Genomic DNA, 57671 nt, shown 5'->3' with positions numbered 1-57671 from the left:
TGATAAAGACCAAATGAGGGAGCTTATTAGAAACGAGAGGCGCTTAGAGTTATGTTTCGAAAACCATCGTTTTTGGGATTTAAGAAGATGGAAGGTCTCTGATTTAAATGAAACTGCACTCGGAATGCAAATAGGAGATGTTGATGGAACCAAGGTTTATACTCCTGTTGAGGTAGAAATAAGAAACTATAAACCACACATGTATTATGGACCTATTCCATACAGAGAATTACAAAAATGGAGTGCATTAGTTCAAAATGCGGGTTGGTAATTTAATTGAAAAAGTGAAAGCTATGATTAAGATGAAACAATATAAAGGAATTTGGGGACTGAGTATTTTATTATTTGGCTTCTTGATTACATCTTGTGAGAATAAAGAAGCCATTTTTCCTGACTTTGAGTATACGACGGTGTATTTTGCTAATCAATATCCTATTAGGACTATTGTTTTGGGTGATGACATCTTTGATAATACATTGGATAATGAGCATAAATGCAAGATTTATGCAACCATGGGAGGTGTTTATAAAAATGATAAAAACATAGAAATTGATGTAAAAGTAAGCAATGAACTATGTGATAATTTATACTATTCCAATGGTGATGAAGTGTTACCAATGCCATCAGAATATTATTCATTGGCTTCTGATAAGATTTTATTAAAGAAGCAAATGCAAGGTGGTGTAGAGGTGCAATTGACGGATGCTTTCTTCGCAGATGAAAATGCCCTCAAAAACACTTATGTAATACCTTTGGTAATGACGAATGTAGTAAATGCTGATTCAATTCTTTCAGGTGTCGCTTTGGGTGACTCACCCATTAGGTCTAATGGAGCGGATTGGGATATTGTGCCAAAAGATTATGTAATGTATTGTGTCAAGTATATTAATGAGTGGGATGCAATTTACTTAAGAAGAGGAACAGACGAAATAGAAACTGGTAATGAGGTTGAGACAGTAATTCGTAGAGAAGAGATTGTTGAAAATGATGAGTTAGCTACTTGCTCTACTGTTTCTTTAAATTCTATTGAAATGCCAATCACTATTCAGAATGCGAATAGTGAAAATGTTACTTGTACTCTACTATTAACTTTTAATCAGGATGATAATTGCACAATTTCATCAGCTGGTAGTGATTTTTCTGTTGCCGGTTCAGGTAAATTTGTGATTAATGGAGAGAAGAATAGTTGGGGTGACAAAGATCGTAATGCTTTGTATCTTGATTATACAATCGACATGGAAGGTAAAAAATATTCAACCAAAGATACGCTTGTTGTTAGAGACAGGGGTGTTAAACCTGAATATTTTACTCCCGAATATATAGTATTGTAGTATTTAAATCCATAAAATAATGAAGTATTTAAATAAAATAGGATTAGGAGTCATTGCCATTTTGGCAATGAATTCCTGTGCCGATGATAGTTTACTTGACTTTGATGTCAAGAAACCTGAGAGTATTCAAATGTATGAATACCTGAAAGACTATGATGTATTAAAGACATATGTAGATCGCACTGAAAACCCTGATTTCATATTGGGAGCAGGAGTCTCACTTAACGATTACATTCAAAAAGATTATAGAAATAGTTTTATTTCTTCCAATTTTGATGAAATGACTGCTGGTTATGCAATGAAACATGGCGCCATCGTAAAAGATAATGGTAGCATGTCTTTCGTCGGAGTCCAAAACTTTGTTGAAACTGCAAAGGAAGACGGAATCACTATTTATGGGCATACATTATGTTGGCATGCTAACCAAAATGCGACTTATCTGAATAGCATAATTGCTGATCGTGAAATTGAAGCTGATCCTGAGGATGCCAACAATGCATTAAAAATTACAACTCCAGAGGCAAACGCCAATATCTGGGATTGGCAGTTAGAATACACAATGCCTACTCCATTAACTGAGGGAGAGGAATATACATTAACAATGCGTGCAAAAGCTTCAAGTGCATATACAGTAGGGTTTTGGCGAACAGATGGAGCAACAACCGATTATGGGCCGGATATTGCTTTGGGTGAAACTTGGGGAGATGTTACCGTAACATTTACACCAAGTATGAATGCTACCAGATTACAATTTTGTTTCGGAACATTTGGAGGTGATTTATTTTTTGATGATATGGTTCTTACCGCAAGTGGTTCTGAAGATAATTTAATTGAAAATGGAAACTTCGATGCAGATGATCTTAGTCAGTGGGGAAAACCGAGTTGGCATGCTTACACATATTTGATTGAAGCTATTGCAGCAGGACCTGGTACCTATTGGACAAACTTGGTAAACAATAGTGATGTCGAAAATGATGATGTTTCCAGTTTCTTTGCCACAGAAGCAAATGATGGTCCAAATCCCGCTACAATTGGTGAGGCAGGAACAGGAGCAGATGGTGTGGGGAGAGCAATTGTTGTTAAATCGGGAGATGCGCCTAGCAATCCATGGGATACTCAGTTCTTTGTCAAAGGACCCCAGCAATTGGAAGAAGGTCAAGCCTATCGGTTTAGCATGAAGGTTAAAGCGGATAAAGCTGCAAGCACCGAATCTCAAGCGCATAATGAACCGGGAGGCTATTTACATTGGTCAATGGTTGGTAGTCCAAACGTTACAACCGAATGGCAGGAATATTCTAATTCTGGTGTAATTTCAGCAGCTCAGGCAGGTATGAACACCATTGCTTTTAATCTTTCAGTTTTTGCGGAAGCCAATACGTATTATTTCGATGATATTGTATGGGAAATTGAGGAATCGGGAAATTCAATACCTCTGACACCTGAAGAAAAAAGAGATACTATTTCATATGCTTTAGAAGCATGGATGTCTGGTATGTTAGAAGTATCAAAAGACTATGTAAAAGCATGGGATGTGGTAAACGAGCCAATGGATGATGGCAATCCTTATGAACTAAAATCAGGCGTAAATAAAGCTCCTGAAGATTTTGCAAGTGATGAATTTTACTGGCAGGATTATTTAGGTAAAGATTATGCTGTGATGGCCTTTAATATGGCTCGTCAATACGGTAATGAAAATGATATTCATTTTATTAATGATTATAATTTAGAGTATAATTTAGATAAATGTAAAGGTTTAATTGCATATGTTGAGTACATTGAGGCTCAAGGTGCCAGAGTTGATGGAATCGGAACGCAAATGCATATTAATGTTGATTCTGATAAAGATAAGATTGCTCAAATGTTTGAACTTTTAGCGGCAACTGGTAAGCTAATAAAAGTGTCGGAGTTGGATATTGGCCTTGGCAACCGGAAAAAAACATCAGAAGCAACAGAAGAAGATTATCAAGCACAGGCTGAAATGTATGCATATGTAGTGAATAAGTACAAGGAATTGATTCCTGTAACGCAACAGTATGGAATAACAGTTTGGAGTCCTACTGATAGTCCCTCAGAATCTTCTTGGAGAGGTGGAGAACCTATTGGATTATGGACTTTAGATTATTCACGCAAACACTCATATGCAGGCTTTGCAGATGCATTGTCAGGTGAATAAATAGGTGCTAAATTATAAAATAAAAGGAGGTTTTTGTCGAATGAAGCCTCCTTTTTTGTCTTATTAAAGTGTATTCTATTAGGCACATACGATTCCTTTGAAGTACGCATATATCTTATATTTGAAACAATATACTCAAAATTAAAAGGCCTTTTATTTAAGTCAATTTATATTTGATTGGAAATGAAAAAATAAAACTGATTTGTCTTGTAAAGACAATCACATTCAAATTTTATTGTCAATGCATCAACATCTAACACATTTTTGTCTTGATTCTGAATTGGAATTCTAAAATAAGTAAAAAGAGATCTATTATACCATACACTTAATTAACATTAATAGAATACTAAAGTATATGAATTTGGAAAAAATATTTTTTAAGTTGGTTTTTACCATTATGTTGTTAAGCTTATCATGGGAATGCAATTTAAGTTTTGCGCAAAATATTAACACTGACGTCTCATTTAAACAGGTTGATGAAAGTTTTGCTTTGGTTTCGGATGCTAATAAGGTGACGCCTATTGTCATAGATAATTCTGACTATCAGGGCGTTTTAGTTGTTGGTGGTTGGTTTGTCAATGATCTGAAAATGGTTTCAGGCCAGGTGGCAAAAATTTATCAATCGGAATTACCTCAGGCTAAGCAAGTGGTTTTAGTCGGAACCATCGGTAAAAACAAGTGGATTGATCAGTTAATAAAAGACGGTAAAATTGATGTTTCGGATTTTAAAGGTCAGTGGGAAAGAAGTCTTACTCAGGTTGTTGAAAATCCTTTTCCTGGCATAGAACAAGCATTGGTGTTGGCCGGTAGTGATAAAAGAGGTACAATTTATGCTATGCTTAACTTATCCCGAGCTATTGGCGTTTCACCATGGTATTGGTGGGCCGATGTGCCGGTTGATAAACACGAAGCGGTTTATGTGAAAGCCGGCCGTTATGTAACGGAAAGTCCGAAAGTAAAATATAGAGGAATCTTTCTGAATGATGAAGAACCAGCCTTAGGTGGTTGGGTTCGTGCAACCTTTGGTGGATTTAATTCAAAGTTTTACAGTCATGTTTTTGAGTTAACATTGCGTTTACGAGGAAACTTCTTGTGGCCGGCCATGTGGGGGAAAGCATTTTTCGATGACGATCCTGAAAATGGTGCTCTGGCCGATAAGCTTGGAATTGTTATGAGCACCTCACATCACGAGCCAATGGGTCGTGCACAAGAGGAATGGCATCGTTATGGTTCCGGTCTCTGGAATTACAACAAAAACAAAGAAGTTCTTTCTGATTTCTGGAAAGAAGGAATGGAACGTAATAAAGACTGGGAAACTATTGTAACAGTTGGTATGCGTGGCGATGGTGATGAGGCCATGGAGGAGGGCACTAACATTTCGTTGTTAGAAAAAATTGTGAAAGATCAGCGCAAAACCATAAGCAAAGTAACCGGTAAAAAAGCGGAAGAAACGCCTCAGGTGTGGGCCTTATATAAAGAAGTGCAGGATTATTATGATAAAGGAATGCGCGTGCCTGATGATGTAACCTTGTTGTTTTGTGATGATAACTGGGGTAATGTTCGAAAATTACCAGATGTAAATGCTCCGGTTCATGAAGGGGGCTATGGTATGTATTATCATGTCGATTATGTCGGAGGTCCGAGAAGTTACAGATGGATTAATGTGAGCCAGATTCAACGGATTTGGGAGCAAATGAACCTGACCTATAGTCATGGTGTTGATCGCATTTGGGTGTTAAATGTGGGCGACTTAAAACCAATGGAGTTTCCGATTACCTTTTTTCTGGATATGGCTTGGGATCCGACAGCTTTTAATTCACAAAATTTATATGAGTATACTGTTGACTGGTGTGCCGAACAGTTTGGTGAAAAATATGCCAAAGATGCAGCCCGTATTCTAAATTTGTATACTAAATACAACCACCGGGTTACACCTGAGTTACTCGATCATAGAACATTCAGTCTCGAAAACTATAATGAGTTCGAACGAGTACGTAATGATTATCGCGATTTAACACTGGATGCATTACGAATTTATAACTTCATTCCAAACGAATATAAAGATGCTTTCGACCAGTTGATACTTTTCCCCACAAATGCCAGTTGCAACCTTTACGAAATGTATTATGCTGTGGCGAAAAACCGTCAGCTGGCGGCTGAAAACGATCCGGAAGCAAATTACTGGGCTGATGTTGTGAAAGAATGCTTTGATCGAGATTCGCTGTTGACCGTTCATTATAATGAGCAAATCGCTGACGGCAAATGGATTCACCAAATGGATCAGATACGGATTGGCTATAAAACATGGGCCGAACCACGCAGAAATACAATGCCTGATGTGATAAGGGTTGAAGAGCCGGTAATTCCAAATTCTGAACTTGCCTTTTGTGAATCTGATGGTTATGTCTCTATCGAAGCTGTTAATTATCAAATAGCTAAAGGAACTGGTGAAATCAATTGGCAGGTAATACCCGATTTGGGTAAAACCGAATCAGGCGTTACTACCTTCCCTCAAAATATATATCCTGCCGCAACCGATTCGGTTTATCTGGAATATAGCGTTGATTTTAAATCGACCGGTAAATTCAATATACATGTATTGATGTCTCCAACTTTGAACTTTAACTCCAATAAGGGTTTACGTTATGCTGTTTCTTTTGACGGAGGCGAAGAACAGGTTGTTAATTTCAATGGTCATTATAAAGGTGAGCTAGGGAAATGGCAAGCTGAAAGGATTATTAAAACAACAATACAACATCGAATTGACCAGATTGGCATGCACCGAATTCGAGTTCGTGTACTCGAACCGGGAATTGTTTTTCAGAAAATACTCATTGATACAGGCGGATTAAAACCTAGCTATTTGGGTGCCCCTCAGAGCAAACTATCAAAAATATAAGAAATGAATCGATACAAAATTACATCTCGATTACTTATTATTTTCGTTCTTGGAATATTATCTTTCAGTTCACAGGCTGAGGTTAAACTTCCTCGTCTTGTGAGTAATGGCATGATTCTTCAGCGTGACGAATCTTTAAAGATATGGGGATGGGCCGATCCCTCTGAAAAAGTGAAAATAGAGTTTTTAGATAAAACCTATAAAACCAAAGCTGATAAAGCCGGAAATTGGACACTGGAGCTTGCCCCAACGGAGGCTGGCGGTCCTTATACTATGAAAATTAACGATATCGAATTGATCGATATTCTAGTTGGTGATGTATGGTTATCATCCGGGCAATCGAATATGGAATTACCTGTTCGTAGGGTAATGGATTTGTATGCCGATGAAATCAAGCAAGTAAATAATACCAATATCCGATTGTTTCGTTCTTCAACTAGGAAAGATGAAAAAAAGGCACAATCTGATTATCCCGATGGAGAATGGCTGTCTGCAACACCAAAAAATATTGGTGAGTTTTCGGCTGTTTCATGGTTCTATGCCAACAATCTGCATGAAAAATATCAGGTACCAATAGGTATTATCAGTACCGCCATTGGAGGTTCACCTGCTGAATCGTGGTTAAGTAAAGCTAAGGTTGAGAAATACCTTGATGACTGGACTGCAAAGAAGGCACATAGTGATTTTATTCGGGCAAAGATAAAAGAAGAAGAGCCTGAAAAACTAGCATACAATTGGGGTTATGAGGTGAATGAAAATGACCCTGGTGCCGGTAAATGGTCAAAAGATGATGTTGATATTTCGGATTGGAAGCAAATATCATTACCAGGATATTGGTCAGACAAAGGTGTTCAGTTGAGGAATGGATCGATTTGGTTTTGCAAGGAATTTGAGGTGGCCGATTCGTTGGCTGCAAAAGAAGCTATTCTGCGTCTAGGGTGCATTATTGACAGTGACTCATCTTTCATAAACGGTGTTTTTGTTGGAAACATAACTTACCGATATCCTCCACGTATTTACTCAGTGCCCAAAGGAGTACTTAAAACTGGGAAGAACAAGTTGATGGTGCGGGTATTTAGTCATGGAGGTCGTGGTGGTTTCGTCGAAGAAAAACCCTACGAGTTGAGAGTAGATGCACAAGTAATCGATTTAACAGGTGAATGGAAATATCATATAGGGGCTGCTCTTAATCCGCCCCAATTACCTGGTGGTCCCGGTTTTATGCCCGGAGGCTTGTATAACAGTTTGATTAATCCGGCTCTAAATTACAAGTTAAAAGGGGTAATTTGGTTTCAAGGTGAATCAAACACTGGTCGCGGAAAGGAATACGAGCAACTGTTTAAAAATATGATTCAGGATTGGCGGACAAATTTTTCTCAGCCCGAATTACCATTCTTGTATGCTCAGTTGGCTAATTTGGGTGTTCCCCAAAAGGAAACAGTAAATAGTGGCTGGGCTGAAGTTCGTGATGCACAGCGTCGCACATTAGAACTGTTAAATACAGGTATGGCGGTTACCTTCGATATTGGAGAGTGGAACGACATTCACCCTTTAAATAAAAAGGAAGTAGCACGACGTTTGTTTCTCGAGGCTCAGCGTATTGCTTATAACGACAGTTCGATTGTTAGTTCCGGGCCTTTGTACGAGTCGATGAAAACCGAAGATGGTAGTATCATCCTCACATTTAAATCAGTCGGGCAGGGCCTATATGCCAACAGCCTCTTAGAAGGATTTCAGATTGCTGGAGAGGATGGTCGCTTCGTATGGGCTAATGCAGTGGTAATGAGCTATAATACTGTAAAGGTGTGGAGTTCAGGAATTACCGTTCCTAAAATAGTACGATACGCCTGGGAGGATAATCCGGCAAATGCAAATCTGAAAAATAAAGAGGGGCTTCCAGCTTCCCCTTTTACAACCGAAAACATAAATTAATAAACTAAATAATGAAAACAATTTCTCATAAGCTCTCTGTTGTCGAAAAAATCGGGTATAGTCTTGGTGATCTGGCAGCCAATCTGGTTTTTCAAACCTTGATTACCTATTTAGCTTATTTCTATACCGATATTTATGGACTTGAAAACAACGATGCCTCTGTAATTATGCTCGTTGTAGGTCTCGTTGCAGCCTTTTTGTTTAACCCGATCATCGGTGCATTAGCTGACCGAACAAATTCTAGATGGGGAAAGTTTCGACCATGGATTTTATATACATCGGTTCCGATGGGAGTAGTGGCATTATTAGCCTTTACAACACCCGACTTCTCATACCAGGGTAAACTGTTTTATGCTGCAGCAACCTATACTTTATTATTGTTGTTGTATGCGGGGAGCAATTTACCCTATTCAGCTTTGAGTGGTGTAATTACAGGTGATATGGGTGAGCGTAACAGTATCTCTTCTTATCGTTTTGTGGCGGTGATGTTTGCTCAGTTTTTCGTGCAGGTTTTTATGTTGCCAATTATCGAATATGCAGGTGGTGGCGATAAAGCAGCAGGAATGGAGGTAGTAATGACCTGGTTGGCTATTACTGGAACTATTATGTTGATTATTACCTTTTTTACAACCAAAGAACGAATTGTTCCCAAACCCGAACAAAATTCAACTCTAAAAGAAGATATCTCGGATCTTGTAAAAAATAGACCTTGGATCATTATGCTCACGGTGACCATTCTTATTTTTATCACCCTGGCAATGAAGGGAGGAGCGTATGTTTATTATTTTAACAACTACGTTGATGCAATTGCGTTAGAAAAATTCATTCAACCCATTCTGAAGGTTTTATCTGCTATCGGACTCAACTTCTTTGGCTCTGATCCAACTTCTGCAGGTTTCGGACTATTTAATGCTGGTGGTATCATCTTTATGATTGTGGGTATTTCTTTTTCTAAAAAACTGGCCGACAAATATGGTAAACGGGATGTGTATATAAGTGGATTGTTTGTTTCAACCTTGTTCATTCTTGCTTTTTATGTTTTTCCCGCACAAAGTGTGGTACTAATGTTTACATCTCAGATTTTTCACGGTTTCTTTTACGGTATTACCATTCCAATTCTTTGGGCAATGATTGCCGATGTTGCAGATTATTCCGAATGGAGAAATAACCGCCGAGCTACAGCTATTATATTTTCTGCCATGATGGTTGGTTTAAAAGCCGGATTGGCAATTGGTGGAGCATTGGTTGCCTGGATTCTTGGTTTGTATGGATATGTGCATAAAGAATTGTTGGATGCTGGTAGGGAAATTATTCAGCCCGAATCGGTTAGTGTTGGAGCAAAGATGCTGGTTAGTGTTTTTCCATCAATTCCTTTCTTAGTGGCTACCGGATTGCTTTTCTTTTATGTAATTAATAAAAAAATGGAAGTGCAGCTCGAAAAAGATTTGATGGCAAGGCGAAATGAAGAATAAAAACAATAAAATAACAGTAATTCAATAAAATACAGACAAAATGAAAAAAGTGAAATATAAACCCTTATTACTTGTTCTTGCAGCGTTGCAATTGATTGCATGTAACGGACCACAGCAAGCAAATAAGGAAACGCTGAAAGATGCTTTTGCTGGTAAATTCTATATTGGTACAGCTCTTAATGAATGGCAAATTACGGGTCGTGATACCGCTTCCTTAAATGTGGCAAAAGAACATTTTAATGCCATCGTTGCCGAGAATTGTATGAAAAGTGGAGAAATACAGCCGGAAGAAGGGGTTTTTGATTTTTCACTGGCCGATAAATTTGTTGATTTTGGTGAGCAACACAACATGTTCATCACCGGTCATTGCTTGATATGGCATTCGCAGGCTCCTAGATGGTTTTTTACCGATAGCTTGGGAAACGATGTTACACGTGAGGTTTTAATTGGCCGTATGAAAACTCATATTGAAACAGTAGTGGGGCGTTATAAAGGTAGAATTAAAGGCTGGGATGTAGTAAATGAGGCAATTATTGAAGATGGGTCCTTTCGTAAAAGTAAGTTCTACCAGATTGTTGGTGAAGACTTTATTAAATTGGCTTTTCAGTTTGCCCACGAAGCCGATCCTGATGCTGAGCTGTATTATAACGACTATAACGAATGGTACCCGGGAAGGCGTGATGCAATAGTGGAAATGATTCGAAAATTTAAGGCCAATGGTATTCGCATTGACGGAATAGGTATGCAGGGACATATTGGTATGGAAGGTCCATCTATCGAAGAATACGAGGAAGCCATAACAGCTTATGCCAATGAGGGCATGAAAGTAATGGTAACTGAGTTGGATATGTCCATTTTACCCAAGCCAAGATTTGGTGATATTGGCGCAGATATATCCACAAATTTCGAATATCGCAAGGAAATTAACCCATATGAAGATGGAAATGTTCCGCAGGAGAAACAAGATGAATGGGATTCACGAATGCTTGACTTTTTCAACCTGTTTTTAAAACATTCAGATGACATAACAAGGGTTACGCTTTGGGGTGTCAATGATAAAACATCTTGGAAAAATAACTTTCCGGTTAGGGGACGGACAGATTATCCTTTGTTATTTGACCGGGAAAATCAACCCAAATCTGTAGTTGAAAAATTGATTGATTTGGCTAAGCAGACGAAGTAAGTATAAGAAAAACAATAAAAATATTCAGAATGAAAGAACCAAGATACCTTGTGCCTCATTTATACACTGCCGATCCGGCTGTACACGTGTTTAATGGCAAGTTATATATCTATCCTTCACACGATGTTGAGTCGGGCATACCCGAAAACGATAATGGTGATCACTTTGATATGCGCGATTATCATATCTTTTCAATGGATGATATTGAAGGAGATGTTACAGACCATGGTGTCGGTCTCGATGTGAAAGATATTCCGTGGTCAGGACGTCAGTTGTGGGATTGTGATGCAGCTTATAAAAACGGAAGGTATTATCTATATTTTCCGTTAAAGGATCAAACCGACATTTTCCGCATTGGAGTGGCAGTTAGTGATAAACCTGAAGGTCCTTTTATTCCCCAAGAAGCACCAATGAAAGGAAGTTATTCAATTGACCCTTGTATATTTGAAGATGAAGATGGTGTGCATTACATGTATTTTGGTGGTTTGTGGGGTGGGCAATTGCAGCGATACAGAAACAATAAAGCCATTGAATGCGGGCATGAGCCTAATGACGATGAACCGGCATTGCCATCGAGAGTTGTAAAGTTGAGTGATGATATGCTCGAGTTTGGCGAAGAACCTAAAGAAGTGATTATTTTGGATAAAAAAGGTGATGTAATTTCTGCAGGTGACCACGATCGCCGTTTTTTTGAGGCATCGTGGATGCACAAGTACCAAGGTAAGTACTATTTCTCCTACTCAACCGGAGATACTCACAAACTGTGCTATGCCATTGGTGATAATCCGTATGGACCATTTACTTATCAAGGGGTTATTTTAACGCCAGTAGTTGGTTGGACCACACATCATTGTGTTGTTGAGTTTAAAGATAAATGGTACTTGTTTTATCACGATTGTGTTCCATCTGATGGCAAAACCTGGTTACGAAGCTTAAAAGTCATTGAACTGCATTACGACAAAGATGGTCAGATTGAAACTATCAATGGAATGATCTAGTCTTATCTATGCAATAAATTAATAAAGGAGTAAAGCAGAAACCTTCTAATCTAAGTGACTTTTATTGGTCGTGGATTAGAAGGTTTTTTTATATCATAAGGTTTAATTGGCATCGTAGCTTTATTATACTCTTTCTGATATATATTTTCCTTAATGATTCTTTAGCAATAATTGTACATGGTCAATGTTTTAAAGCGAACTTCAAACGAAATATCCGAAATTATAGATGGAATATCTAAGATTTAAATAGTAACCCTTTTCTATCAGTTAGTTTTACTCCAAATGAGGTTTGTGTATTTTGTAGGATAGATATTCAATACTTCAACTAATAGCATCGGCCAATATGGCTTTATGAATAATAATTTGTATTAAAAAAAATATTGTAGACAATGAAGAATACCCGGCAGACAATATGGACACTAATTGCATTACTAATGACTTTAAAAGTATATGCGAAACAACCGGTTAAGAAAGATAAAGTGACGAATGCCCCAGTCTTTTCAGCCTTTACTTATGAGGGTACAGACGAAGTGTATAGTAACACCCCCTTAAATGGGAATGAGTTTTATAATCCAATCCTGCAAGGTTGTTACCCCGACCCTGCCATAGCTAAAAAAGGTGAGGATTATTTTATGGTTTGTTCATCGTTTGCCATGTTTCCTGGTGTTCCTATTTTTCATTCTAAAGATTTGGTTAACTGGACAGACCTTGGTGGAGTGTTAAACCGTGAATCACAACTAGATGTATCCGACTGTGGTATTAGTGCCGGAATATATGCCCCTGGTATTACCTATAACAAATACAATGATACTTTTTACATGATAACCACCGGGTTTACCGGTGGTTTGGGTAACTTTATTGTAAAGACCAAGGATCCTTTGAAAAAGAATTGGAGTGATCCTATCAAATTAAAATTTGACGGTATTGACCCATCGATCTTCTTTGATGACGACGGTAAGGCTTATGTTGTGCACAATGATGCTCCTGACCAGGGTAAAGAATTATATGTTGGTCATCGTGTCATAAAAATTTGGGAGTACGATATTGAAAATGATCAAATAATTGAAGGAACTGATAAGATTATTGTAGATGGAGGTGTTGATTTAGCTAAAAAACCAATTTGGATCGAAGCACCGCATATGTATAAAAAAGATGGAAAATATTATTTGATGTGTGCCGAAGGTGGAACTGGAGGTTGGCATAGCGAAGTGATTTTCAAAGCAGATAATCCCAAAGGTCCCTATATTCCAGCTCCTAGTAATCCTATTCTTACACAAAGGTATTTTAATAAAATCCGAGATAACAAAGTGGATTGGGCTGGACATGCAGATATTATTGAAGGTCCTGATAGAAAACACTACGGTGTATTTTTAGCAATACGCCCTAACGAAAAGCAGCGTGTAAATACTGGTCGTGAAACCTTTATCTTACCCGTTGACTGGTCGGGTGAATGGCCTGTTTTTGAAAACGGTTTAGTGCCATTAGAGCCTAAATTACCCCTGCCAGAAGGTGTTGAAAATAAAACCGGAGTTAATGGATTTTTTCCAAACGGAAACTTTACATATGAAGAGGATTTTTCTGGAGAAAATTTAGACTACAGATGGATTGGTTTAAGAGGCCCTCGTGAAAAGTTTATTGAAAAAGTAGCAAACGGAATCAGGATTAAACCATTTGATACCAACATAAAGGAAGTGAAACCGACTTCAACATTGTTTTATCGTCAAATGCACAGTAGCTTTTCATATTCCGCTACAATGAGTTATAAACCAACAAGTGAAAATGATTTGGCAGGTATTGTTTGTTTGCAAAACGAAAACTCCAATTATGTTTTTGGTGTAACTAAAAAAGGAAAAGATTACTATTTGCTTTTACAAAGAAATTTCAAAAATCGATTTCAAAAAGAATTAAGTTCTGAGATTATATCTTCAACAAAAATAGACATTTTAAAACCTATTGATTTGCAAGTGTCTGCTGAGGGTGATAATTATAATTTCTCTTATTCAATAAACGGGAATGATTTTATTAACGTAGGTGGAGTTGTATCGGGAGATATTCTTTCAACTGATGTAGCAGGTGGCTTTACTGGATGTTTGTTGGGCTTATATGCAACGTCAGCTAATGATGCCATTGTTGATTAGTTTAAAAAAACAGAGACTTTTAAATAATACTCAATGAATAATATTAGGCAAATTTTAATGGTGACTATGGCTTTAACTGTTTTTACAGTTAAAGCCCAGTTTCCATATCAAAATTCAAACCTGAGCTCAGAAGAAAGGGCAAAAGATTTAATTTCAAGACTAACACTTGACCAAAAGGCCGCCCTAATGTGCGACCAGTCTGATCCGATACCTGAATTGGGTGTTAAACGATTTAACTGGTGGAGCGAGGCTCTGCATGGCTATGCAAATAATGATAGTGTTACTGTCTTTCCTGAGCCTATCGGAATGGCAGCATCATTCAACGATGAATTATTATATCGTATATATGATGCAGTTTCGGATGAAGCACGAGCGAAATATCATCAATGGATACAGGCTGGTAATGAAAATAAACGCTTCTTGAGTCTTTCAGTTTGGACGCCTAATGTTAATATTTTTAGAGACCCTCGATGGGGGCGAGGACAGGAAACATATGGTGAAGACCCATACCTTACTTCGCGTATGGGTGTTGCTGTGGTAAAAGGATTGCAAGGACCTGAAGATGCGAAATATCGCAAATTGTTGGCTTGTGCAAAACATTATGCTGTCCATTCAGGTCCCGAATGGAGCAGGCATGAGCTGAATTTGAATAATGTAAATCCTCGTGAGTTATACGAAACATATCTGCCCGCTTTTAAAGCGTTAGTTCAAGAGGCTGATGTCAGGCAGGTTATGTGCGCCTATCAGCGTTTAGATGATGAACCTTGCTGCGGAAATACACGTTTACTGCAGCGTATTCTTCGCGATGAGTGGGGCTTTGATTATTTGGTCGTCTCCGATTGTGGGGCAGTGACCGATTTTTTCACCACTCATAATGTATCTTCCGATGCGGTTCACGCAGCTTCTAAAGCGGTACTTTCGGGTACCGACGTTGAATGCGTATGGGAGAATTACCCATTTAAGAACCTTCCCGAAGCTGTTGAGCGAGATTTAATAAAAGAGGAAGATATTGACAAAAGTCTGATGCGTGTTTTGGTTGGCCGTTTTGATCTTGGTGATTTTGATAATGATTCGATTGTACCTTGGGCGCAAATTCCTGCATCAGTTCTTAACAATGAGATACATCGTCAGCTTGCCCTTGACATGGCTAGGCAAAGCATGACTCTTCTACAGAATAAAAACAATGTGTTACCTCTGTCGAAAAAGAGTAAAAAAATTGCTGTTATTGGTCCTAATGCCAACGACGAACCTATGTTGTGGGGGAATTATAATGGGACACCAGTGCGTACTATTTCAATTCTTGAAGGAATACAAACTAAAATAACAACAAACAAAATTTTGTATGATAAGGCTTGTGATCTGGTTGAAGACAAGGTAACCGTTAGTTACTTTAGTCAGTGTTCGGTTGATGGTAACCCAGGTTTTAAAGCAACTTACTGGAATAATCCAAATCGAGAAGGAGATATTGTAACAACTCAACAAATTGTAAACCCTATAAAAATGACCACGGCAGGTCAACACGAATTTGCATCAGGGGTAAAACTCGAAGGTTTTTCGGCTGTATACGAAACTGAGTTTATTCCAAAGATTAGTGAAGAAATTGTTTTTAAGGGCGGAGCAACCGGTTATTTTGAATTATTGGTTAATGGTGAAACCATTAAAAAGTATAACAATTGGAGAACACTGTCATCACGAATGCCTTTTAGGGTTGAGGCCGGACAGAAATATAAAATTCAAATTCTCTATAATCAGTCAAATAACTGGCAGGCTAATATTGAATTTGACTTTGGTAAAGAAATAGATGTTGATTATACAAACCTGATCAATAAGTTAAAAGGAGTTGATGATGTAATTTTTGTTGGAGGATTATCCGGTAACCTTGAAGGAGAAGAAATGCCGGTTAATTATCCGGGTTTTAAAGGTGGAGACCGAACAAATATCGAACTACCATCGGTACAGCGTAATTGCTTGAAGGCTTTGAAAGAAGCAGGCAAAAAAGTGATTTTCGTGAATTGCTCAGGATCGGCTATTGCATTGGCTCCTGAAACAGAGAGTTGCGATGCCATTTTACAGGCCTGGTATCCAGGCGAATCGGGTGGTCTGGCGGTTGCTGACGTGTTGTTTGGCGATTATAACCCTTCAGGAAAGTTACCTGTAACTTTCTATGAAAACTCTGAAAAGCTTGGTGATTTCGAGGATTATTCAATGAAAGGAAAAACCTATCGTTATACAACTGAAGCTCTGTTTCCGTTTGGGTTTGGTTTAAGTTATACACAGTTCAATATTGGAGAGGCTAAAGTTGACAAAAGTACTATCCATGCCAATGAGTCTGTGCAACTAACTATTCCTGTAACCAATGCGGGAAAACGCAATGGTACCGAAATAGTGCAGGTTTATATCCGCAAAGTTGATGATTTGGAAGGACCGATTAAAAATCTGAGAGCTTTTAAACGGGTTGAAGTATCAAAGGGTAAAACTGTCAAAACTACCATTGAAATACCCTCATCATCGTTTGAGTTCTACGATTGGTCACAGCGAAGAATGACTGTTACCGAAGGAGAATTTGAAATCCTATATGGAACTAGTTCAAAAGATGCGGATCTAAAAAAACTTAGAATTTCCATTTTATAAGGAATCAATTTTTTTAAAAGTAGCGTAATGAGACTTTCAAATACCCTGATTATTATTCTGCTTCTTGGAGTTGTTAATAGTTTTGCCAGGACTACAATTAACTCTCCCAATAAAAAACTTCAACTTCAATTAATAAACCATCAGAAAAGTGATTATAGTAATTGGTATTTAAAAGTAGAGTATCTTGTTGGTGAGCATTATAAAGAAATAATTCCACGTATTGATTTGGGCTTGGAAAGAGAAGATCAGGTATTTTCAAAAGAATTAAAACTGGTTAAGACGAGTAAAACCCATGCTATACATGAAGGCTATGCTTCCAGACATGGTAAACGATCTAATCGAACGAATGATGGGAATGAAGTTATCCTTAATTTTATCACTCCACAAAAAACAAAACTGAATCTGTTTTTACGAACTTATAACGATGGAATTGCTTTCCGATATGAATTTCCGGATAAGCAAGGTAGTTATATCATAAATGATGAACTAACAGCTTATTCTGTTTCGGATAGCACAAAACGATGGTTAGAGAAGTTTAATCCTGCAAACGAAGGTCTTTATTCTTGCATGCTGGATGGAAGCGTGCAACAGGATTGGTGCTATCCGGCACTGTTTCAGAGTCCCGACAGTCTTTGCTGGTTTCTGATTCATGAAGCAGACCTTGATCGAAACTACTGCGGAACCAAATTGACAAATTTTAAAGATGGAAATGTTTATAAACTCACTTTTCCTGATGAATGGAATGGCAGAGGTACAGGCCACATACTTCCATCAATAACATTACCCTGGAAATCACCCTGGAGAAGTATTATTGTTGGTAGTTTGGCCGATATTGTTGAATCAACCTTGATTGATGACCTTTCATCTCCTTCAGTATTAACGGATGCAAGCTGGATTAAACCGGGATTATCATCCTGGAATTATTGGTCGAATAATCATGGTACAAGAGACTATCAGGTTGTGTGTAAATTTGCTGATTTGGCTGCCGATATGGGATGGCCCTATACACTGCTCGATTGGGAGTGGGATGCCATGGGCAATGGAGGTAATCTAAATGATGCACTGAGCTATATTCATTCATTGGGTTTAAAACCGTTGATTTGGTATAACTCTGGTGGCGATCATACATGGGTTGGTGCAACGCCTAAAGACAGGATGCTCACACACGAAAACCGAATGGCTGAGTTTAGGAAACTTAAAGAGATGGGTATTGCAGGTGTAAAAGTTGACTTTTTTGAAAGTGAAAAACAGAATATGATTAACTATTACCTGGATATACTGGAAGATGCAGCCCGTTTTGAAATAATGGTCTATTTTCATGGATGTCTAGTGCCGCGTGGCTGGCAGCGTACTTACCCTCACCTGATGACTTATGAGGGAGTTCGCGGTGCCGAATGGTACAATAACGGGCCGGAGTTTACAACAACAGCACCAGAGCACAATACTACTTTGCCATTTACCCGCAATGTAGTTGGTTCAATGGATTATACTCCTGTAACCTTTACCAACTCTCAATATACGCACATCACTTCTTATGCTCACGAATTAGCACTTAGTGTGGTGTTTGAGTCCGGCATTCAACATATGGCTGATCGTCCTGAAGGGTATAATCGATTACCCTATTTTGTTAAAAATTTCCTTAGAACTGTACCTTGTAGTTGGAATGATATAAAGTTGCTGGACGGTTATCCGGGGCAATTTGCTGTTGTGGCTCGCCAAAAAGGTAATGCCTGGTATGTTGGTGGTATCAATTCTGATTCGAAGGAAAAAAAACAAACTGTCAAATTCGATTTTTTGCCTATTAGTGGTAAATACAAACTAACATTGATTGCTGATGGAGAGCACGATCAAACTTTTTCAATGAAACACATGGTAATTGATAGTAATTCAGTACTTAATGTAAGCATGCTTCGAAGAGGAGGTTTTGCTGCCAAGATTATACCCTTAAATTAATAAATAAAGCTATGAAGTACCTCAAGTTATATTTTTAATTGTAGTTTTCATCAAGTTACGATTGATTGAACGTGTAATTCAGAGCGACAGTTTTAACTGGGTGCTCTGAATTATTTGATTGGAATTCATTGGCTTCAAAAAATATTATGTATGAAAAGGATCTTACTCAATATCTTAGCCACTATACTATTGATTGGTTGCAATAGTTCAAACATTGATAACGATTTAAAACTATGGTACGATAAGCCCGCTATTCACTTCGAAGAGGCTTTAGTTATAGGTAATGGCAAAACAGGTGCAACTGTATTTGGTGGGGTTCATACTGATAAGATTCATCTTAACGATGCCACTTTGTGGAGTGGAGAACCCGTGGATAGATATATGAATCCCAGAGCTTTTAAAAATATTCCCGCTATCAGAAAAGCATTAGAAAACGAAGACTATAAATTAGCCGAACAACTGAATAAAAAAATCCAAGGTAAATTCTCCCAATCGTATGCTCCACTTGGTACCATGTATCTCGAATTTAGTAACCAAAAAAACCTTGAAGATTATTATCGGGAATTAGATATTAGCAATGCTGTTGCAAAAGTTAATTATAAGAGTGATGGGGTAACATATCATCGCGAATATATGGTGTCCAATCCTGATAAGGTGATGGTAATAAAGCTATCCGCTGATAAGAAAAATGCACTAAATTTTAATCTGAAATTTGATAGCCAGTTAAAATTTAAAAGTGTGGCTAATGAAATTACATTAGAAGTGTCTGGATATGCTCCATATTATACTGTACCAAACTATTGGGGTAGTGACAATCCGGTTCGCTTTGAAGAGAGTCGAGGTACAAGATTTTCAGCTCATTTTAGCGTTTTAAATGATGGAGGAGAGATTATTGTAGCGGATAGTTGTTTGCGGGTGAGTGATGCCAATGAAGTGACCTTGTATATCTGTACGGCTACTAGTTTTAATGGTTTTGATAAAAATCCAGCCAGCCAGGGATTGGATAACCAGACTATTGCTGAACAATTAATGGATCAGGCGACAAAGAAAAATTATAAAGCCATAAAATCAGATCACATAAAGGATTATCAATCGTTTTTTAACAGGGTTAAACTGGAGCTAGGCGATTGTAATAGCCCTGAGTTGCCTACAGATCAACGTTTAATCAAATATACAGAGGGAGCAGAAGATAAGGGCTTGGAAATTTTATATTTTCAGTATGGCCGGTACTTGCTGATTTCCAGTTCTCGAACCGATCAGGTTCCGGCTAACTTGCAAGGAATTTGGAATCCTTACCTTCGTCCTCCTTGGAGCAGTAATTATACCATGAATATCAACGTGGAAGAAAATTACTGGTTAGCTGAGTCCGCAAATCTTTCAGAAATGCATCAGCCATTTTTAAATTTTATTGGTAATCTGGCTGAAACAGGTAAAGTTACGGCTAAAACATTTTACGGGGTTGATAAGGGCTGGACAGCTTGCCATAACTCCGATATTTGGGCAATGAGTAATCCAGTTGGAGACTTTGGTTACGGAGATCCCATGTGGGCTTGCTGGAATATGAGTGGAACTTGGGTAGTAACTCACCTTTGGGATCATTATTTATATACGGGTGATAAAACATTTCTTAGTAATTATGCCTATCCGCTAATGAAGGGAGCAGCCGAATTTTGTCTTAATTGGTTAGTTGAAGATAAAAATGGATACCTTATTACTTCACCATCAACATCTCCTGAGAATACTTATATTACCCCTGATGGTTTCAAAGGTGCAACACTTTATGGGGCTACTAGTGACTTGGCTATGATACGCGAATGTTTTGGACAAACCATCAAGGCTTCTCAAATACTTAATATTGATGCTTCCTTGAGAGATAGTATGAGTAGAGCCCTAAGCAAATTATACCCTTATCAGATTGGAAAAAAGGGCAATCTTCAGGAGTGGTATCACGATTGGCAAGATGCTGAACCTCAACATCGTCACCAGACACACTTATTTGGATTGCATCCCGGAAATCATATTACTCCGTTAACTAAACCGGATTTAGCTGAAGCTTGCCGAACATCACTTGAAATAAAAGGTGACGAAACTACCGGGTGGTCAAAAGGCTGGCGAATTAACCTTTGGGCCAGACTTTGGGATGGTAACAGAGCCTATAAGCTTTATCGTGAATTGCTGACCTATGTGCCTCCCCATGGTGCCGAAAACGTGAATTATGGTGGCGGCGGTGGCACTTATCCCAATTTATTAGATGCTCATCCACCTTTTCAGATAGATGGTAATTTTGGTGGTGCTGCTGGTGTAATTGAAATGTTATTACAATCAAATGAAGAACAGATACTTTTATTACCAGCTTTACCCGATGTATGGTCTGACGGTCAGGTATCCGGAATTTGTGCCAGAGGTGGTTTTGAAATTTCAATGAAGTGGAGGAATGGTAAACTGATAGAAGTAGAAGTTCTTTCAAAAATTGGTAATAGATGCTCTTTAAAGTACAATGAAAAAACGATTGGATTTGATACCAAAGTTGGCGATAAGTATAGTTTTAAGTATAATTGAAATATGCTAAATTCAGAATTTTATAAGAATATACTAATTCATACCTATTCTAGTTTTACTGATCAGTATTTCTTGTACTCCACAATCCTATATAAAGACGGCAAATAGAATTCGAACAACTATTGATACTTACTATAGGTTTTTGCATCCTCTAGTTCAATGTATTCGTCCACAAGTATATGTTGATGTCGGCTTTCTGGAAGCTCTCGTTTGTTAAGACGTTTGAACTTGACAGATTTTTTTAAGCGAACAACAAAATAACTATTGCCTTTATGCCACCTGTAGAGGTTTTCAAAATCAACATATGCTCTATCGGCAACCACCACGACACTTTCAGCTGAGAGTATTATTTCCTTTGGCAGCTTTTGCATCGTTGAGTTTACGATCGGAGAGGTTAATGTATACAGGAAGGCAGCCATCAAAATCTAGTAAAGTATGAAGCTTTATTGCCCCTTTTTTCTTCCTGTATTTTGCCCAATCAAACAGGTTCAGACACAATGATATTGTTGTGGAATCCAATAGCAATATTTTTGATTTGATACGAAATCGCGCTTGCCTAAACTGAGTTATTCCTGATAGCTTGTGCAATAACTCAAAATAATAATCCTGAAACAACTGCTATTCACGGTTTTTATTTTGGTATGACAAAGAAGATTTTGATGGAGAGATTCTTAAACCAAGATGGTTTAAGTTACCTGAAGCAGATTTTAAGCCAGTAGTTACATCATTTAAGGAAGTCAGTTTGGAAAACTGGCAAAAAAGCATGGTTATCAAATGCGTCCAACTATCAATGCCCTTGTTATGTTTGTTCGTTTGGTGCGTTTCTGTTAGGTATAAAAAGAATTCCTGCTTAAAGTTTGAATAATTTGAGCAAACAAGGTTAAATTTGTTCATAGCCAATTAGTATTTTTATGATTAGGCACTATAAAAATATTCGCTCTGGGAAACTGGAGCCTAATAGGCTTTATTTAGGACAGATCTGGTTGGGGAGCAAAAGAAGTTGGAAGAATCCATTGCACCATTGATTGCAGTACCAAAAAAATGCAGCATAGGAAAGTGGACTTTACTTTAGAGATATGGAAAACATAACGAGTTTATATTTATGAAAACCAATTAATGCAGATATATTTTTAAAAAAAATATTGAGAATTAAAAGAAAAATAAATATTAAATTGTGAAATGAAGGATTTTTTTATAAACAGTAGTGATAATAATTCTCAAGATTTTCGTAAATTATCAATAATAACGAAAATAAGTCAAAGTATTATTAATGCCATCGATTATGAGGAGGTTTTGCAGATAATCAGTAATGGGATGTCAGAATTGTTGGAAATAGAAAAAGCTGCCATTTATATTTTGGAAGATGAAACAAAATTATATCTAATGGCTGCAACTCCAACTATTGATCCCAAATTGCCTGATATTTTTAGAAGAGCCAATCTCTTGGATCATCCTCATATTGAAACTGCAATATCAACGAAAAAACCTTTATTTATTTCCGATACTCAAGCTGAAATATTTTCAAAAACAGAGCAAGATATTATTAATCTGAGTAAAGCTCGGTCCTTATTATATCTGCCATTTATTAAGGGGGAAAAAACTTTAGGTGTTTTAATTCTAACTGCATGTGAAGAATCAAAAAACTACTCTGAAAAACAAATCGAGTTTGGTCAAACTGTTGCTAACCAATTGTCGGTTGCAATTCAGAACTCTCAGCTTCATAATAATTTAGTAAAACAGAATGAAAATTTAGAACAATTAGTTGCAGATCGAACTTGTGAATTGGAAGCTAGAAATGAAGAATTAAGAACCGTAAATGAGGAATTGAATTTTAAGAATGAATTGATTTCAGAAAAAAATAAATTAGTACAGGAACAAAAAGAAGAAATAGAAAATACATTGAATTACTTGAAAGCTACACAAAAACAATTAATTCAATCTGAAAAATTGGCTTCGTTAGGTGTTTTAACTGCAGGTATTGCACATGAAATTAATAATCCACTCAACTATATTATGGGCGGATATATAGGCCTAATTAACGAGCTTAAAACATCTGATATTGAAAAGGATGAAAGAATCTCTATATTCCTCCAAGGAATTAAAACTGGCGTTGAACGTGCAGCTGATATTGTTAAAGAATTAAATCAGTTAAGCAGAAGCAATAACAGTTATGAAGACGAATGTGATATTCATTCAATTTTAGATAATTGTCTCAGTGTGCTTAATAGTCAATTTAAAGATAAGATACGGATAGTTAGAAATTACAATGACGATGTATTAATTACAAAAGGTAATACAAATAAACTTCATCAGGTATTTATAAATATTATTTCAAATGCAATTGATTCTATAGAACAAAAAGGCGATATTAAAATCGAAACTTATGTGGTAGATGACAATCTTATAATTGTTATAACCGATACCGGCTGTGGTATTTCGAATGATAACTTAGGAAGAGTTGTCGACCCATTTTTTACTACAAAGGATCCTGGTAAAGGCACTGGGCTGGGTTTGGCAATTACAAATTCAATAATCGAACAACACAATGGTGAATTGCAAATCACATCTGAATTAAATAAAGGAAGTAAAGTTTTAATAAAAGTACCCAAAAGTATAAGAAATGAACAATGACATAAAAATAATGTATGTTGATGATGAAGAATTAAACCTTCAATTATTCAAATTAAATTTCAATAGAAAATATGAAGTAATTATTGCTGAAAGTGGAAGTGCAGCCCTAGAAATTTTGGAAAAACATTCAGATATTTTAATTATAATAAGTGATATGAAAATGCCAATAATGACTGGTATAGAATTTATTAAAAAAGCAAAAGTAAAATATCCACATGTTAAATATTATATTTTAACAGGATATGATATTACAGATGAAATTCAACAGGCACTAGAGTCCAATCTAATATTGAAATATTTCAGAAAACCATTTAATTTTAATGAAATAGATAACGCGATAATGTCTTCTATAAAGAAATAAACAACCGCTAGCCGCTTACTACTTCGAATATGATTAATCACATGGTGCTGAAAAAGTCTATGCTGGCTAAAAGAGTGATTGTATTCGCTTTTTGAACCGAATCCGTCGATACAGTCTATACTTATAGAAATTGATTAAATTCGAAATTCTTTATCTGAATTATAGTTCGGTAAAAAGAACTCAATAAACATCATTATACTGATTAAATAGGCGGGTTAAAAGGAATTTAATAAATAAGTTATATATTAATAGACACTTTTTATTTTATTCTGTTATTATTGCTGTCCAAATCTGTATTAAAACGGCATTGGGTAATGTTCCTAGAAGGACTTGATTTTCAACAACTAATTTATATCTTTAAAATTGCTCAATCTCCCATCTGGCTTTATATAAATCTGATATCGTGTTTGCTGTCCAAGTAAACTGGTTGGTGATTAGTTGTATGTTTTGTTGGTTGATTTGATGTCGGCTTTCTGGAAGATCCTGTTCGACAAGATGTTTTAACTTGACAGATTTCTTTAAGCGAACAACAAAATAACTATTGCCTTTATGCCACCTGTAGAGGTTTTCAAAATCAACATATGCTCTATCGGCGACCACCACGACACTTTCAGCTGAGAGTATTATTTCCTTTGGCAGCTATTGCATCGTTGAGTTTACGATGGGAGAGGTTAATGTATTAAGAAGGCTAAATATGAAATTGAATTCTTATTTACAGTCAAGTCTTTATCAATAAAAGCTCATCTGGCTTATACTTTTCTTTAAAGTGTATTTTCAAAAACATCTATCTGTTGTACACATTGCTCTTATATCTAAAATCTTAATAACTATATCCAATATTAAAACTGAGTAATAGGGGAAAAGTATACTTTAGAATTAACATTTTCTAATTAAAATTAACAAATAATTACTTAATGATTAAAACCAAAATTTTATGAAAAAAAGAAATCTCATTTTGCTTCTTTTTTTGTTTGTAGGCTTTGCTATGTTTGCCCAAAAAAAGGTGAGCGGTAAGGTTTACGACAATGAGAACGAGCCCATTCCCGGGGTAACAGTTCTTGAAAAAGGAACCAACAACGGTCTGATAACCGATTTGGATGGTAATTACTTAATAACAGTTACTGACGACAATGCCATATTGGTGTTCTCGTTTATAGGAATGAAGTCACAAGAAATTACAGTTGGCACACAAACTACTATAAATGTGAACATGGTACCTGACATCGCTGACTTGGACGAAGTGGTGGTGATTGGTTACGGTGTACAAAAGAAGAAACTGGTGACCGGTGCCAACCTCTCACTTGGATCAGATGATTTACAGCGACAGAATTCGACTCAGGCATTAGATGCTATTCAGACGATGTCTCCAGGGGTGAACATTACCCAGGCATCGGGCATGCCAGGTGAAGGTTTTAAAGTGAATATTCGTGGTTTGGGTACTATTGGTGATTCAAATCCGCTTTATGTGATTGATGGTGTTGCTGGTGGCGATATCAATACCCTCAACCCTTCGGATATCGAATCGATCGATGTGTTGAAGGATGCGGCTTCTGCTGCTATTTACGGATCCAGGGCTGCCAACGGTGTTATTTTGGTAACCACCAAGAGTGGTAAAAAAGGACGTACATTGGTGACATATGATGGGTTTTATGGCGTTCAGAATGTTTATAAAATGCCTGATTTGTTGAATGCTCAGCAGTTTATGGATATTTACAACGAGGAGCGTGTGGTTTCAGGAAAAGATCCCCTTGATTTCGCTTCCATCATTCCCGGTTTATACCAGGATGTTCAAAATGGATGGCAAGGAACCGACTATATGAAAGAAATCGAGAACAAGAATGCTCCCATTCAAAACCATTCTATTAACATTACCGGTGGATCTGAAAACTCAGTATTCGCAATGGGATTTTCTTATTCGTCAGAAGAAGGTACTTTGGGAAAACCCGTTCAGCCAACAAGCGACAGGTATACCTTGCGTTTGAACAGCGACCATGTTTTATATAAGAAAGGTGGATTGGACATCATTAAAATGGGTCAAACTTTAAACTACAGCTATCGCGAAAGAAGTGGTATTGCCATAGGAGGCATGTATTCCAACGACATCCGCAACATGATGACAGGAAACCCTTTGGTGCCTGCATACAATGCTGAAGGCGAGTATTGGGCACAAGCAGATAATGATGCTTCAGGCCTTTCTGCACTATCGTCGCGTGTATATAACCCAAAGGCTTTGATGGATTTAAATCGTGGACAAAATGAGACCATGAATTACAACCTAAATAGCAATGCCTATCTACAAATTCAACCAATTAAAGGGTTGATTTGGAAAACTAACTTTGGATACAGAATGCATGCCGATGCTTACCGAAGCTACCAACCTGAATATTTTTTGGCTGGGGATGCATTTATGACCCCCGGTCGGATTATACAAAATGCAGGCAGCGGATACCGTTGGACTCTTGAAAACACATTGAATTATAAGTTTAAAGTGAATCAACATAATTTTGATGTGTTGGTTGGACAATCTGCTGAAAAATGGGGATATGGCACCAATATGTCTGTCACCAATGCCAATCCAACTTTTATTGGTTATAAATACGCTTATCTTGACAATACCGATGGGTTAACATCAGGTATAACGAGTATTGAGGGGGCACCTAATGATCCTGGAGTTCTTGCTTCCTACTTTGGAAGGGTCAACTACAACTTTAACGAAAAGTATCTGCTTACTTTGGTGATGCGTGCTGACGGATCTTCTAATTTTCCAAGTGGCAATCGTTGGGGATATTTCCCATCAGTTTCGGGCGGTTGGGTTATAACCGAAGAAAGTTTTATGAAAGACAATGGAGTTGTTGATTTCTTGAAGTTAAGAGCCAGTTGGGGACAAAACGGTAATCAAAATGTTGATTCTTACCAGTACTTGAGCCTTATTGGTTTTGATGCTGAAAACAATTACAGATTCGGAAACGATCGATCTAAAATGCAACTGGGTGGTTATCCTTCTGTACTCCCAAATCCTGCTATCACTTGGGAAACTTCTGAGCAATTGGATATTGGTTTGGATGTCCATTTCCTAAGCTCAAGACTTCAGGGTTCGTTCGATTATTATGTCAAGACCACAAAGGATTGGTTGGTTCGTCCTAACATTTCAGATGTTATGGGTCCTGTTGCTGCTTTTGCCAATGCTGGCGATATCGAAAACAAAGGATTTGAATTGGCATTGCGCTGGAATGACAATGTGGGCGAATTCACTTATGGTGCCCAATTTAATATCTCTAAAAATACAAATACAGTTACTAAATTTGGTGACAATACTGGTTTTCTGGCAAGTGACCCAAATGTTATTTCACAAGGTACCGACCCGGTTTGGCGAGTTGAAAATGGTATGCCTGCAGGCTATTTCTACGGATACAAAACAGAAGGGATTTTCCAGAATGAACAACAAATTGCGGACTGGACTCATGGCTTTCTACAGTCAAACCCTCAGCCAGGGGATGTTATTTTCTCTGACGTCAATGGTGACGGTGAGGTGACTGCAGAAGATAAAACCATGATTGGTAATCCTCATCCGGATGTTAGAATTGGTTTTAGCCTTAACCTAGCATATAAAGGATTCGATTTCTCATTAAGTGGTAATGGTGCATTTGGTCATCAAATACTGAAGTCGTATCGTTCTTTTGGCGACAACGAGTTCCATAACTATACCACCGACATTTTGGGTCGTTGGACCGGTGAAGGAACTTCTAACAAGATTCCTCGCATGACTCCAGGTAATGGAACCAACCGGTTAAATATATCAGAGCTATACATTGAAGATGGTGACTTTGTTAAAATTCAGAATATAACCCTTGGTTATGACTTTAAAAAGCTGTTACCTAAATTGCCATTGTCGCAAGCTCGTATGTTCGTGGCAGGACGTAACTTATTTACTTTTACCGACTATTCTGGCTTAGATCCTGAGGTAGGTTATGGTGATGAACAAGGTTTTGTGCAAGGTATTGATCTAGGTTTTTATCCTGCTCCAAAAACTTATATGGTAGGATTTAATTTGAAATTCTAATAAACTTATTTTAGATGATTATGAAAAAAATAGCATATTTAATCATTGCTGCTACGATTTTGGGTAGCTGCTCAGAGGATTTTCTGAATGTGGAGCCACTTACTCAAAAAACTTCAGATAACTTTCCGCAGACTGCAGATGATGCCAAACAAATGATGGCAGGCATTTATACTACCATGAATAACGAACAGCGTAATGTAGATCAAAGTTACTTGTTTGTTTGTGAAGTGGCCAGTGACGAAAAGTTGGGCGGCGGTGGCGTTAACGACATTAAGGCTCAATCATACGAGGCCATGATGTATTCCGATCCTGAAATGTTGTCTCATACATGGGAAGTTACTTACGAAGGAATTCACCGCGCAAATTTTGCCCTTGAAAATATGGATCTTCTAAGTGACATTGTTGTGAGTCCCGAACTGAAAAATCAATACAAGGGAGAAGCCCTTTTCTTAAGAGCTTTCTTTTTCTACCGTTTGGCGACTCTATTTGGAAATGTGCCGCTAAAAATAACCACGGAAGAAGCTAATTTGCCCGCTGCGAGTACTGAAGAGATTTATGGGCAAATAACTTTAGACTTAAAAACAGCCATTGAAATATTGCCCCAAGTGCCTTATTCTTCAACAGAGGAAGGTCGTGTAACTGTTTGGGCAGCTCAAGCCTTAATGGCTCGTGTGTGGCTTTTTTATACTGGTTTTTACCAAGAGACTTCACTCCCTGGTGTTACCAAGGCTGAAGTTACGTCTTGGTTGGGAGAATGCATAAGTGCCAGCGGACATTATTTGGTTGACGATTATCACGAACTTTGGCCTTATACAAATTCTTTGACAATAAATGATTATCCTTACATGACTGATTATATGGAGCAAACAGGCAAAGAGCTTCTGTATGCTGCTGATAATGGTGCTGTAAACCCTGAGACAGTATTTGCGCTTAAGTTTTCGAACTTTGCCAATTGGGATATACGACGAGGTTATAGTAATACGTTTCAATTGTTCTTTGCATTGCGAGGATTACAATCGCTAGGTAATACATTTCCTTTTGCAGGAGGTTGGGGACAAGGTAACTCTATCCCTAAAGGTATTGTTGATCAGTGGATGATTGATGAGCCAGACGATATCCGTCTTTGGGCTTCTGTAATTGATATTGAATCTGAGCTTCCTAATTATGCAAAAGGTCAATGGGATTTTGTGATGGAAAGTAATTATTGGGGTAAGAAATATAACGGTGTCACCGCAAAAGCTCCTGACGGCTCAATTAAGAATGATTACAGCGTCATCATGTACGGTAATCAAGACAATAATCAGTTATCGCATGGTGATGATTTGGTTTTCATCCGTTTTGCCGATGTATTACTGATGATGTCTGAGTTAACCGAAGACGCGTCATACATGAATGAAGTACGTGGTCGTGTTGACCTTGATCCGGTAGCATATTCGTTGGAAAATATTCAAAAGGAGCGTCATCATGAGCTTGCTTTTGAAGGATTACGTTGGAACGATATGCGTCGTTGGGGTGCAGACTACACCAAAACTGCACTTGAGACTCAGATGGGAACACCAGTTTATAACTTTGGAAATCCTGATGTATTTAACGGGCTTAATAGCAAAGGTTATAGCGCTCGTTATGATGAAACCAAAGGTTTCTTCCCTATTCCACAGAGACAAATCGATCTTTCAAATGGGATGTTGGAACAAGTTCCCGGATTCGGTAATGATGCACTTTATCCTGGATTTAGTAATTAATCTACCCTAAAAGTATCCTGTTATTCAGGATAAAAACCGGAAGAAAACTTGATCCTTTCTTCCGGTTTTTCTTTTGTCCTGATTCTAATTCAGAATATCAGAGTTGCATTTTTTTTGTTCTACTAAGCTGGGTTCGATTTAAATATTAAAACTCAGAATGTAATAGAAAGATGATTTGCAATCTCAAATTTTGAAGCTTGCAGAATTATTAATGAAGATTCTCATTAGTAATTTGGCTTACATTCAATTAAATATGATCTAATTTAAATATTATTTCCACTAATCATATTTAGTTCGAAATCTAAAATCAAATATCTAAAATTAAAAAACTCAATGTGTCAAAATCTTTAAGTTTGCTTAATGCTAATAGCTTGAAGTGTACAATACCCAAGGACTGTTAGTTTTTTTAAAACTTTTCTGAAACATTTGTAAGCAATCACCAGAATAGCTCAATAGGGTTTTAACCATTATAAATCATGAGAAAAGAATTGGTCAGTTAGCGGAAGAAAGGATCATCTATTCATTCAAATATACTTTAATAAACAAATCGATAAGTAAGAAGAAAAACGCAAAAAACAATGAATATCTTAAAACGATTACTGTTTCTGCTAATGCTTACTATGGTTTTAAGCCAGACAAGTGGCCAGGAAATTATTGAACTATACGACAATGAAAAAGAAGATCTTGAGGTTGTCGAAAACCAGAGTTTGGATATTGAGTCATCGGATGGACTGATAAGAAAAGTCATATATCCGAGTATAGAAATGTATTTACCTGAAGGAAATAATACACTTTGGCCTGCTATTATTATTTGTCCAGGTGGAGGGTACAGTGTTATAGTTTATCAAGGAGAAGGAATTACTACTGCCAAAAAGCTAGCTGCAAACGGAGTTGTCGCATTTGTCCTTAAGTACCGATTGCCCGATCCCTCTTCAGATGATAGCACTATCATACCTCTCCAGGATGCGCAGAAAGCAATGAAAATAGTTAGGGAAAACGCTTCAAAATGGAATATAGACCCTGAGAAAATTGGGATTATGGGTTTTTCTGCCGGTGGACACCTGGCTTCCACATTGGCCACGCATTATGATCCAGTAATTGACAATGTGGAACAAACAAATCTTCGCCCCGACTTTCAAATATTAGTTTATCCTGTTATTAGTATGAGCGATAGTCTCACTCACATGGGATCCAGAACCCAGCTACTTGGAGAAAACCCAGGTTTTGATAAAATTATTCAATATTCATCGGAATTGCAGGTAACTAAAGATACTCCTCAAGCCTATATAACTCATGCTGCTGATGATGTGGTTGTTGATGTTGACAATAGCATATCCTATTTCGAACAATTGAGATACCATCAGGTACCCGTTGAAATGCATATCTATCCCAAAGGGAATCATGGCTTTGTTTTTCAGCACGATTCCTGGATTGATCCCCTGTTTCAATGGATGAAGGATTCAGAAATTCTCTAATTCATACTACTATTAAACCGTTTTTTATGGACCTAAAAAGCAAGTGTAAGACTATGAAGTTGCAATTCAAAAAAATAGTTCCCTTTTTAATATTTATCTTTTCTATAATGCATATTCCCCTTTCTGCACAGAACCACTCATCCGGAATTTACCGAAATCTATTTCTTGAAGCCGGTTACAGTCAGGAAGATATTAATAAGAAGGTAGAAAAAACATATTTCGATCTGTTTGAAGGACCTGATCGCATATATTTCGAAGTTGGTGATTCATTGGGCTATGTTTCTGATATAAAAAATAAGGATGTACGCACCGAAGGTGTTTCATATGGTATGATGGTTGCCGTTCAGTTGGATAAAAAAGATGTTTTTGATCGCATTTGGCGTTGGTCAAAAAAGTATCTACAACATCAGGATGGTCCGGGAAAAGGCTATTTTGCATGGAGCTTTGATCCTGAAAAAATGAAGATTAATTCTCCCGGAAGTGCTTCCGACGGAGAGTTATATTTTGTCACAACTCTGTTGCTTGCATCTAACCGTTGGGGTAATGACACCGGCATCGACTATTATGCAGAAGCCAGACACATACTCGATGCCATGTGGGAAAAAGACGGGGCTGAATATGTGCAACCTTTTATAAATCTTGAATACAAGCAAATTTCTTTTGTTCCGGGAGGACATGGATACAATTGGACCGACCCCTCTTACCATGTCCCTGCGTTTTATGAAATATGGGCTGACTATGCCAATGACGGTCACGAACAATTTTATCGTGATTGCGCCGATACTTCGAGGGTTTTTCTGCACCGTGCATGTCACCCTGTTACCGGTCTTAATTCTGACTATACTGAGTTCAGTGGTGAACCTCATCCTACTCCCTGGATGAAGCCCGGATTTCGGTATGATTCATGGAGAGTTCCAATGAATATAGCAATGGATTATTTATGGTACGGAAAAGACAAAGAATGGCAGGAAAGTTATGCCGAGCGTTTTCAGAACTTCCTGAGATCAAAAGGAATGGATTCCTTTAAAGATCAGTATGATTTAGATGGCTCAGAGCCTGAATGGATCCTTCCGGCAGGTGATTATGAGCCCACATTAAGACATTCGCTAGGACTAATATCTACAGCGGCAACTGCTTCATTAATCAATATCAACAGCAACCAAAACAGTATGGATTTTGTCCATAAAATCTGGAATGAGAAATTGGAACCGTATGATGATGGATATTTTGATCCTTATTATGATGGGCTACTATACTTGTTCAGTCTTATGCATCTGAGTGGAAAATATCAGATTATCCTTCCTGATCAGAATTAAAAGCCTATCAAAGGTGCGCAATATTCTAACCGAGAATTAATGATAGCTAAGTTTTATGAAATCGACTCCAATTATACCTGTTTTGCGTATCCAGGAGGCCAAGAATGGCCGAGCTGGTGCAATTACTTATCATTTCCTATTAATTATTTACCCTTCAAATAACTAAATCTATAATAATGGTTTTTAAAAAATTAACAAATCCGTATAGATCCCTGTTAGGCTTACTTTTCATAGTTAGTACCTCTTCTTTTGCACAAAAACTAACGCTCAACGAAAAAGAGTATTTCGAGACAAATGGTCTAAACGTCCTGGTTTTTAACAACCAATACAATGGTTTCTTTTTTGATGAAAAAACAGCTGGTATAGAGCTCATCCATCATGGAGTCAGAACTTCAACAGGAGGGGCGGTAAGGCTGCAAAATACTCCCGAACAATGGGATTTAATCCCAACCCTTATCGAAAAAAGTGTTGACAAAGCCAATAAAAGTATTGAGTTTACGCTCCGATATGAAGATTATGATTTTGATTCAAAGATCACAGTATCTCCTGAAGGAAATGGTTTTCAAATTGTGGTCTCACTAGACCAGACCGTTCCTGAATCATTGAAAGGCAAGGCTGGATTTAACCTGGAATTTCTACCTTCTGCTTACTTCGAAAAAAGCTACCTGGTTGATGGCAGACCATCCTGTTTTCCCCTTTACCCTTCAGGAAATACTACCATTCAATCATCAAAAAATAAAATACCTCAGTTTGGAGCTCACAATACCTTTGATGATCGCGGAATTGATGAATACATTATACCCAAACCACTTGCGCAAGGGAAGACCTTGGTATTGGCTCCGGAAGATCCTGAAAGATATGTGAAAATTGAATCGGAATCGGAAATAATGCTTTTCGACGGTCGCAATCTGGCACAAAATGGTTGGTTCATTACCCGAAGTATTTTACCCTCGAACCAAACCGGAGACGTTCTGAAATGGCATGTTGAACCCAATTCCATTGAAAACTGGGTGCGTAAACCCAATATTGGTTTCTCGCAAGTAGGCTATCATCCTGATCAAAAAAAAGTTGCCGTCATAGAACTCGACCAGAATGACAAGCCCCTGAGTGAAGCTTCTATTTATGAAGTAACTGCTTCAGGAAAGAAAGAAAAACAGTTGATTGTTAACACGCAAGAATGGGGAAATTATCTGCGCTACAAATATCTAAAGCTAGACTTCAGTTCTATCACAAAACCAGGAGTGTACTGTATTCAATATGGTGATCAAACCACCAATACCTTCTCGATTGACGCCAATGCTTTCGAAAATGTCTGGCATCCTACCTTAGACGTCTTCCTTCCTGTGCAGATGGATCATATGAAAGTAAATGAAGCCTATCGCACCTGGCATGGAGAGCCATTTAAGGATGACGCATTGCAGGCGCCTGTTAATATCGATTTTTTTGATGGTTACAGGATGGATTCGGTAACAGATACCAAGTACAAACCACTGGAGCGCATACCTGGATTGGCCATTGGTGGCTGGTTTGATGCCGGTGATTATGATATCCAAACAGGCACTCACTGCCGTACCATTCAAAGCTTGGTTGATTCATGGGAATACTTCAAAGTTAACAGAGACCAGACTTTTATTGATCAGGAAACCGGATACGTTGACATCCATCGCCCCGATGGGAAACCGGATATTCTTCAACAAATTGAACACGGTACATTAAATCTGGTAGCACAAATTGAGAATATTGGACATCCTATCCGCGGTATTATTGTTCCAAGGTTGCATCAATACCATCATTTGGGAGATGCTTCAACTGAAACGGATAATTTGCCATACAATCCCAATCTGAAACCATACGAAAGCGATGGAGTTAGCTCTGGTACCTTGGATGATCGATGGGCTTTCACCAATCGGAATTATAGTCTCGACTTTTCAACAGTTGCTGCCTTATCTGCTGCCAGTAGAGCATTAAAAGAGTACAACAGTGAACTGGCAGATAAATGCCTGAGCCTGGCAAAAACTCTTTATACCGAAGCCAGGGAGATTAAGAATACAGCCAAAACCGACAGATATTCTCGATGGGGACGTTTTAATGAAATACCGGCAACATTTCAGTTGTATATTTCTTCTGGAGAGCAGACTTATGCAGAACGCTATGAAGAATTAATATGGCCAGCTTTGGATGAATCATCCGAACGGACACTCTCTATGGCTCTTCGTGCACTTCCTCACATGGGCGAAGAGTTTAAGGAAAAACTTAAAAAATACGTAGTTAAGCACAAAACTGAAATAGAAGAATTAGAAGCTGAGAATCCTTACGAAGTGCCTATTTCAACCAGAGGATGGGCCGGGAATGCCGGTGTTATAGAGTGGGCAAGTACCAACTATATGGCTTATAAAGCATATCCGGAAATCATCGACAAGGAAGATGTGTACAAGGGGTTAAATTACTTGTTTGGATGTCACCCAGATTCTAACATCTCTTTTGTTTCGGCAGTGGGAACTCGTTCGAAGAAAGTTGCCTATGGAAGCAACAGGGCCGATTTTAGTTTTATCGCCGGAGGAATAGTTCCCGGTGTGCTGATATTGAATCCGGATTTTCCAGAGAACAAGGAGGATTGGCCTTTTTTCTGGGGAGAGAATGAGTACATTATTGATATTGGTGCATCCTATATATATCTTGCTAATGCAGTCAATGAACTTTTAATAAATGAATAGAGATCACTCTTATTTCATCAAAACTAAAAACCAAGTATAAAATGAATTACAAAATCAAATCGCTTTTAGCAATATTTCTGATTGTTGGTAGCTACTGTGTTGCCCAATCGAATGATAAAATAGTTGAAGATTTTGAATCGTCGTCGGTAAACCAACCAGGCAATGTATATCCTATGGTCAATTCCGAGGGACGTGTACGCACACAAGTTTTTGCTCCCGATGCCAAATATGTAAAACTCGACATTGGTGGTGTTAAATACGACATGGTTAAGGATTCAGAAGGAATGTGGACCGGGGAATCGGCTCCGCAGGATGTCGGTTTCCATTACTATCAACTGAATATTGATGGAGCATCGGTTCCCGATCCGGGAACATTGCTGTATTTTGGCGCTTGTCGCTGGGGTAGTGGTATCGAAATTCCTTCAGATGACCAGGATATTTTTGCTGTAAAAGATGTTCCTCATGGTCATGTTCATGAAATTCTTTTCCCATCAGAAAGTACTCAGACATGCCGTACGGCATTTGTTTACACACCACCCGGGTATGAAAATGAAACTTCAAAAAGTTATCCTGTTTTGTATCTTCAACACGGTTACTGCGAAAACGAAACATCCTGGCCCAAGCAGGGAAAAGCCAATTTAATCATAGACAATCTAATTGCCAAAGGAAAAGTCAATCCTTTCATCATAGTTATGACATATGGCATGACTAATGATATTGAATTCGGTAAATTGCGTGAATTCGATATCATTCCTTTTCAAACTGTTTTGGTTGATGAATTAGTTTCTTATGTTGATGAGAATTATCGAACGCTTTCCAATCAGGAAAACCGTGCCATGGCCGGACTTTCCATGGGATCGATGGAGACAAAAGCCATTACAACCAACAGGCCTGATGTGTTTTCGCACATTGGTCTTTTTAGCGGTGCTCTTTATGCTCCTGAGGAAGTTAAAAACCAAAGTAATGTGAAACTGATTTTTCAAAGTTGCGGAAGCAAGGAGCGTCCTGAAGCAGTACAAAAATCCACCGAAGAATTGAAAGAAGCTGGTATTAATGCCGTTTGGTATTTGTCCGAAGGTACAGCCCATGAATTTCACACATGGAGAAGAAGCTTATATGAATTTGCTCAATTACTGTTTAAGTAATCATCTATAGTGTCATTTTTGATCAACTTCATTGGTGCAATCCCGATGAAGTTGACTAAATTAATGAGTAAACTGGCATCGATTAGGCCAAAAGCTTTGTCGATCACCGGTATCATTTTAACGAACTGACTTTTCATTCTTTTGGGGATAATTCCCAAAAGACAACAATAGTTAAATTTAAGAAATTGATTGCTAATTTTAACAGTAGTCCATCATAAACCCACTTAACAATGAAAAATTTAAAAACCTTATTGCTTCTGCTTTTTGTTTTGGGGATGATCTCATGCCATAGTAAGCTTCAACCTGGCCAGCTAAAAGTTGAGGGCGGCATCATTCAGGGAACAGTTATGGAAAACCTTACTATTTATAAAGGTATCCCATTTGCCGCGGCTCCTGTAGGAGGTTTGCGCTGGAAAGCTCCACAACCTGTTAAAGCATGGGAAGGAGTTAAACAAACCACTGAGTATGCTCCAGCCCCAATGCAGGGAGGTAATCCTCCTTCAGGTAAAAGCGAAGATTGCTTGTATCTGAATGTCTGGACACCGGCAAAGTCAGCAGATGAAAAACTACCTGTAATGGTTTGGATTTACGGTGGGGGCTTTAGTTTTGGCTCTACATCAGAACCTGTATCTGATGGACAAGCCTTGGCTGACAAAGGAGTTGTTTTAGTAAGTATTGCTTATCGTGTGGGGCAACTTGGATTTCTGGCTCATCCTGAATTAAGTACCGAAAGTTCGGAAGGCGTATCAGGAAACTATGGTTTGCTGGATCAGATATCAGCATTGAAATGGATTCAAGAAAATATTGCTGCTTTTGGGGGTGATCCGGACAGGGTGACCATTTTCGGTGAATCAGCTGGGGGAATATCAGTAAGTATGTTGTGTGCATCGCCATTGGCGAAAGGGCTTTTTCATGGTGCTATATCTCAGAGTGGAGGATCATTTGGTCCATCACGTCCGACTACTTATCCAGGAGAAAATATGAAAACCTTAAAACAAGCTGAATCTGATGGCATTGAATATGTGAAACAACAAGGAGGTACATCAATTGCCGATTTACGCAAGATAGAAGCTGAAAAATTTATTCCAGCCGGGTGGACCATGCCTGGAGGATGGCCAATTGTAGATGGTGTTGTTATTCCAGATGATCAATACAAGTTATATGAAAAAGGCCAATACAATGATGTACCTGTCCTGATCGGTTATAATTCCGACGAAGGCGCCAGTTTTATGTGGGAGAAGAATCCTGAGAATGTTAGAAATAGTGTGAATCAACGTTTCGGTAAGTATGCTGATGCTTTGTTGGAAGCTTATCCGCTTGCCGAAAATAGTGTACCAAAAACAGCCCGTGACCTTATGCGCGATGCAGCCTTTGGCTGGCAAACTTGGATTTGGGCAAGGCTTCAATCTAAAACAGGCAAGTCAAATGTATACTATTACTATTTCGATCAACATCCTGAATTTCCAGAAGATTCACCAATGTATAGATATGGCTCACCGCATGGACAGGATGTGGCATTTGTTTTTCAACATTTAGATCTGAATAACTCTTCGGAATCGGATATTGATATCTCTGAGGCGATGGGTACTTATTGGACAAATTTTGCAAAATATGGTAATCCCAATGGAGAAGGTATTCCTGAGTGGCCAGCCTTTAGTGATGATAAGCCAGAAGTAATGTATTTGCAGCAAAAGCCTCATGTAGGTCCCGTACCAAGTGAAGAATCATTAAAAGTGCTTGATGAGTATTTTAAATGGAGAAGAACAGATGAAGGAGCTGAATGGGCTAAGTGATAAATAGTTGTTGCTTAGGTAGAGAAGCGTTGTAAACTATTGATAGATAAATGGAAACGATGAAATTAATAGTTTGAAAAACTTTTTAATTCATCTGCCCATGAGATAGAAAAACGACGTATTAGTTACCTGGTCTTCGATTTGTATTGGAAGATAGAATCCATAAAATAATATCAATCCATAAATTACAATGATGCATAGAAAAGTAATATTATCAATTATAACTGTGTTTTTATCGGGGATGTCGATTTATTCGCAAAACCCCATTGTTCAAACCTATTTTACTGCCGATCCGGCACCCATGGTTTATAATGATACAGTCTATGTTTATACCTCGCATGATGAGGATAGTACAATGGCTAATTTCTTTACCATGTACGATTGGCGTTGTTACTCAACAGCCGATATGGTTAACTGGACGGATCATGGCGCAGTTGCCTCATTAAAATCCTTTAAATGGCTTGAAAAGGATAATGGAGCATGGGCACCTCAATGTATTGAACGAAATGGCAAATTTTACCTGTACGTACCGATTCACGGAACCGGTGTTTGTGTTTTGGTTTCCAATTCGCCCTATGGGCCTTTTTCCGACCCTTTGGGTAAAAAACTGGTTGATAGTGATCATTTATGGCAAGATATTGACCCCACTGTTTTTGTCGATGACGATGGGCAGGCATATTTGTATTGGGGTAACCCTAGTGTATGGTATGTGAAATTGAACGAAGATATGATTTCGTACGACAAAAGCATTGGAGACAATGGGATTGTGTCTGTAGAAATGACAAAAGAATCTTTTGGTGAGATTGTTAGACCAGATGGCAAAATTAGCACCAAATATGTTGAAGGTCCCTGGTTTTATAAACGCAACAATCTATATTACCTGCTTTATGCTGTCAATGGAATCCCTGAAAGCATTGGGTATTCAACATCGCATTCGCCAACAGGGCCGTGGCATTACAGAGGTTTAATTATGGATAGACATCCTAAACTTGCGTTTACCAATCATTCAGGAGTTATTGATTTTAAAGGCAGCTCCTATTTCTTTTATCATAACGAAGCACTACCAAACGGTGGTGGTTTCAGGCGCTCTACCTGTGTGGAACAATTTGCATATAATGAAGACGGTTCTATTCCCTCAATAGTACCTACGGTTGAAGGTATTAAAACAGGTGTAGCTTACTTAAACCCATTTAAACGAAATGAGGCTGAAACAATAGCCTGGTCCGAAGGTGTAAAGACTAAAGTGGATTGTAAAAATGGGGTATATGTCTCACAAATCAATAATGGTGATTATATAAAAGTTAGAAGTGTAGATTTTGCCAAAGGTGCGATAAAAATGGAGGCAACAGCTGCTTCAATAACCGGGGGTAAAATTGAAATTAGGTTGGATGCTAAAGATGGTCAGTTAATGGGTGTTTGTGAAATTAAAAATACAGGCAGTGTAGATAGCTGGAAAACATTCACTACCAAGGTTGATAAAGTAGAAGGAATACACGATTTGTATTTCGTTTTTAAAGGCAAAGAGGGTGAACTTTTCAATTTCGATGCCTGGCAGTTTAGTGAATAATTAGGTAATTACGAAAGAAACGGGTAGTAAGCGGGATTTGGCCAGGCTCGCTTGCTAGTTTCATTTTTTCCGATAGGCATTTGGTCATTGGAGGAATTTTAAAAATGAAATATCTCAATGTTTAATCAATTAGCTTTTATAGTTTATGAAATATAGTTTTTGGAGTTTACTTACATTGGTATTTATTTCTTTTGAAGTATTGGTAGTACAGGCACAGGATTTTAGGGTTATTGAAGATTTTAAGCCGTCTTCTGTAAATCAACCCGGCAAGCAGTACCCGCAGGTTAATTCTGAAGGCCGTGTAAGGGTGCAGGTTTCAGCACCTGATGCAAAGATGGTTCAGCTTGATATTGGTGGTAAAAAGTATAATTTGGTAAAAGATAGAGAAGGCATTTGGACGGGAGAATCAGCTCCTCAAGACCAAGGCTTTCATTATTACCAGTTAAATATCGATGGAGCCTCGGTTCCGGATCCTAGCACAAAATACTATTATGGTGCCGGTCGTTGGGGAAGTGCTATTGAAATCCCGGCTGTAGACAGGGAATTTTATGCTTTAAAAGATGTGCCACATGGCTTGGTTAGTCAGGTTCAGTATTACTCTGAAATAACCGAGGCATGGCGAAGATGTTTTGTTTACACTCCTCCAGGTTATGAAAAGGATACGGAAAATTGTTATCCGGTATTGTATCTTCAGCACGGTAGTTTTGAAGATGAAACAGGCTGGTCGGCGCAAGGAAAAGCTAACCTAATACTGGATAACCTGATTGCCGGTCACAAAGTGAAGGAGATGATTATTGTAATGGATAACGGCTATGCTTTTAGACCTCAAGACTATGAAACTGCCGGTAAAAGGCCTCAAATGGTTTTTGAAGAAGTGCTTGTTAATGAGGTAATACCAATGATTGATGGCCGTTTTCGCACTATTGCTGATAGAAAAGCCCGTGCAATTGCCGGGTTGTCAATGGGAGCAAATCAAACTGTGCGGATTATTATGAATCATCTGGATAAGTTTGCGTATTACGGAGGGTTTAGCGGTACTGCAAACTATCCAAATTCCAACGAAATAGACCCGGAAAAATTTCTGGATGGTAAGTTTAATGATGCTGATGCATTAAATAAGCAATTAAAAGTGTTATGGCTGGGCATAGGTGCTACCGAGCCTGCACCTTTTCCGGCTTCTGTTGGGGCATTTTGTAAGATGTTAGACAAGCAAAAAATCAAATATATATACTACGAGTCTGAAGGAACAGCTCATGAATGGTTAACCTGGCGTAGGTGTTTATATCAATATGCTCAACATTTGTTTCTGGAGGATTAAACCTCTGCAGCAACTTTAAAAATAAACTGAGTAAATATTTTCCGGATGATAGTATTATCCCTATTGTTAGCTTTGAATAGAAAGAAAATGAAATTATAAAAATATTGGAGTGAAAGCTTTAAGCTTTATTCTGCGTGTGTTGATATTCAAGTAGAAACTTTGTTTTTATTGTTCCTGCTAATGATAAACAGTATAATAAAAGAATCCCGTTTTATGGGGTTTATTTAGCTTAAATATCTAACTTTTACATCTATGTATTCAATGTTTGATAAAATTAAATCATAACTAAAATGAAAACAACTGCTTTATTTATTTGCCTGATACTTACAGGGAATCTTCTCGCGCAAAACAAGTTGATTTTAAAAACAGATTCAACGGGCATTAAGATCAATAAAGAAATTTACGGACATTTTTCTGAACATCTGGGAACTTGTATTTATGAAGGAATTTATGTCGGTGAGAATTCCGACATACCAAATATCAATGGTTATAGAACCGATGTGGTAGAGGCTCTTAAAGCATTAAAGATTCCTGTTTTAAGATGGCCAGGCGGCTGTTTTGCAGACACCTATCATTGGAAAGATGGAATTGGCCCTAAGGAAGATCGTCCGTCAATTGTTAATGTTTTTTGGGGTGGTGTAACCGAAGATAACAGCTTTGGAACACATGAATTCCTTGATTTTTGTGAATTAATAGGTACTGAACCCTATTTAAGCATAAATGTTGGTTCAGGAACTGTTGAGGAAGCAATAGATTGGGTTGAATATGTTACTTCCTCTAATGAAAGTCCGATGACAGAATTACGTAAAAAGAACGGAAGAGAAGACCCATGGGATGTTAAGTTTTGGGGTATCGGCAATGAAAACTGGGGATGCGGAGGTGACTTGAGAGCCGAGTATTATGCTGATATGTTTAGAAACTTTTCATCTTATATCAGAGGAAATGGTTTTCAAAAAGTCATTTGCGGTCCAAGTGCAGACGATTTGGCATGGACAGAGAATATTCTTGAAGTAATAAAGGATAAACTTAATCTGGCACAAGGTCTGTCAATGCATTATTACACCTTACCAACATCAAATTGGGAAGGGTCAAAAGGTTCTTCCATTGATTTTGATGAAGATATGTGGTTTGCAACCATACGAAATACAATGTATGTGGAAGATTACATTAAGTCTCATTTGGCGATTATGGACAAGTATGACCCTGCTGGTGATATCAAACTAATTGTTGACGAGTGGGGAACATGGTACGATAAACTAGAAGGTACGAAAGAAGGTTTTTTACAACAGCAAAATACTTTACGCGATGCATTGGTAGCGGGTATCAATCTGAATATCTTTAATAATCATGCGGACAGAATCAGTATGGCCAATATTGCCCAGATCGTTAATGTATTGCAATCTGTAATCATGACAAGAGGTGCTCAAATGGTAAAAACACCAACTTATTATGTTTTTCAAATGTATAATGTTCATCAAGATGCTGAACTAATTCCAATTGAATTGAAGTCAGAGAATTATGATTACAATGGGGAGCATATCCCTGCAATCACAGCATCAGCTTCGCATAAAAATGGAATGACCAATATAACCATTACCAATTCAAATCCTAATCAAGCGTTACCAGTTGATTTGCTGCTTGGCAAGCCTTATAAAAACGTTAGAGGGAAGATAATAAATGCGAAAGCCATAACCGATTATAATGATTTCGGTAAAGATGAAAAAGTTGTAATGACAGATTATTCAATAGGCAAAGTAAAAAATGGAGAATTGCATGTTACTATGCCTGCACATTCTGTAGTGTTAATTCAATTAGAAGATTAATTGTAATTCATGTTGTTTATATAATTGATTAGTGAGCAAATAGTATGTATGTTAATTCTTAAGTTACTGAGGAATCTTCTTGGCTAATTCAGTTATATTTGATGGCCATTTAGTTCTTTGGTAATTGAAGTACGACTTATTTAATTGCAAATAATATAGGCTGATAAATTTATTTATGTCATATGAATAAGCTTTAAAAGGCTCCATGCAAGACTCTCTCAAATAAAACGGCATTTTTTATAGTATCTCAGTCAATCAAGTTTTGGAATTCAATCCAAGAGGTAATCACAATTAAAACTATGAATATCTTTTATTTTGAGATATCCTTATTATGGTACACCGAATAGTTATATTGTCATTAACTCTTTATCAGTAAACTCTGGTTTGTTATTATTAATGAACTGTGCATAGTAATATTTTGATTAATACAAGTAATTAAAGACTAAGATGTCTATTCTAGTGTGATTTTTATTCTTGAGAATCATCCCTAAAAGTAGCTTCGGAAATAATTATAAGCGAAGATAAATAAGATGATATATAAGCTAAATGTGTTAGTTGTTATAGTTTTAAGTCTCGTTTTATAATTTGTATTTAATTCTTGATTGCCATGTTAACAGAGTCATGGAATAAGTGATTATGAATGATGTTTACTTCAATATGGTATTTAAGTATAAATTAATAGATAGAATGAAATATTCAATTTTTTTAGTTGTTGCCATGATTTTGCAGTCATGTAGCCAATCAACAAGCAAAGTGCAACTAATTGATGAAACAGCCTTTTCGACTTCCATAGTTGGTAAGGAAGTTAAACTGTATACTCTTAAGAACAAAAACGGCATGATAACTCAAATTACCAATTTGGGAGGTCGTATTGTAAACCTATGGGTGCCTGATAAAAATGGCAATTTTGCTGACGTAAGCGTAGGCTTCAATACGGCTGATGAATACCTCAATAACCCGGAAACCTTTTATGGTGCCTTGATTGGCAGGTATGGCAATCGCATTGCCAATGGTCGGTTTGTTATTGAGAAAGATACGTTTCAGTTGAGTGTTAACGATGGTGAGAACTCATTGCATGGCGGTCCAACCGGTTTTTTCGACCAGGTGTGGGAGGCCGTTCAAGTTGGCGATAATAAACTGGAGTTAAACTATACCTCTGTTGATGGCGAAGAAGGTTATCCTGGTAATCTGGATGTTAAAGTCCTGTATGAACTAACAGAGAATAATGAGCTTAAAATTGAATATTTTGCTTCAACAGATAAGCCCACCCATGTTAACTTAACCAATCATACCTATTTCAATCTGGCGGGCGAAGCCTCAGGCACGATTAATAATCATTTGCTAATGATAAATGCTGATGCTTACACGCCTGTTGATGGAGGTTTGATTCCCACAGGTGAAATGGCATCGGTTGAAGGCACACCATTTGATTTTAGAGAAGCTACAACAATCGGGGCCCGTGTGAATGAAGATAACGAACAGCTGAAAAGAGGCGGAGGCTATGATCATAACTGGGTGCTTAATGCTTCAGCCGAAAAGTCATCCTTGGCAGCTACCTTAAAAGACCCTGTTTCAGGACGGGTGATGGATGTTTATACCAATGAACCCGGTATTCAGTTTTATGGTGGTAATTTTATGGACGGCAAGTATAAGGGGAAATACGGTAAAACCTTAAAGTACCGTGAGGCTCTGTGTTTGGAAACACAACATTTTCCGGATTCACCTAATAAGCCGCAATTTCCTAATACTCTTTTAAATCCTGGGGATGCGTATTATTCTTTATGTATTTATAAATTTAGAGCGGAATAAATGTATATTAAAAAAGAAGATTGGATAAGGGAGTTCATTAAAAGAGTCTTTTAATTAATGAAGGGGTAAAAAGAATTTTTTATTTTCTTTTTACTTCTTTTTTTATTACAACTTAAGATCATAAACGGTATTGGTTTTAATACGTGTAACAAAAATAATTTCTGTTGCAATTCGCTTAAACATCAGGGTATAGTCAAAATCCCCCACCCCCTATCTTCTGCAATAATTGTGTTTTTTCGTCAAAACAAAAATACTGGATTTTTTGGGCTATTTTCAAAGTCTCAACTCTCGGATGAGAGTAATTTAATCTATAACAATCTGAGATAAAATATAATATAAATAATTATCATGTTTGAAATTAAAGATAAAGTAGCCGTAGTAACAGGTGGCGGAGGTGTTTTAGGAGGCAGTATTGCCAATAGTCTGATTGAAGCGGGCGTAAAGGTAGCTATCCTCGACATTCGTGAAGAAAACGTAAATAATCGCGTTAAAGAGTTAACCGCTAAAGGCGGTGATGCCATTGGTATTGTGTCAAGTGTGTTAGATACTGAGGATTTAAAAAAGACAAGCCAGAAAATCATTGATAAATGGGGACGCGTTGACATCCTTGTAAATGCAGCAGGTGGCAACTTGCCTGGTGCAACGCTTACTGAAGAGCAAACGGTATTTGATATGAAAATCGAAGATTTTAATAAAGTCAACGATTTGAATATGAACGGTACCGTATACCCATCGTTGGTATTTGGTGAAATAATGGCCAAACAAGGCGAAGGAAGTATTATTACCATTTCATCAATGGCAACCTATTCTGCTATCACCCGTGTTCTAGGCTATTCAACCGCTAAAACAGCCATCAATATCTTTACCCAATGGATGGCCATGGAAATGGCTACCAAATTTGGTGAAAAAGTCCGCGTAAACGCCATTGCTCCGGGTTTCTTTATCGGTGACCAAAACCGAAAAGTATTAATCAATGAAGATGGTTCCTACACAGAACGTAGTAAAAAAGTATTGGCAAGGACTCCAATGAAACGATTTGGTGATATTAAGGAATTAAACGGTGCAGTTCAATTTCTTTGCTCAGATGCTGCTTCTTTTATCACAGGTGTTATTTTACCAGTTGATGGTGGTTTTAGCTCATTTAGCGGCGTATAATAGCTTAATTAAACAATATGGCATTAGAAAAAACATGGCGCTGGTTTGGCGAGAAAGATAACATTACTCTTGATATGCTCAGACAAATGGGTGTTGAAGGAGTGATAACGGCCTTGCACCACATACCCAATGGTGAAGTGTGGTCGGTGGAAGAGATTATGAAAGTAAAGAATGCCATAGAGGAACATGGCATGCGATGGAGTGTGGTAGAAAGCCTACCGGTTAGTGAAGGCATTAAAATTTGTGCCGATGATCGTGAACGCTTAATTAAGAACTACCAACAATCGGTACGTAACCTTGGGGCATGTGGTGTTGACACCATTTGTTACAACTTTATGCCTGTGCTCGACTGGGCCCGAACAGATCTGCACTATAAGCTGGAAAATGGTGGTGAATCGATGTATTTCGATTTTCCAACCTTTGTTGCATTTGATGTGTACATTTTAAAACGACCAAATGCAGTAGAAGACTATCCGGCTGAAATTGTTGAAAAAGCGAAAGTTGTTTTTAACTCAATGAGCGAGGAAGAAGCTGAAAAACTGGCTCACAATATTATTGTGGTAACACAAGGCTTTATTGATGGTGTTATAAACGGTAGCATTCCTGATTATAAAGCTCTGTTCCTTGAGTTTATTGACCGTTATAACGGTTACGACAAGGCAAAAATACGCGAAAACCTGAAAGCATTCCTCGATGATGTTATTCCTGTTGCTGAAGAAGCTGGTGTTCGATTAGCCATTCATCCGGATGACCCTCCATTTCCAGTATTGGGATTACCACGTATTATTGGGCAGCTGGAGGATTATGAATGGTTGTTAAAAGCCAATTCATCTCCAAATAACGGGATTACGTTCTGTGCTGGTTCTTTATCGGCCCGAAAGGAAAATGATTTATTGGATATTATTAATAAAACAGCCGAACGAATACACTTTGTACACCTACGTAACACACACCTTCTTGAGGATGGCAGCTTCTATGAATCGGGGCATTTATTCGGAAGTCAGAATATGGTTAAATTGGTAAAAGCTCTTCTTAAAGAGCAGAAAAGAAGACAAACGGAAGGCCGCAAAGATTTTAATATGCCTGTACGCCCCGATCATGGCATAAAAATGCTGAGTGACTACAATAATAATTACAATCCTGGCTATCCATTAATAGGTCGACTTAAAGGGCTGGCAGAATTAGATGGTCTCATGCATGGATTAGAAAACAATATTTAAAAATTACACTATCTTTTCATTCAAAATAGATAAAAAGAAAAGACACAGCAGCAATTACTGTTCAGGTAATAGTATGAACTGCGCCCATTATTGGAGTTAAAATTGCAGCTCCAATAACTGATGTCGCAATAATTCTGGAAGCCACTTTTGTATGCGGTCCTAATTATTCAAGAGCTAAACTGTAAATTACAGGCCACATCATTGAATGGAAAAGTACAGTTACTAAGAATAACCAAAATCAGCGATTAATATATTGCTATCAGTATGGTTCATACTTAATTATGTGATTGATTATAATGTAAAGATGGGTTTGCCATTTGTATCAAATTTTACTTGCAAAACTCTGGCATGACGATTAGGATCATATAGCGGATCTGCTATAATTTCATTCAGTGGTCTGGTATCGTTTTGTGGAACAACGGTGGGGTCACCAACCGCTTTTTCATAGTCTCTGGCATGATAGATGCACAATGGTGTTTTGTCATCTTCGGCGACAGTAAAGCAGTTGTGGCCCGGGCCATAAATGTGTTTTTCATAACTGGTTCCCAAAACAGGATATCTTGATTTTTTCCATGAATTCCGATCTAATAAATCAGAATTTTCATTTGCTTCCATCAGACCAATGCAATAACAAGCTCCAGTGGCACTTGCCGAAAATGTAATAAATATTTTACCCTTGTTTTTGATAACTGCCGGTCCTTCGTTGACCCAGAAATCAACTCGTTCCCAATCGTAATCAGGAGTTGTCAGCATGAACTGCACGGTTTTTAGCTTAATGGGCGATTCCATCTCAGCTAAGTATAAATTAGAAGCAGCAAACTGGCCACCTGTTTTCTCAGCCCAGCAAAAGTATCGCTTACCCTTGTTTTCGAAGATGGTAGCATCCAACGAGAAATCGATGAATGATTTCTCATCGCCATCAGCAGCCTGCATCATACCTAATTCAATCCATTCGTCATTGAGTGGATCCTGACCTTTGCATTCCAAAACATATGGTCGTAATGCCCAAATATCTTCTTCCTCGCTGGCAGCAAAGTACACATACCATTTACCATCCAGATAATGAATTTCCGGAGCCCAGATATGACGACTCATGGGGCCTGTTTCGTGCTTAAACCACACATCAAATGTTTCAGCATTCTTCAACTCATCTAACATCTTTGCTTTTCGAAGCTCTATGCGATCATATGTTGGAACTGAACCAGTAAAATAATAATAACCATCAGTATGCTTGTACACAAATGGATCAGCTCTCTGCTCAACCAACGGTTTATTTGTTTCTGTTGCCATCTTAAATATGAATTTTTGCTTTTATAGTTTCGTAATACTTATCGGTAATTTTATAGCGATAAATCAGCATGCCATTAATAATATGGAAGGTTCCAGGGATCAAGGTCAGCATTAATGCCAATCCAAGTAGGGTCGTTTCTGACTGTATGGTGTCTGGTATATAACCAAAAGCATCAAGTAATAATCCAACCACTGCTCCAGCAATACCCATTCCTGCTTTTTGAGCGAATGAAATACCGCCAAATGCCAGTCCTGAAACGCGAACCCCTGTTTGTGCCTGTCCGTGATCGACAGCTTCGGCAATGGCCGTCCAGAATACCGGTGCATGTAAATCAACAATAAATGAAAGGATAAAGTACATTACATAAGCAATCAACATGCTTTCGGGTTGAGGCTTCACAATTAAAAACATCAATACGCTTATCACCCCAACTATGAATTGCGATATCCAAAAGAGTTTTACTTTGCAAAACCGTTTTGTAATAAGTGTAGAAGCTGGCATGGCCAATATGGCTGCAGCTACACCTGTGCCCATAAAAGTAGACTGAACTACTTCATCACCACCCAGGTAATATTTGGCATAGAAAATGGCAACTGACGCCCGAATAACATAACCTACCGTACCTGACAAACAAGAGCCTAATAGCAACACCCATTGACTGTTATTAAATAAGTATTTTACTTGCTCGAGATAAGGTGTTTTTTCAACCACATGCTCCACCCGCTCATTAGTAGTGAAAAAGCTAAATAAGAACAAAAGGGTACCGCTTAAAGCCATAATACCCATTGCTATTTGATAGCCCCGAGCCATATCCCCTGCTCCAAATTGCTTGGCCATTATTGGAACTAATATTGATACTCCGAAAGCAGCTACTTTTGCAAAGAAAAGACGATATCCGCTGGCTGATAAACGCTCTTTAGGATCGTTAGTTAAAACACCAATAAACGAAATGTAAGGAATGGTAACAGAAGTAAACATTAAAGTCACAAAAATATAGGTAAGATAGGCGTAAATGAGTTTACCGGCGTAGTCAAATTCTGGTGTTGTAAACGTGAGAAAAACGGAAATGCCAAATGGAATCGATAAATACAAAAAATAGGGGCGGAAGCGACCGAATTTCTTAGATTTATATTTGTCTGTAATAATGCCCATTAGTGGGTCGCTAACTGCATCTATTAGTCTTACCAGTAAAAACATAAGGGCAACATCTTTAGGCTTGAGCCCAAAGATATCAGTGTAGAAATAGGTTATTATAAGAAACATAGATGAGATGACTACATTGACTGCCGCATCTCCAGACCCGTAACCAATTTTTTCGAGTATACTTAGTTTTTGTTGTTTCATATTTCTTTATTGAGCAATATGTTAAGTTGTTTTAACAGCTTGCAAATTATACACTAATATTAATTTACCGGTTCAACTCCCTCGGTGGTCATTACCACTCTTTTTAAAGTGCCGTCAGTATTATAATACAAATAATCAATGCAAACTGATCTTCTAAAACTAGCCCCGTCAAATGGCAGACCACCATTGTGGTAGATAAAGTAATCTTTCCCTTTAAACTCCAGAATAGCCTGATGATTGGTATTGCTGTTTCCGGCCAGTTCATTTAGAATATTTTTAAATACCCATGGGCCTTTAATGCTTTTGCTCATCGCATAAGCAGTTTTTTCAGGAAAGCCGTAGGCGTAACTCAAGTAATACCAATCGCCTTTTTTGTGTACCCAGGGCGCTTCGGTGAATTTAGGAAGCTCAATTTTATGAATTGAGCCTTCAAGTTCTGTCATATTGTTTTTTAACCTGGCATAGTAGCAGTTGGTGTTTCCCCAAAAGATATAGGATTGCCCATCGTCATCAGTAAAAATAGCAGGATCAATATCATCCCAATCCATATCTCTCATTTGGCCATTTCCGGCATTAATCTGGAATGGAGCTTCCGTCATGTTATTGGTGATTAAAGCCTTGCCTAAAGCATCTTTCCATGGTCCAAGCGGATGATCGGCCACAGCAACACCAATGGCTTTACCATGAATGGTGGCATGAGTAAGCGTTACGAACCAATAAAATTTGTTGTTCTTTTCAATCACATGAGCGGCCCATGCATCGCCTTTTGCCCATTTAAATGTACCTACCGGAAGTGCACTTCTTTCGATCCAGTTCACCATGTCGGTTGATGAGTAGATTAACCACTCATTCATCAGGTAGTAATGTTGGCCTGCAGGGCATTCGTCGTGTCCGGCATAAAGATATACCGTGTCGTTGTAGGCAATTGCTGCCGGATCTGCAGTGTATTTTTCTGTAATTATTGGGTTACCTACTTTAGTATTTAAAGTTGTGCTTAAAGATTTTTTTGTATCGTGCTTTGCGTTTTTATGATCGCATGCAAAAATACTCAGACAAATGATGGCCGATATAATGATACGAGAAACCTTGTTCGTTTCTTTTTTTAATTTACTTACCATGGTGCTATTGTTAGTATTTTATAATCCTTTTTAAGGTTGGCAATATGGCCGAATTAGTTGTGGTTTGAGAGGATTATTAAGGATAATAGGTTAACAATTGGATATCTCAGAAAAATTAATCCAATGGTTGTGTCATCTTTTTTTACTGGTAAATAACAAATCCTTCGTTATGTTTTAGGGATATATCAATGGTTGAATTATCGCTAAGTGATATTGTGCTTAAGTTAAGTAGCTTATCTTTATGGTTATCAGTAATTAGATTGATGTTGTTACTTCCAATGAAAGATAAGTCTAATTGAATATCTTTCACTTCTTTATCTGCATTAATACCACCAATGTACCATTTGTCTCCTGCTCGCCGTGCCATCACCACGTATTGTCCCGGAAATCCTTCAATCAACTTGGTCTCATCCCAGGTAGTCGGACAATCCGCCAGAAAATCTATAGCAAAATCAGGTACCTTGCTCATTCCTTCAGGTGTTTCGGCTAAATGTTGAATGCCCGACTGGAAAAGGATGGGGAGTGCCAATTCAAAGGCAGGCGATGTTCTTCTTTCAATATTAGGAACCCCGGTTAAATTAACAGGCGTATAATCCATTGGATCGAACAGATTGCGGGTAAAAGGTTGCATGGTGCAATGAACGGCTTGTTTATCGGCTTCTTCCTGACGAAACGTTACATTCTCGAAACCTCTGACGGCTTCCACGGTCATTAAGTTAGGGTAAGTTCGGTGCCATCCGCGGGGAAGTGTAGCTCCGTGGAAGTTAACCATCAAACCATGTTTGGCAGCGTCCTGAAGGATATCATGGTAATAGGCGATAACCGATTGCCCATCACCGCCAAAGAAATCAACTTTAATTCCTTTTACACCCATTTCTTTTAATAAGGCAAATTCTTTTTCTCTTTGTGTTGAGGTTAAAAGAAGGCTTTTGGGGCTGTATGTGGTCGTATTCCAGTCTCCACTTGAGTTGTACCAAAGCAGTATGCCTATGTTTTTATAATTAGCATAGTTGACCAGTTTCTGTATTTTGTCATAACCAATTTTCCTGTCCCAATCTGCATCGATCAGGCAATATTCCCAATTCATATCAGCAGCAAAGTCAATATAGTTTTTCTGTACGTCATAAATAATGTTGTCATCCTTCAGGATGATCCAGCTCCATGAAGCAGTTCCTGGTTTAACAAATGAGGCATCTATATCGATGGCAGGTTCTGCTAAATCGGTTCCAAGAGTTGATTCTGTAACTGTTTTTAAGGAGCCGATGCTAAGAAGACGCCAAGGGGATTTTAGTGGGGCGCTAGAATTGGGTAATAGTTCTCCTCCTGGCATAATCTCTACGGGGTTAGGAAATGAAACCTGATAAGTAGAGGTTGTTGAATCTTGTACCACAAGTCGGGTGGCACAATAATCTCTTCCTAAACTAGCTTCGGTAATAGCAATCCAGTTATTGTTGTTTTGAAATAATGCGGGGTAAACCCATCCAGACTTTGTTGGAGAAGTAGTTCCTGCCTTTATATTGATATTGTAAAATTCTTCGTAGGATGGATTTGTTTCGCACCAGCCGCTTTTAGCTTTGGCAACAGGTTGTAAAAATCCATTGGTGTTATCAGGGAAGTGATAAGTGGTTTTTTCTTCTATAATTTTCACCCTTTGATCACTTTCGCCTTTGAACAGGTATCTGAATGCCACGCCGTCGTTCGACACCCTGAATGTAATATACATTGGGACGCCGTCTGCATTTATAGTTTCTACAGTTGCTTCATTATATGTGTAATTGATATTTTTCTGTTTACCGTTGTTCAGTTGGTAATCTTCAGATTTTAGATTGATCGGAGAAAGCGTTTTAAACTTCAGATTATTGTAAAAATCACCATCGCTGCGGAGCATTCCAAGTTCTGAAGATAATAATATATCCTTATTGTGATAGGAAATGCTATAGCACAACTTGTTTGTTTCTCCTGTAAATATAGTTACATCAATATTGTTATCAGGGCTTTTTATCGAATTGTGTTTGTCAATACAACTCGTTGCTGAAATAAGAACTATAAGAAGCAACAGTGTTGCAAGTTTAAATGTATTCATTCTGGTATATTTATATTGGTAGAATATTATTATTGAATTGATGTCTATTTATTTCAATAAACGTACACCATATATCCCGCCTGCGACGGAACCTGTTTCAGCAACGAATTTCAGTTCGATTTTACCCGAACTAATTTTGTCTTTTAATGGATGCAAAGGGTAATCGATAGTATAAAAACCGTTTTCGCCGCTTTTTAATTCAACCTTAGTTAGTAGATGGCCATTTAATTCAATCCGAAACTTTCGGCCAACATCTCCCGAAAAGTATTTAATTCGCAGAGTATTGGCTTCTGCTTTTTTATCATTGAGCTCATAGCTAAACCAAGCTGTTGCATCGCGCCAAAATTTGTCCTGATTGATTCCTGAATTGGTATGCTCGCCCTTAAAAAAGTGATCAGACTCCGGTTGTTGTTCTCCGGGAGCTACCTTGTCGATTGTTTGTTTCTCAAGAGCCAATACAGTGGCTTCTTTCTTTTTTAGGTCTTTTATGCGCCCGTTAAATTCAGCTTCTGTATAAATTGGCCAATATAACATATATCGGGCATCATGTATTTCATAGAATGGTTGTAATTCCAGCTGTTGGCCGTTTGCTGTGTTCATTACGAAGTGTAATGGCTGACTTTTTACAGGATGGATTTTATCTATAAAGTTCAAGTTATCGGTAATAATAGCAGGTGCTTGTTCCAGTGGACGCATATCCCCTTTTGCAATATGTCCCATACGGCTGTCATCGGCGAACAATCCGTCTAAGTCGGTAGTATCTGTTTTCGCCGCTAACACAATTGGTCCGTGTGAAACTGAAGCATAATTTGAATTATCCGGTAAATACTCAATGCTTGTTTGCATAGGCATCTTCACAGCAACAAGATCGCCTCTTCGCCAATGGTCATTTTTAACGAGTATGTAACCATTAATGGTTTCTACTTCAGCAGCTTTGTTATTAACTGTGACAGTAGGTGATTTATCACCTAACCACGTTGGCATACGTATGTTAAGTTCAAAGGGTTTTTCAGCTTTTTGTATAGTGAAGTTTATCTCTTCGGAATATGGGAATTGTGTTTGTTGAATCAGCTCGACGCCCTGTTCTTTCCAAGTTACTTGTGAAGGAATAAAAAGGTTCACATAAAGGTTATTGGCTTTATGTGTATAAATCATTTCGCCATACTTACTATGGTTTTCCAGGCCAGAGCCTACACAGCACCAAAATGATGTATGAACCTGTGAATAGACTCTGTAATGCTGGGGGCGCATTGGTGTGAAATAAACAAAGCCACCTGTATAAGGGTGTTGAGTTGAAAGAATATGATTGTATAATGCCCGTTCGTAATAGTCGAGATACTTATGGTCAGTTTCGCTCAGAAACAACATTTTACTTAAGTGAAGCATGTTGTAGGTGTTACAGGTTTCTGGCCCCTGCTCCGATTCAATCATAGGCTTGTAGTCGTCCGGCGAATGAAAGTGCTCTCTCACGCTGTTGCCACCAATGGAAATAGTCATCTTATTCACCACTAAATCCCAAAAGTACTTTGAAGCCGCATTCCAGATTGTATCATCCGCAACATCAGCGTAGCGCTTAAATCCTATAACCTTAGGAATTTGGGTGTTAGCATGCATGCCAACCAAGTTGATGTTTTTGTCAATCAGGGGATTGAGAATGGTGTAATCAGAAAATCTGGCTGCAAAAGCCAAGTATTCATCATCTCCTGAAAGTTCCGCAACATCAACAAAAACCTCATTCATTCCTCCATGTTCGCTAATTAATATCTGTTGTAATTGCTCATCACTAAGATGCGCCGTTATGCTCATAAACCAATCGGAGAGTTTGATAAGCATATTTAAAGCATCAGGGTTATGAGCATAAATATGGGCATCTCTTAAGGCTGCAAATATTTTGTGGATATTGTAAAGAGGCACCCAACCTTTGTTTAACGAAAAACTTCCAGCTTCGATATTGCCTTCAGAAATCTCGCACCAGATCCTCTTACCGTCTGGTACTCCACTCAGGTATCCATCACCATTGGCGTCCTGGCACTGCTTTAATTGAATTATAAAATAGTGAATCTTATTTAAAAGCTCTATATCACCAGTTGAGGCGTACATCATCGAGAGGGCAGACAGGTAATGGCCACCAATATGGCCATCTAAACCGGTATTTTCCCAGTTCGTATAATTGTCCTTTGAGGGGGAAAGTCCGGCTTCTTTATAATATGGAGCTAATAATCGGTCAGCATCTAATTCTAATAAATACCTGAGGTCAAGCTGTTGGGCATTATAAAAAGGAGAAGGATGTAGCACTACATCGTCTAAAGAAAATGTTTGCATCGCATCCTGTTTTTTGATACAACTGAGACAAACTTGAATTAGAAATACTAGTAATAAATATTTTTTCATGAGTTAATATTTTCTTTTTTTTGATGTGTTACCCACAGAAATTTATCCACTCAACACCTATCTACATGATGTAGATTGTACCTTGTTAAGATTAAACTTTAGTGTTTATACCTTGAAAATTGAATTGTTATTCTATTAGCAAGTGCTTGTTTTACTTTTGTGTTGCCCTACTATATAACTGTTATTTATCAAGTTCAAATTTGAAAACTATTTCTTATTTGCAGGAGCACAAATTCATTCTTTAGGAGGATAAAATGATACACATTGTTATCATTTGTGCACCTTTCAAAAGCTAGATTTGTTTATTATTACAAGTGATGAGAGGTTTTCTAATTGGACATCCTCAATTATCCACCAAAAAAAAACATTAATGAACCTTGTCGCAATCGTTGGATTGTACTTTTGATTTAACATTTTGAAACAAATTCGATGTATAGATGAAAAATATCTTAAAAAGTAAAGTTCTTATTAATTGAAGTTTTTGAAGGCTTAAATCAAGAGCATTTGATTATAATATTGACTTGATTCGAATTTGAGATAAAAAATGCAGTTAAAAAAACGAGATGTTTATTGTTAATTAAATCTAAGGAAATGAAAATTAAAAACAGGCTTATTGGGTACGTTTTGTACATAGCCTTTTTAACAGCAATTGGATTAGTTGGTTGCGAAGAGTCGAGGATATATACTATTAATGCACCCTCTGACCTGCAGGCAAGGATTGATTCGATTGCAGACGCGAAGGAAGGTATTGACACTGGTGATACAACCTATATTGATATCACTACAGCAGTTGTTGGGAATGATGATTACAGTTCTGGTTGGTGGACGGCATTCTCAGATTATTTTACCGTTCCGACAAATAAATTATTGCATTTGGAATTTATTAACCACAATGGAGGTAGTCCAAACGCCTGGAATAACTGGAATCTTGCTGTTGCCAATGAGGTGGCAGATCGTGAAGGTGATGGCTATGCCGAATATTTTGTGCTCCGCTCTGATGCTTTTGGTTGGGGTAACGAAGATTTTGATTTAGATATTATTAGTAATAACTATCCAGATACGGATGGAGATGGAGATATTTGGAATGATTTCCGTTTAACCATGGATGGGGCTTTTGTTTCGATTGATGTTGACCACTCCGCTACCGGCAATGTTTTTGTGACTGCAACTGCTATTGGGACAAATGGTACAGAATTGGTTATGACCTATCAGCAACCTGTTTCAGCATCTGATGATATTACGGCATTCTTAATAGCTGATGCGAGTTATTTTGAGATTGAAAGGGCATATCTTATACCGTCTAAAGTGACAGTAGTCGAAGATGTTAATGCTGTGTCGATTGATGTTACAGGAACTCCACTTGCTGTTGAATTAGGTAATGAAGATTTTTGGGGGGATGGAGTAGCCACTGTTACTTTTGCAGATGGTTCTTCTTCTATAGTGGATACTGCAGATGTGTCATTCAATGTGATACCGGATATGACCACTCTCGGAGAAAAGACAGTTTCGGTTGCTTATAGCAAAACCAAACTAGGTGATTACGGTCCTGCAGTATCGACATTTTACACACTGGAAGTAACGAATTCTGTTATTGCTATGGAAGTAACTGCTTTACCGGAAATGACCACTTATGCTTTTTTTGGTTCTGAATCCCCATCATTTGATCCTAAGGGTATGGTTGTAACAGCTACTTATTCAGATGGCTCGACAGGAATTCTTGATAATTCAATTCTTGAATTTGAAATTCCTTTAGTTGATGGAGATCAAGATGCAGTGATTTCTTATGTTGGCGCCACAAGCACTGTAACCACAACTTGCCCACTAACTATTATTGAAGGTACTAGTCAGATAGGTGCAATTGACTTCACTACCGCTTGGTGGACCGAGTTTTCCGATGATTACACCGTAGCATCAGGTTCCAGTAAAGTTCTTACTATGTACTGTTACTCCAATGAAGTTAATAATTGGCATAGCCCATGTACGATTTTGCGTAAGGCCGATGCAACTGAGTATGGTGTAGTACGTATGGACAGTTTCGGATGGGGT

General features: G+C 37.9%; 37 protein-coding genes (2 of these 37 cut by a window edge). 28 read left to right on the top strand and 9 right to left on the bottom strand.

All coding sequences use genetic code 11. The features are described 5' to 3' along the window. The 12 genes from ACRD7B_RS04560 to ACRD7B_RS04505 form a co-directional block, all read left to right on the top strand. A protein-coding gene (locus ACRD7B_RS04560) for a RagB/SusD family nutrient uptake outer membrane protein (RefSeq protein WP_430823291.1) crosses the window boundary here: on the top strand, positions 1-271 show its 3' end. The gene continues 1496 nt to the left of window position 1, outside the view; the window shows 271 of its 1767 coding nt (coding positions 1497-1767); its start codon lies beyond the left edge, outside the window; it ends in the stop codon at positions 269-271. Positions 272-302: 31 nt separating this feature from the next. Further along, complete coding sequence (locus ACRD7B_RS04555) at positions 303-1331, top strand: DUF5627 domain-containing protein (RefSeq protein WP_430823290.1); 1029 nt, start codon at positions 303-305, stop codon at positions 1329-1331. Between the two features lie 19 nt (positions 1332-1350). Further along, a complete protein-coding gene (locus ACRD7B_RS04550) occupies positions 1351-3504 on the top strand; it encodes an endo-1,4-beta-xylanase (protein WP_430823289.1) in 2154 nt (717 codons plus the stop codon). A gap of 361 nt (positions 3505-3865) precedes the next feature. Further along, positions 3866-6403, top strand: a complete 2538-nt coding sequence (locus tag ACRD7B_RS04545) for a glycosyl hydrolase 115 family protein (protein ID WP_430823288.1) — start codon at positions 3866-3868, stop codon at positions 6401-6403. Positions 6404-6406: 3 nt separating this feature from the next. Then, complete coding sequence (locus ACRD7B_RS04540) at positions 6407-8335, top strand: sialate O-acetylesterase (RefSeq protein WP_430823287.1); 1929 nt, start codon at positions 6407-6409, stop codon at positions 8333-8335. A gap of 11 nt (positions 8336-8346) precedes the next feature. Beyond that, positions 8347-9807, top strand: a complete 1461-nt coding sequence (locus ACRD7B_RS04535) for an MFS transporter (RefSeq protein WP_430823286.1) — start codon at positions 8347-8349, stop codon at positions 9805-9807. 40 nt (positions 9808-9847) lie between these two features. Further along, the gene (locus ACRD7B_RS04530; protein WP_430823285.1) at positions 9848-10990 is read left to right on the top strand and encodes an endo-1,4-beta-xylanase; all 1143 of its coding nucleotides are present in this window, start codon (positions 9848-9850) and stop codon (positions 10988-10990) included. Positions 10991-11019: 29 nt separating this feature from the next. Then, positions 11020-11988, top strand: coding sequence for a glycoside hydrolase family 43 protein (locus tag ACRD7B_RS04525; RefSeq protein ID WP_430823284.1), 969 nt, complete (start codon positions 11020-11022; stop codon positions 11986-11988). 389 nt (positions 11989-12377) lie between these two features. Further along, positions 12378-14126 carry a glycoside hydrolase family 43 protein gene (locus ACRD7B_RS04520; RefSeq protein ID WP_430823283.1) on the top strand — a complete coding sequence of 583 codons (1749 nt, stop codon included), beginning with the start codon at positions 12378-12380 and terminating at the stop codon, positions 14124-14126. Between the two features lie 33 nt (positions 14127-14159). After that, positions 14160-16757 carry a xylan 1,4-beta-xylosidase gene (xyl3A, locus tag ACRD7B_RS04515; protein WP_430823282.1) on the top strand — a complete coding sequence of 866 codons (2598 nt, stop codon included), beginning with the start codon at positions 14160-14162 and terminating at the stop codon, positions 16755-16757. Positions 16758-16784: 27 nt separating this feature from the next. Beyond that, the gene (locus ACRD7B_RS04510; protein WP_430823281.1) at positions 16785-18710 is read left to right on the top strand and encodes a glycoside hydrolase family 97 protein; all 1926 of its coding nucleotides are present in this window, start codon (positions 16785-16787) and stop codon (positions 18708-18710) included. 150 nt (positions 18711-18860) lie between these two features. Next, complete coding sequence (locus tag ACRD7B_RS04505; protein WP_430823280.1) at positions 18861-21269, top strand: glycoside hydrolase family 95 protein; 2409 nt, start codon at positions 18861-18863, stop codon at positions 21267-21269. 119 nt (positions 21270-21388) lie between these two features. Here the strand turns inward: ACRD7B_RS04505 and ACRD7B_RS04500 are convergent, their stop codons facing one another. The 3 genes from ACRD7B_RS04500 to ACRD7B_RS04490 all read right to left on the bottom strand — a co-directional run bounded on the left by ACRD7B_RS04500 (position 21389) and on the right by ACRD7B_RS04490 (position 22163). Next, positions 21389-21640: a transposase gene (locus ACRD7B_RS04500; RefSeq protein WP_430823279.1), complete on the bottom strand. Its 252-nt coding sequence runs from the start codon at positions 21638-21640 to the stop codon at positions 21389-21391. After that, the gene (locus ACRD7B_RS04495; protein WP_430823301.1) at positions 21603-21767 is read right to left on the bottom strand and encodes a hypothetical protein; all 165 of its coding nucleotides are present in this window, start codon (positions 21765-21767) and stop codon (positions 21603-21605) included. The genes ACRD7B_RS04500 and ACRD7B_RS04495 overlap by 38 nt, the downstream gene beginning before the upstream one ends. A 120-nt stretch (positions 21768-21887) precedes the next feature. Then, positions 21888-22163, bottom strand: a complete 276-nt coding sequence (locus ACRD7B_RS04490; protein ID WP_430823278.1) for a DUF4372 domain-containing protein — start codon at positions 22161-22163, stop codon at positions 21888-21890. Between the two features lie 285 nt (positions 22164-22448). On the opposite strand from ACRD7B_RS04490, the gene ACRD7B_RS04485 reads away from it, so the two are divergent. Next, the gene (locus ACRD7B_RS04485) at positions 22449-23900 is read left to right on the top strand and encodes a GAF domain-containing sensor histidine kinase (RefSeq protein ID WP_430823277.1); all 1452 of its coding nucleotides are present in this window, start codon (positions 22449-22451) and stop codon (positions 23898-23900) included. Continuing rightward, positions 23890-24261 (top strand): response regulator, encoded by a 372-nt coding sequence (locus tag ACRD7B_RS04480; protein WP_430823276.1) that lies wholly within the window; start codon positions 23890-23892, stop codon positions 24259-24261. The genes ACRD7B_RS04485 and ACRD7B_RS04480 overlap by 11 nt, the downstream gene beginning before the upstream one ends. A 357-nt stretch (positions 24262-24618) precedes the next feature. Here ACRD7B_RS04480 and ACRD7B_RS04475 read toward each other — a convergent pair whose 3' ends face one another. Next, a complete protein-coding gene (locus tag ACRD7B_RS04475; RefSeq protein WP_430823275.1) occupies positions 24619-24861 on the bottom strand; it encodes a transposase in 243 nt (80 codons plus the stop codon). A 334-nt stretch (positions 24862-25195) separates the two neighbouring features. Between ACRD7B_RS04475 and ACRD7B_RS04470 the strand changes: the two genes are divergently transcribed. The 13 genes from ACRD7B_RS04470 (at position 25196) to uxuA (ending at position 47398) form a co-directional block, all read left to right on the top strand. Then, a complete protein-coding gene (locus ACRD7B_RS04470) occupies positions 25196-28321 on the top strand; it encodes a SusC/RagA family TonB-linked outer membrane protein (RefSeq protein WP_430823274.1) in 3126 nt (1041 codons plus the stop codon). Positions 28322-28341: 20 nt separating this feature from the next. Continuing rightward, complete coding sequence (locus tag ACRD7B_RS04465; RefSeq protein WP_430823273.1) at positions 28342-30063, top strand: RagB/SusD family nutrient uptake outer membrane protein; 1722 nt, start codon at positions 28342-28344, stop codon at positions 30061-30063. Positions 30064-30641: 578 nt separating this feature from the next. Continuing rightward, a complete protein-coding gene (locus tag ACRD7B_RS04460; protein ID WP_430823272.1) occupies positions 30642-31538 on the top strand; it encodes an alpha/beta hydrolase in 897 nt (298 codons plus the stop codon). A gap of 107 nt (positions 31539-31645) precedes the next feature. Beyond that, on the top strand, positions 31646-32854 hold the full coding sequence (locus ACRD7B_RS04455) for a family 8 glycosyl hydrolase (protein ID WP_430823271.1): 1209 nt from the start codon (positions 31646-31648) through the stop codon (positions 32852-32854). Between the two features lie 176 nt (positions 32855-33030). Then, positions 33031-35568 (top strand): glycoside hydrolase family 9 protein, encoded by a 2538-nt coding sequence (locus ACRD7B_RS04450; protein ID WP_430823270.1) that lies wholly within the window; start codon positions 33031-33033, stop codon positions 35566-35568. Between the two features lie 41 nt (positions 35569-35609). Then, positions 35610-36713, top strand: a complete 1104-nt coding sequence (locus tag ACRD7B_RS04445; protein ID WP_430823269.1) for an alpha/beta hydrolase-fold protein — start codon at positions 35610-35612, stop codon at positions 36711-36713. 230 nt (positions 36714-36943) lie between these two features. Beyond that, on the top strand, positions 36944-38506 hold the full coding sequence (locus tag ACRD7B_RS04440) for a carboxylesterase/lipase family protein (protein WP_430823268.1): 1563 nt from the start codon (positions 36944-36946) through the stop codon (positions 38504-38506). Positions 38507-38696: 190 nt separating this feature from the next. Then, on the top strand, positions 38697-40073 hold the full coding sequence (locus ACRD7B_RS04435) for a glycoside hydrolase family 43 protein (protein ID WP_430823267.1): 1377 nt from the start codon (positions 38697-38699) through the stop codon (positions 40071-40073). Between the two features lie 145 nt (positions 40074-40218). Next, positions 40219-41391: an alpha/beta hydrolase-fold protein gene (locus ACRD7B_RS04430; protein WP_430823266.1), complete on the top strand. Its 1173-nt coding sequence runs from the start codon at positions 40219-40221 to the stop codon at positions 41389-41391. Positions 41392-41681: 290 nt separating this feature from the next. Further along, the gene (locus tag ACRD7B_RS04425; RefSeq protein WP_430823265.1) at positions 41682-43214 is read left to right on the top strand and encodes an alpha-N-arabinofuranosidase; all 1533 of its coding nucleotides are present in this window, start codon (positions 41682-41684) and stop codon (positions 43212-43214) included. Between the two features lie 687 nt (positions 43215-43901). Further along, positions 43902-45023 (top strand): aldose epimerase family protein, encoded by a 1122-nt coding sequence (locus ACRD7B_RS04420; RefSeq protein WP_430823264.1) that lies wholly within the window; start codon positions 43902-43904, stop codon positions 45021-45023. Positions 45024-45371: 348 nt separating this feature from the next. Next, positions 45372-46178, top strand: a complete 807-nt coding sequence (locus ACRD7B_RS04415) for an SDR family oxidoreductase (RefSeq protein WP_430823263.1) — start codon at positions 45372-45374, stop codon at positions 46176-46178. A gap of 17 nt (positions 46179-46195) precedes the next feature. After that, positions 46196-47398 (top strand): mannonate dehydratase, encoded by a 1203-nt coding sequence (gene uxuA / locus ACRD7B_RS04410; RefSeq protein WP_430823262.1) that lies wholly within the window; start codon positions 46196-46198, stop codon positions 47396-47398. Between the two features lie 291 nt (positions 47399-47689). On the opposite strand, the gene ACRD7B_RS04405 is transcribed toward uxuA, so the two are convergent. The 5 genes from ACRD7B_RS04405 to ACRD7B_RS04385 all read right to left on the bottom strand — a co-directional run bounded on the left by ACRD7B_RS04405 (position 47690) and on the right by ACRD7B_RS04385 (position 55556). After that, positions 47690-48688 carry a family 43 glycosylhydrolase gene (locus ACRD7B_RS04405; protein WP_430823261.1) on the bottom strand — a complete coding sequence of 333 codons (999 nt, stop codon included), beginning with the start codon at positions 48686-48688 and terminating at the stop codon, positions 47690-47692. Position 48689: 1 nt separating this feature from the next. Continuing rightward, the gene (locus ACRD7B_RS04400; protein WP_430823260.1) at positions 48690-50033 is read right to left on the bottom strand and encodes an MFS transporter; all 1344 of its coding nucleotides are present in this window, start codon (positions 50031-50033) and stop codon (positions 48690-48692) included. A 59-nt stretch (positions 50034-50092) separates the two neighbouring features. After that, positions 50093-51151, bottom strand: coding sequence for a glycoside hydrolase family 43 protein (locus ACRD7B_RS04395; RefSeq protein WP_430823259.1), 1059 nt, complete (start codon positions 51149-51151; stop codon positions 50093-50095). A 142-nt stretch (positions 51152-51293) separates the two neighbouring features. Beyond that, on the bottom strand, positions 51294-53234 hold the full coding sequence (locus ACRD7B_RS04390; protein WP_430823258.1) for a glycoside hydrolase family 97 protein: 1941 nt from the start codon (positions 53232-53234) through the stop codon (positions 51294-51296). Between the two features lie 48 nt (positions 53235-53282). Beyond that, complete coding sequence (locus tag ACRD7B_RS04385; RefSeq protein WP_430823257.1) at positions 53283-55556, bottom strand: beta-L-arabinofuranosidase domain-containing protein; 2274 nt, start codon at positions 55554-55556, stop codon at positions 53283-53285. 660 nt (positions 55557-56216) lie between these two features. On the opposite strand from ACRD7B_RS04385, the gene ACRD7B_RS04380 reads away from it, so the two are divergent. After that, positions 56217-57671: the 5' portion of a hypothetical protein gene (locus ACRD7B_RS04380; RefSeq protein ID WP_430823256.1), read on the top strand. Its footprint extends 246 nt past the window's final position; only the first 1455 of its 1701 coding nucleotides appear in the window; the start codon lies at positions 56217-56219; its stop codon lies off the right edge, out of view.

The sequence above is a fragment of the Carboxylicivirga fragile genome, from assembly GCF_050589805.1.
GTDB lineage: Bacteria > Bacteroidota > Bacteroidia > Bacteroidales > Marinilabiliaceae > Carboxylicivirga > Carboxylicivirga fragile.
This window is presented reverse-complemented; position numbering and strand designations above follow the sequence as displayed.

Excerpts from the sequence above, each read along its gene's own strand:
- ACRD7B_RS04445 (WP_430823269.1), top strand. The coding sequence starts at position 35,610 with ATGAATTACAAAATCAAATCGCTTTTAGCAATATTTCTGATTGTTGGT.
- ACRD7B_RS04555 (WP_430823290.1), top strand. The coding sequence starts at position 303 with ATGAAACAATATAAAGGAATTTGGGGACTGAGTATTTTATTATTTGGC.
- ACRD7B_RS04390 (WP_430823258.1), bottom strand. The coding sequence starts at position 53,234 with ATGAATACATTTAAACTTGCAACACTGTTGCTTCTTATAGTTCTTATT.
- ACRD7B_RS04395 (WP_430823259.1), bottom strand. The coding sequence starts at position 51,151 with ATGGTAAGTAAATTAAAAAAAGAAACGAACAAGGTTTCTCGTATCATT.
- ACRD7B_RS04430 (WP_430823266.1), top strand. The coding sequence starts at position 40,219 with ATGAAATATAGTTTTTGGAGTTTACTTACATTGGTATTTATTTCTTTT.
- ACRD7B_RS04415 (WP_430823263.1), top strand. The coding sequence starts at position 45,372 with ATGTTTGAAATTAAAGATAAAGTAGCCGTAGTAACAGGTGGCGGAGGT.
- ACRD7B_RS04435 (WP_430823267.1), top strand. The coding sequence starts at position 38,697 with ATGATGCATAGAAAAGTAATATTATCAATTATAACTGTGTTTTTATCG.
- uxuA (WP_430823262.1), top strand. The coding sequence starts at position 46,196 with ATGGCATTAGAAAAAACATGGCGCTGGTTTGGCGAGAAAGATAACATT.
- ACRD7B_RS04460 (WP_430823272.1), top strand. The coding sequence starts at position 30,642 with ATGAATATCTTAAAACGATTACTGTTTCTGCTAATGCTTACTATGGTT.
- ACRD7B_RS04540 (WP_430823287.1), top strand. The coding sequence starts at position 6,407 with ATGAATCGATACAAAATTACATCTCGATTACTTATTATTTTCGTTCTT.
- ACRD7B_RS04470 (WP_430823274.1), top strand. The coding sequence starts at position 25,196 with ATGAAAAAAAGAAATCTCATTTTGCTTCTTTTTTTGTTTGTAGGCTTT.
- ACRD7B_RS04425 (WP_430823265.1), top strand. The coding sequence starts at position 41,682 with ATGAAAACAACTGCTTTATTTATTTGCCTGATACTTACAGGGAATCTT.
- ACRD7B_RS04530 (WP_430823285.1), top strand. The coding sequence starts at position 9,848 with ATGAAAAAAGTGAAATATAAACCCTTATTACTTGTTCTTGCAGCGTTG.
- ACRD7B_RS04535 (WP_430823286.1), top strand. The coding sequence starts at position 8,347 with ATGAAAACAATTTCTCATAAGCTCTCTGTTGTCGAAAAAATCGGGTAT.
- ACRD7B_RS04440 (WP_430823268.1), top strand. The coding sequence starts at position 36,944 with ATGAAAAATTTAAAAACCTTATTGCTTCTGCTTTTTGTTTTGGGGATG.
- ACRD7B_RS04385 (WP_430823257.1), bottom strand. The coding sequence starts at position 55,556 with ATGCAAACATTTTCTTTAGACGATGTAGTGCTACATCCTTCTCCTTTT.
- ACRD7B_RS04525 (WP_430823284.1), top strand. The coding sequence starts at position 11,020 with ATGAAAGAACCAAGATACCTTGTGCCTCATTTATACACTGCCGATCCG.
- ACRD7B_RS04510 (WP_430823281.1), top strand. The coding sequence starts at position 16,785 with ATGAGACTTTCAAATACCCTGATTATTATTCTGCTTCTTGGAGTTGTT.
- ACRD7B_RS04490 (WP_430823278.1), bottom strand. The coding sequence starts at position 22,163 with ATGAACAAATTTAACCTTGTTTGCTCAAATTATTCAAACTTTAAGCAG.
- ACRD7B_RS04480 (WP_430823276.1), top strand. The coding sequence starts at position 23,890 with ATGAACAATGACATAAAAATAATGTATGTTGATGATGAAGAATTAAAC.
- ACRD7B_RS04455 (WP_430823271.1), top strand. The coding sequence starts at position 31,646 with ATGCATATTCCCCTTTCTGCACAGAACCACTCATCCGGAATTTACCGA.
- ACRD7B_RS04520 (WP_430823283.1), top strand. The coding sequence starts at position 12,378 with ATGAAGAATACCCGGCAGACAATATGGACACTAATTGCATTACTAATG.
- ACRD7B_RS04400 (WP_430823260.1), bottom strand. The coding sequence starts at position 50,033 with ATGAAACAACAAAAACTAAGTATACTCGAAAAAATTGGTTACGGGTCT.
- ACRD7B_RS04465 (WP_430823273.1), top strand. The coding sequence starts at position 28,342 with ATGAAAAAAATAGCATATTTAATCATTGCTGCTACGATTTTGGGTAGC.
- ACRD7B_RS04550 (WP_430823289.1), top strand. The coding sequence starts at position 1,351 with ATGAAGTATTTAAATAAAATAGGATTAGGAGTCATTGCCATTTTGGCA.
- xyl3A (WP_430823282.1), top strand. The coding sequence starts at position 14,160 with ATGAATAATATTAGGCAAATTTTAATGGTGACTATGGCTTTAACTGTT.
- ACRD7B_RS04405 (WP_430823261.1), bottom strand. The coding sequence starts at position 48,688 with ATGGCAACAGAAACAAATAAACCGTTGGTTGAGCAGAGAGCTGATCCA.
- ACRD7B_RS04485 (WP_430823277.1), top strand. The coding sequence starts at position 22,449 with ATGAAGGATTTTTTTATAAACAGTAGTGATAATAATTCTCAAGATTTT.
- ACRD7B_RS04450 (WP_430823270.1), top strand. The coding sequence starts at position 33,031 with ATGGTTTTTAAAAAATTAACAAATCCGTATAGATCCCTGTTAGGCTTA.
- ACRD7B_RS04500 (WP_430823279.1), bottom strand. The coding sequence starts at position 21,640 with ATGCAAAAGCTGCCAAAGGAAATAATACTCTCAGCTGAAAGTGTCGTG.
- ACRD7B_RS04505 (WP_430823280.1), top strand. The coding sequence starts at position 18,861 with ATGAAAAGGATCTTACTCAATATCTTAGCCACTATACTATTGATTGGT.
- ACRD7B_RS04420 (WP_430823264.1), top strand. The coding sequence starts at position 43,902 with ATGAAATATTCAATTTTTTTAGTTGTTGCCATGATTTTGCAGTCATGT.